The sequence below is a fragment of the Chitinophaga sp. Hz27 genome (assembly GCF_042263525.1).
Classification (GTDB): Bacteria; Bacteroidota; Bacteroidia; order Chitinophagales; family Chitinophagaceae; genus Chitinophaga.
The window spans coordinates 346,030-403,700 of sequence record NZ_JBHKFJ010000002.1 but is presented as its reverse complement, the minus strand read 5'-3'; the positions used below and the strand labels follow the sequence as shown (position 1 = coordinate 403,700).

The window sequence follows — 57,671 nt, the reverse complement described above, 5'->3', positions numbered from 1 at the left end:
GAGGCGCGGGGGTATCTTTTGTAAAACCTACTGCCCTCAACGCGGCCCTGTTTAGCAATGCACGGTCATAGAGGTGCATGATAAATACAGGTGTATCTGGCGCTATCTCGTTCAGCTCTTTTAGTGTAGGCATTCTTTTCTCCGCAAACTGATGTTCTGTCCATCCACCTACAACCCTTACCCATTGAGGGCTGGGTGTAATGTCTACTTGTTTGCGTAACATTTTCAGCGCATCCGTGAGCGAAGGAACACCATCCCATCTCAACTCAAGATTGTAATTAAGTCCTCCACGGATCAGATGAATATGTGAATCTATCAGCCCTGGGATGGTACGCTTTCCTTTCAGGTCTATCAGCAAAACATCATCGCTGGCATATTGCTGCATGATAGTGGCGTCATCGCCTACTGCAACAAATTTTCCATCTTTAATAGCTATCGCGGTGGCATAGGTATTGTTGGCATCTGCCGTATATACGTTACCGTTATACAGCACCATATCTGCTTTCTTCATTCTCTATTTCTCTCCTCCTTAATTGTTAAATGAAGCAATGGCCTCTTTAATGCCTTCTCCGGCGGTTTCAAAGAAAGCCGGGCCTGCTAATAAGATAGCGCGTGTAACACGCTGTACCGGCGCCAGATGCTGGCTTTGTAAATACAATTGCGTACGATTGGCGTTGATGATACCTTTCACAACATTAGCGGCTGTCAGGGCTGTAGGTGAATCTATACCAGCATCTTTGATATCGCTGGCAAAAGCAAAGCTTTTAACGCCTAACCTCGCAGCCTCGCGCATGGCTATAGCACCAACGTTAATCATAGCGTCCGCATTAAAATTATTTCTGTCACCCAGGCCGATTATCAGCAGGCGCGGTGCTTTTAACGCACCTTTAGGAGGCGTGATGAGTAAGGTTTCCAGGTAGTGGCCTGCAAACTTTCCACTTTTACGAAGGGCCGTAATTTGTCCTTTTAATGCTTCATCAAGATGCACCATGCCATTCAATTGTGCAGGCAATGCAGGTGGATTGAAAATATCTCCTTCTGTATATTCAAATACACAGGCTATCTGCAAGTCTGCCACTGCTGCGGAGGGGCCTTGCACCAGCCCTTCAATGGACAAACCATCTACCTTACCCCATACCTTGGAAGTGCCAATAGGCGTTGCTTTAGTGGCAACTTGCGGCTGTTGTGCAAAAGTGTTTGCATGCAACAACAGCAACGAAATACCGAGAAATGCCAGGATAATTTGTTTCCTCGCAAGGCGATTAATTGTCTTATTCATATTTATCATTTTAGAATTTGAAACTGATGCGTGTATTAATGAAAAGGCCGTCTTTGGGCGTTGTTACCACATCGCTGACAAAAGCCCCTGTCTTGAAATATTGCATACCGCAGTTCAATGAAAGATTCCGGTTCATGCTATACACTACACTTGCCAGGTATGCCGTACCAATATATTTTTTTTGAGAAGAAGAACCTGGGAGATTAAAAGAACCACTTGGCCTGTAAATCCCATCCTGTGTTGAATATCGCCAGTTCATCACTACATCTGCCTGCGCTAATATTTTCTTGCCTACATTAATCGTGGCATATGGATGAATGTCTATCAGGTTCACCGGGCCTATCTGCGGACTAAATCCGAAATAACCACCTTTAGGATATATCGGGTTAAAAGATTCCAGTTTGCCATCGCCTTTTTTGCTATCACCGGAGATATAATCATTACGTAGATTAATAGTAGGTTTACCGTTGAGATGTTCAAAGAGATAGCCAGCTTCTGCGGAGGCTGTCCACGCGCGAATAGTTCCACTGCCAAAGGTTCCAAACTGCCATGCTGCTTCGAGGTTGTAAATCAGGCCGCCGCCATATCTCCATATCCTGGTGCCCATTGTATGACGTAATTCTTTTTGGGCTCCTTCTTCAAACATAGACAGGTCGCGCTTTACACCGATATAATAAAGATCAATATTGGGGAATGCAGGAATTATCAGCTTACTATAGACGCCCCACAAATTTATTTGTCTGCTGGAGGTATTATCCAACGCACCGGGTTTAATAGTATCCGCCATCATGGCGAATCCATCGACACTCCAATGTGCGGAGGTATACATCAGTTTTGCGCCATCAAAATACAAGCGGACATTGGGCCCTTCTCTCACAGAAATTAATCTTCCACTGCCATAATCTAATTCTTGTCGCCCTGCTCTTATTACCAATGCATGGTCATCTTTCTGGATAACAGCTGCATCCACAAATAGGTTTTGCACATTGAACCTATCTTCATCAATAGGACGGGCACCATTTTTACGACCACTTTCCCACGCACTTCTTATCTGTGCAAATACACGAAAGCGATTACTCAAATGAAGGTCTGCATGCAGGTCATATCGTTGCAACAGGAAATCATTATGGCCAATGCCCAGCCTACCCCAGTCTTCGTTGTTAAAGCTTACATACTCTACTCTTGCTGATCCTCCGAAAGACACATAAGCAGGTTTATTTTTCGACAGGGCCGTATATTTAATTTTCTGGTAAAAGTTGAGCGTTGAATCTTTAAGGTTCGAATAGTCTTCATCGAACCGCATTAGTTTAAAACTTTGTCCATTCACCTGTATACTCAGGTGTAAGGCGATCAGGAGGGTACAAAGCCCAACAAGACCAGGGAGGCTTTTAGCTGGCAATTGGTAAGGATTTAATGAATGATATTAGTGTTGCAGCATATGATGTGCATAATGAATACCGAGGCCATAGCCGCCACCGTATTTTTTCATCAGGTCTGTAACAGCAGCATAGGTTTCCTGGCGTGCCCAGTCACGCTGCAATTCCAGCAGGTACTGAATGGAAGTCATTGGTTTCACCCCTGCATGAACCATTCGCTGAACAGAACGCTCATGTGCTTCTGCGCTAACATCGCCACAGGCATCTGTAATAACAAATACGTCATAACCTTCTTCCAGTGCCGATAACGCAGGGCCTACGATGCAAACACCTGTCCACAGGCCGGCCATCACCAGTTTCTTTTTGCCTTTGCTTACAATGGCTTTATAAGCCGCTTCATCTTCCCAGGTATTCATGGAAGTGCGATCTATATAACCAGATGTTGCCTGCGGATAAAACTCCTCAATCTCTGGAAACACAGGACCAGAAAAGGATTGCTCTGCTACAGTGGTTACAACAGTAGGTACATTAAAAATCCTGGATGCGCCAGCAATGATTGCAGTGTTGGTTCTCAATTCGCTGATGGCAATGCTTTTGGTCGCAAAGCCCATCTGGCCTTCATAGTCGATCAGAATAAGTGCATGATTGTCGGGTGACAATAAATTACTGGACGGTTTCATTTTTTAATAAAGTTTGGTCCAGCCTTGGCAATTCAGATGCCCGTTTATATATATTTGATAATCAATTATTTATGTTAAAAATTACAAAAATCACAATTACGGTATTTCGTAAATTTATGATTAGAAGAAAAAAAATTGGAGCATAACGGGTACGATTATACAGTTTTCTGAACCGGTTTAATCTGATCCTCATAAAAAATTTAGCACGGATATACGTTATATAGTTTTGGGTAGATGAATTAAATATTTTTTCTTTCCCTCAATATAACAACGCAAGTAATCATTGCCTGTCCTATTTATTTTTAGCAAGACAAGAACATTTCTTATCAAATGAATTACACAACACTTAAATAAAATGATCGTCTATGGCATACTTTGATTCTTATGCTGAGATATGTCGAGATATGTCGAGATATGTCTGTATAGGAAGATGAACATAGCAAAACTCACACAATATTTACCACCAAGCTACATCTGTAAAGAGAAAAAATTCTATACAAAAATTTCTGCAGACGAGATTAGAACTAACAAAATAGATTTTAAACGACATGCACACCATTGATATAAACGCGATCCATTTATGCAAAAAAAATCAATGGTCTTAAAATTACTGTTATAGTGCATCGACAATCGCTCTATAATTTATAAAAAAGACAGCAATCCAATAGCAGTCTATGTAACACAAAAGTTTCAATTTGTGTTAGTCATACGAACTAAATCATGTTTTAAAATAAATTTTGTTGGAAAATAATTTCTTTCTACCTTTTCAATGAAATTATCAACTACCCCAAAAACTATCGTGCCTGGTTTAGAATGAATGTAAGATTATAACCAGTAATAAAGATTAATCCCAGGAAGTCTGCTATCGTGATTATTCAGAATAGTTTGCGGAATTATCAATTAACATAAGCATATACTGTATGTCAATGCCGGCTGCTACAATCGGCGATATGCATGTATGTCCCCATGGCGGTGGCCCTATTATTGGGCCAGGATGTCCTACTGTCCTGATCGGCGGAAAACCCGCAGCGGTCATGGGGGATACCTGTGTATGTCCACTAGCTCCAGACGCCATTATTCTTGGCTCTACAACTGTTTTATTTGGTGGGATGCCCGCTGCACGCCTGGGTGATTCCTCCGCACATGGCGGCACAATTGTATTGGGCGCCATGAACGTACTTATTGGATAATATTTTTTGTTTGTTAATAACGCTGATATGCTTGCTGAAGCACTAACAAAAATTAAACTCTCCCTGGCCGGAGAGTTTGCAGCACAGGATTTCGACCTGGGAAATATTGCCACGTTAAGTAGCGAAACTCCGCCAGTAACGCTCACACTGCTCAACCTCAAGGAAGAACCAGCGCTAAAAAATACTGCTTACTCAAGAATAAATAATGCTACACTCAAAACTGAGTACTTCAACCCATATGTTTACCTGAATGCTTACCTGATGTTTTGCTCTTCACGCAAAACCTATTCCACAGCGGTTGGCGACATAGCAAAGATCATTCGCGCATTACAGGGCAACAGTATTTTCATGGTTGATTATGATGGTGATCAGTACAAAGTAATTCTCAGCATCTACTCTCCCACCTTCGAAGATATGAACCATATCTGGGGAGTATTGGGAGGAAAAGTATACCCCAATATCATCTACATTATGCGTGTGGCCGAACTGAAGAAGAAAGAGGCTATCGCAGAAGGAGATGGTATCATCGAAAACATCGAGCAAAAATACAGTGTCATTCAACCTAAGTCATAATTCATAACTATGGAAGATATAGCCATCAGTTATCAACAGTTGTTTGAACTTAATTTCGTGCATACAGGATTGCCTACAGGCATCAATGCGAGTGAGTGGATCCTGTTCGACACAGATATCGTTACCCAGCAACTGTTCTCGAATTACAAATTGGTTATGCGTCCCTCTGCAGGCGGCTGGCGGCTACTCACCGTAGCTAAGCCCGGAAGTTTGCCATGGTGCGATATCCTGAACCTTACCTTCAGAATAGGCTTCACCCTGAATGCTACTGCCGCCGCTAACCAGCAACTACCTGCACACTTCACGCTTCCCAGTGGTGAAGAAGGCCGCTACCTTTTTGGAAATATACAAGCACGCAATAACGGCGATACTTTCCCCGACATATCCACCCCTTCCAAAATAGCCGCTGAGCCCACCGCACCTCAGCGCTACTTCGGATACCTGGAAATGGTTATCAGCAAAGGCAGTACGGACTTCGACATACTTGACAATACCGGTAAAATACGGTTTGTAAAAGGACAACCTCCATGTAAATTTCAAATCACTTTCCAAAAATAATTTTGACCTCTTAAACCCCATCTCATGCTCAATCTGACAACTATCAAAACTCCGGGCGTGTACATAGATGAAGTGCCCAAGTTTCCACCTTCCATAGCAGCCGTGGAAACAGCTATTCCGGCATTTATCGGGTACACACAGTTTGCAGAAGACCTGGCGCCGAATGATCTCCTCAACACGCCTACCAGGATTTCTTCGCTGGCCGATTTTGAACTCTATTTCGGCTCCTCTGCTCCGGTTACCGTTGGCAGAGTCGATATAGACGTAAACCTCAAATTCCTCAGCGCAAAACTCACCAGTCAGTTCTACATGTACGATTCTGTCAGCATGTTCTATGCAAATGGTGGGGGCGATTGCTACATCGTGTCCGTAGGCAGCTACTCACAAACACCTGCCATCGCTGATTTCAACAAAGGGCTCGCAGCATTGGAAAAATATGATGAACCCACCATTATACTATATCCAGATGCTACCATCATGGGCAGCCCCAACCTCTATAGCCTCCAGGCAGCCACCCTCCTCCATTGCGATGCCATGAAAAACAGAGTGGGCTTATTTGACACAGAACGTACCGATTATAACGGTAACACCTTCCGTAATAATATCGGCATCAACAACCTCAAATATGGCGCTGTTTACGCTCCGTGGATCAACGTAGCCCTCAACAAAAATGTAGGCTTCGGTGATATCTACAACGTGATATACATGGCCGGTTCTAAAACAGACCTCAGCTCACTGACGACCGATGCTACTCTCATCGCGGCCATCGCGGAGCTCAAAAACCTCGTAAGCGATACCACTCCGGTGAATAATGCTTTCAAAACAGCTACCACTGATTTCGCCAATCTGAAAGCAACATTCCTGGCAACACCGGATGCTGATCCTAATAAGCTGGTCAACCTGGGCAAAATTGCACAAGACCTCTATGCACTTGCTGGCACCTTAAATACAATTGCAACAACATCAGCTACCTATAAGAGCCAGACAGTTATCACAGGCGCTACCAACGCCATTCTTGCAGTTACCGCTACACTGGAATCACTGCGCGATAATGAAGCGGAAATCAAGGCAAAATGGAGCACCTACGCGCCTTCAAACGTAACCAATACTCCACTGCTCAAATCTATATACGACTATGTACCTGCCGCATCTTCCATTATCCCTGTGGGATATACAGATGATCAGGCATATGTTGTGGTGACAGATGAGTTTGAGAAAAAATTCAATGCCATCAATGCAGTAATTCAAGCCTACGTAGTGAATGCAGTTGCACAAGGACTACAATCCAACAGCGACTCTCTCTCCAGCGGCTTCCCCGTTTATAAAAGTATCCTCAACGGTATCAACAGCACCGCAACACCATTACCTCCAAGTGGTGCCGTAGCCGGACTGTATGCTTATACCGATAATAACAGAGGTGTATGGAAAGCTCCTGCAAACGTGAGCATCAGCGGTGGCGCCACTCCTGATTATATCTATACTGCCAGTGAACTGGACAGGCTAAACGTAGATGTAGTTTCTGGCAAATCCGTGAATGCCATCCGCGCATTTACCGGCAAAGGCACCCTGGTATATGGCGCACGCACACTAGCAGGTAATGATAATGAATGGAGATATATCAGCGTACGCAGATTTTTCTGTATGGTAGAAGATAGCGTAAGAGCAGCTACACAGCAATTTGTATTCGAACCTAATGATGCTAATACCTGGGTACGCGTACAATCCATGATCGAGAACTTCCTCACCACCCTATGGCGCCAGGGCGCATTGCAAGGTGCGACTACTGACAAGGCATTTTATGTGTCTGTAGGCCTGGGTAAAACCATGACCTCAGTAGATATCCTCGAAGGACGACTCATCATCGAAATCGGCATGGCAGCAGTACGCCCTGCAGAATTTATTATCCTGCGCTTCTCTCATATTATGGCAGAAGCCTAATCCTTTCATTCATCTCTTTACAACACTTAAACTGATATAATCATGGCAGAATATCCAATTCCTAAGTTTCACTTTGAAGTAAAATGGGGCGATACTACCATCGGGTTTACAGAAGTGACTGGCCTCGACAGACAGGTAGATGTTATCGAATACCGCGAAGGACAAAGCCGCGACTATAACAAAGTGAAAATGCCAGGCCTGCAGAAAAGCAGCAATATCACCATGAAACGTGGCACCTTTCCTAATAAAACGGAATACTTCGATTGGTTCAAAGAAGTAAACCATCTCGGCAACGTAGAACGCCGCACCATCACCATCAAACTGCTGGACGAAAACCATCAGCCAGTATTTACATGGACCGTACTCAATGCCTTTCCGGTGAAAGTACAAGCCAGCGACCTGAAAGCAGATGCTAACGAGGTAGCGGTTGAAACCATAGAAATAGCACATGAAGGCTTCTTCCCGGTAAAAGCATAAACTAAGGCATGGCTACTTATTATCCTCCCGTAGGATTTCACTTTAAAGTGGAATTCACAGGACTCGACAAAAACGATAACGACACCAGGTTCCAGGCAGTAACAGGATTGTCTGTAGAATATGAAACAGAAGGCGTCAAAGAAGGTGGTGAAAACCGCTTCGAACATACGCTTCCCGTTCGTACCAAATATCCTGACCTGACCCTGAAAAGAGGATTGGTGTTACCTGATTCCCCCCTCTTTGATTGGTGTATGAAAGCATTCCAGGAAAGAGCGTTCTCTCCTTCTGACGTAATCATCACATTACTGAATGAAGAACATGATCCCATCCGTACCTGGAACATAGTGAAGGCATGGCCGAAAAAATGGGCCGTGACAGAACTCAATGCTGAAAATAGTGCCATCGTTATTGAAAGCCTTGACTTACGATACCAATACTTTACAGTAAAATAGCGCATCTGTTATGCCCATACAGATCAGAGAACTACATATCAAAGTAGAAGTAAACGCCGCCGAAAGTCCGCCTGGCAGCACTCCTGCGGCTGCGGCACCACAATCCGCCGCAGCCGGCGACAAACATGATAACGATAAAGACCTGATTATCTCCGAATGCATAGAACAAGTGATGCAGGTACTCAGAGATAAAATGGAGAAATAACCCCAACGAATAAACGCAATTCATCATGAGTATCGATCAGGGGAAACTGGAAAAGGTAAAGATCATCGCCTATAGTAAACCCGAAATGGATGATGCATCCAAAACCGGCGACTTTACGGCTTTTATCAATCCGGAAAGCTACCAGCTGAACTATAAAATCGAATACAACGAAGGACAAGGACAAGGTACCAGTGGCAAACAACAGAAGTTTAAAGCCATCGCTCCCGATGAACTTGCCCTCGACCTGTTATTCGACTCTACCGGTATTATCGATGATCAGCCCAGAGATGATATCTGGGACGATGTTAAAGCTTTTAAACAGCTGCTGACAGCCTATGAAGGCGACGCCCACGAACCAAGACATTTCCGCGTGATCTGGGGACCCATGCTTTTTGCAGGGCGACTCACCTCACTCAATGTCACCTTTAAACTGTTCAGGCCCGACGGACGCCCCATCAGAGCGCTCTGTAAAGTAACCTTCAAAAGCAGTATTGATGATAAAAAACGCGTAGCCAAAGAAGATCCGCTATCCCCCGATCTGACACATGTCAGAACCGTGCAAAGCGGAGATCATATCTCCCTGAAATGCTACCAGCAATACGAAGATCCCAAATATTATTTCGACATCGCCAGAGCCAATAACCTGACTAACTTCCGGAAACTGACTCCTGGCACCGTCATCAAATTCTTACCATTGTCTGATGCCTGATAACCGCGACATACAAACCCCTGCGGCCCCCAGCGTTGCTACCTTTACCATCAGCGCTGCCGGCAATGCCGTAACTAAATCTTACCAGATCACTTCCATCATGGTACTGAAAGAAGTGAACCGCATCCCCGCGGCCACCATCATTATTCAAGACGGTGAAGCCTCCAAACAAACCTTCCCCGTCGCTGATAAAGATGATTTCCTGCCAGGAACTGAAATCGAAATAAAAGCCGGCTACAGAGGCACTGAAGATATTATCTTCAAAGGACAGGTAATCCGAACCACCATCAAAGTACGTAAGAATGGCTCCCTCCTGTATGTAGACTGCAGAGATAAAATCTTCTCCGCATCCCTGTCTCCACAAAATAAATACTACAGAGACCAAAAAGACAGTGAAATAATTGAAGACCTCCTCGGAAAATATAAGCTGGATAAAGATGTAACCGCCACCTCGGTAAAACACACTACCCTGGTGCAATACCAGCAAAGCGACTGGGACTTCATCCTGCAACGTGCAGCCGCCACCGGTATGCATTGCATCATCAATGATGGTAAAGGAAGTTTCAAAGTGCCCGACCTGGGCCAGTCGCCAGCGGAAACCATTCAATATGGCTCCTCCCTCCTGGAAATGGACCTGGAAATGGATGCACGTACACAACCTCCGGAACTGAAAATTATCAGCTGGGACCAAAGCAGTCAGGATATTACCACTACTACTGCCAAAGAGCCCAGCGGAAAACTCAACGGCGACCTTAGTGGAAAAGATCTTGCAGGCAAAGTAAATGCCAACGATTGCCAGGTTTTCCTCAGTAGCCACATTCCCGCACAGGAGCTGCAACTAGCCGCTGATGCCATGTTACTGCGTACCAGATTAAGCGCCTGCAGCGGAAGAGTAAACTGTCAGGGTACCGCTAAAATCATCCCTGGTTGCATGGTTGCACTAAACGGCATCGGAAAACATTACCAGGGAAATACTTACGTAACTGGCGTCAGACATATGATCGTAAAAGGCAACTGGACCACCGACGCACAAGTAGGCGTTCCCGTTACCTCCCCGGCAGGCATCTCCAACACCAATACCATAGCCATTCCACAAGGTATCACTACGCTGCAGACAGGCATCGTTACCAAACTGGAAAGCGACCCCGATAAAGAAGACCGCATACAGGTAACCTTACCATCCATAGATCCTAAAGATGATGGCGTATGGGCACGTGTAGGCGTTCCCGATGCAGGCAAAAACAGAGGCGCTTATTTCCGTCCGGAAATAAAAGACGAAGTGCTCGTCGGATTTATTGATGGTAACCCTAACTACCCTGTAGTACTCGGTGGCCTAAATAGCAGCGCACTCCCTGCACCTATCACCGCCGCCGACGCCAATGATGAAAAAGGATTCGTGACACGTAGCGGCATTAAAATGATCTTCAACGACAATAAAAAAAGCTACCAACTGGAAACACCAGGCGGCAATAAAGTAACCGTTTCCGATGATGCCAAAGGCATAGTACTGGAAGATCAGAACGGTAATAAAATTACCATGGACCAAAACGGCATCTCAATAGAAAGCAAAAAAGATATTGCTTTTAAAGCTACCGGCGACTTAAACCTCGAAGGTAAAACCAATAACCTCAAAGCCACTATGGGCTTCAGCGCAGATGGTGGCAGCGGATGTAAGATAAGCGCTGGCAATGGTATCACAGCAGTCAAAGGTGGACTGGTACAAATAAACTAAACTCTTATGGACGACAATAGCTTCCTGGGCCGGGGATGGAGCTTCCCACCCGAATTCAGCAACAGCATGGGCACCGTCATGATGCTGGAAGACATAGACGATATCTATAGTAGCCTGCAAGTACTGCTCACCACCGCCACTGGCGAACGTATCATGCAACCAGCTTATGGTTGCGACATGCAGGAATTCTTGTTTGAACCAATGGATACTGGTATGCAAACACTCATGCTGGAAAAAATAGATACTGCCGTATTATTTTATGAACCAAGAATAAAAGTAGATACATTGGAACTGGACACCTCCAATATCTGGTCAGGAGTGGTGTATATAAAACTAAACTTCACCGTGAAAACGTCTAACTCCAGGTTCAATTTTGTATTTCCTTTCTATCTACAAGAAGGTACAGAGATCCAGGGCCTGCTTTATCAGGTATCTAATACTAATGACACGCTCTAACCGTAAATTATGTCTACAGACTGCTCAGTAATACTCAATCCGCTGTTTCTGTCGCGAAATGGGACTTCCCGGAAAGCCAGGGAACTGGCTGCACTGGATCCTGCCAGCGCTCCGTTGAACGGCAGGCAGCTGGAAGATGATATCGTATATACCTACCGCATGGCCGCCATGATGCGGTATTACAATATATCCAACCAATCACAGGGCAACTGGCAGGTGTTCTTCAAAAGAGATCCCTCCACCCTACTCGCATTGGTAGCAGCACAGCAAAGCACCGACTTCACCGCCGCCGTTAAACAAAACTTACAAATATTGCAGGAAGGATCTTTGGATAACTCCAAATCCTTACAGGCAAAGGCTTACTACGGGAAGATATTCAGTGGTATGTTTTCATTGGCAGTACAGATAGATAAACTTTATAATCAACTGTCGCCAACCTCCTTGCTGAAAGCCACTATACAAGCACTTATCAGCACCAAACTGAAAGATCAGCTGGAAAAACTCCGCCAGTATAATGCCTTCGCTGCAACAGCAGTGCCGGCATTGATCAATAATGATGTTGCACTGGAAATAATTGTACTGGGAGAAACTGCACAATCAGTAAACGACCTGGCAACATATAGTTTCAATCCTATCTGGACCAGCACCATCACACCAGATCCAAATATCTATGGCAGCGAGCCTTCTATCGTACGGAAGTTATTCTCTGCTACCAATAATACTTTCTTTAAGGATAGCCTGGATATCTTTATCATGGGGCTTTCCAAAATCATCACCACCGCAAAACAGGAGCTACAACAAACCCTGAGCGATTGGGATAGCCATGAACCACATAACGCACTATATCTTGCTTACCTTAAAATGCTGGAATACACTAAACAGCAAATGAATGGTATTACAGCAAGACATATGCAGCTCTATTACCAGGAAATCCTGCGCCTGCAACCAAAAGGCCCACTGCCCAACCAGGTATATGTATCCTTCCAGCTGGCACGACTTACAGACGATTACCTTCTACCACAAGGCTCCCTGTTAAAAGCAGGTAAGTTTTCCGATAATACCGATGCTTATTATGCAACAGATGCAGACATCGCTATCAACAATGCACAAATAAATAGCCTGCAAACTGTTTTCCTAAATCCTGACAGCACCACCACCGGTAACGATGTTGGCCGCGTATATGCATCTCCGATAGCTAACAGCGCTGATGGCAACGGCACTGCTTTTGATAATCCGCTTACCCCCTGGCATCCTTTTGCCAATAAAACAATGGCGGACTATACGCTGGTGCAGTCGATCAATATGCCCACTGCCACCATCGGATTCGCATTCGCTTCCAATTATCTTTTTCTGAGAGAAGGCAAACGCACCATTACTATCACCGTTAACCTGGCCGCTGGAAGCTCCTTTACTGCTAATGAAGAAGATTTTATCATGGAAGTATCCACAGATAAAGGATGGGAGCAAGTGTCCTCTTTACAGGTACAGGTAACAGGTACGCCTTCTATTGTTTTTACCGGTGTACTGACATCAACGCAGCCTTCTACCGCTCCATGGAACGCAGCTGTTCACCAGGGCGCCTATACGAAATCATTACCCGTTGCAAGAATAACATTAGCACAAAATAACGGCAAAGCATATATCTACAATACGCTCAAAGACCTGCGTATGACCAGTTACCAGCTGGATGTTGCTGTAGACAGGGTGAAGAACATCTACGTGCAGACAGATGCCGGCGCAATGGATCCTACAAAGCCTTTCCTTGCTTTTGGCGCTGCTCCACAAGCTGGCAATACGCTCACCATTGGTTGCGACGAAATTTTCCAGAAAAATGGAGCTGTAATACAACCCTATATTTTTTGGAAAGACGGAACTACCGAGAGCACTTTTGGCGTCCCTTATATCTATGTGCTGCATAGTGAATATGGCTGGTATATCTACAACTACAGTACCACCTTCATGCAGACAGCAGGAGACACAATCCAACTAGCTGCTGAAAATGTAATAGCGCCTATATTCGGCGCCGGTAATACCCCATATTCGCCCACCAGTGTCACCGGATATTTCCATTATTTCATCTTCGATGATCTCACCTACCAGACAAAGATTGACAATAGGGTGGTATACCTCGGAAAACTGGCCGCAGGTCAAACACCTACACAGGTAGGGAACTATCTGCCACCAATGGTCCAGGAAATATACCTGAGCTATACAGCCTCTACAACCTCGGCAGTTACATATTATCACCTGTTTCCTTTTGGTGAAAATGAAGTTACTACCATCAACAATGAAGTGATGTTGCCATCATTCATGCATGATGACAACAACGCGATTTCAAGTCTGGCAGAATTTTATATAGGCATTACCGGTACTACTCCACCACGTCGTGTCAACATTTTGTTTCAGGTAGATGAAAGCACGGCTAATCCAGTGGTAGCGAAGCCCGACAACCAGGTACGCTGGCATTACCTGTCAGGAGATACCTGGAAAGATTTCGATAATACCTCAGTATCCGACGGCACAGATGACCTGATTAGAAGCGGCATCATTTCCTTTGCATTACCCCGCGATGCCGACACCGCGCATCACGTGCTTCCTGATGGGCAATATTGGGTGAAAGCTACCATACACGAAGATGATGAAGCTATTTGTAAAATTATAGCACTACTACCGCAGGCGGTTTCTGCTACCTTGGTGCCTGCTACCAATACAAGTGCTACACTGCCTAACCCGCTGCCCGCCGGCACTATCGCCAAGCTGGATAGCCCGCAGCCTGAAATAAAAACTATAACACAGTCGTTCTCTTCTTTTGGTGGATTCCCCGGAGAAAGCACTGACGACTTCAACCTCCGTATCAGTGAGCTACTACGTCACAAAGGCCGCGGCATCAACATCTGGGATTATGAACACCTGATACTGCAACAGTTTCCACAATTATACAGAGCCAAATGTATTCCGCATACACGCTTCGACAATAGCGTCTATAATGAACTGGCACCCGGACATGTCACGGTTATTACCATCCCTAAAACGTATGGACTCACAGGCATTGATCCGTTAAGGCCTTTCACGTACGTGAGTGATCTCGATGCGGTGAAGAAATACCTGAGCGACATCATCTCTCCTTTTGTACAGCTACATATCTGCAACCCTTATTATGAGCAGATTAAAATCGAGGCCAGTGCAAGGTTCTTTCCGGAATATGATGAAACCATGTCTGTACAACAGCTGCAACAGGCTATTACCAAATACCTGGCGCCATGGGCATATGAAGATATTTCCGCCCTGCGGTTCGAAACAAGTATCACCAATTCCATGATAGTAGACCTCATGGAAAATCAAAAGTATGTGGACTATGTAACAGATGTTAAAATATATCATAACGGCGTTGTCACAGATACCGTTACCCCAGATCGTCAGTCGGCTATCATCGTTCCTGTTAAAGCAGAACAACATGTGATCCATATCATCACTGACAATAATACCGGTACAACCACGGCAAATAACGACTGTGGCTGTTCATGATAAAAGAGGACCCCAAATATGGAACAAAACAATACCATACCAAAAAATCCTACCAGGCTGCCAGCAGAAGACTTCTGGTTTCTGCGCCAAAAGGGCATGGACTATATCCAGGCACTTGGCAGTAAATTCTGGACGGATTACAACATACATGATCCGGGTATCACCACCCTGGAGCTGTTCTCCTTTGCCATCACTGACGTCGCTTATCGTATAGGCTTTCCCGTAGAAGATCTTTTCGCATCCTATCTTTCTCCGGCAAATCTTAATAAGCAAGCGTTTTTTCCGGCACATGAAATCCTGACGATCAATCCGCTTACGATCAATGATTTCCGTAAGTTGCTCATAGATCAGCCAGGGCTGAGGAATGCATGGCTGATCCCTCGTTCCTGCGGCTGCGATGATGCCAATGCGGATGAACCTTGCAGTACTACCTGCAATTGTGAAGTAGATTTTTATGCAGACGAAATCAATGGAGATCTCACCTACCTCTCCACAACAAAAGGTTATACCAAACCAAATAAAAAAATCGATCTAAAAGGAATATATGATGTACTTATCTCCTTTGATGATGACCCTGTGTATGGTGATATCAATGATGGACGCATCTCACAGGTTTTAATTTATGATAAACAACGTGCTACACTGGAAGTACGGTTACCGGATTACACTTATCTGCAACAGCATGGCGATTGGCTGGAAGCCTTGATAGATCCAGGCAAAACAATTGCTAAAGTAGAGATCACGCCGGTAACAGGTGCTTTATTAAGAGATGCAGATGGTAATGCTGTAGATGATACCACAGTAGCCAAAGCCATCAGACGTAGTATCTATTTTGATTTGAAGATAACCCTGTCAGATAATACAGTTATTACGTTTGCGAAAAATATTCTTAACATATACTTATTCCAGGGGGCTACCGCCACGATGAAAACCAGTGATATCATAACGGCTATCACTACGGCTTCTGGCCTCATGACAACCTATAAAAACAACCTCATTCAAATACATAACCTGGTAGAAGCCAGCAGACATAAACTTCAATCGCATCGTAACCTCGATGAAGATTTCTGTCATATAGGCCTGGTTCCATTTGAAGATGTAAGTTTTTGTGCAGATATAGCACTTACACAAGATGCCGATATAGAAAAAGTACAAGCGGTCATTACGGTGCTCGTAGAACAATATCTCAATCCGGTGATTCCTGTATATTCTCTTGCGGAGATGCTGGCAAAGAACCTTCCCATTACTGATATTTTCAACGGTCCTCGCCTGGATAATGGTTTTATCCTCAACGACGATCTAAAAAATGCCGATCTGAAAACCGCGGTGCATGCCTCTGATCTCATCGGACAGATCATGGAAATACCCGGTGTGGAAAGTGTCAGCAACTTCCTCATGACCAGCTACAATGAACAGGGAGATCCTATCTATAGCAGCAGACCATGGGTGCTGCCTATTACCGTAGGCCATCAGCCACGGCTATACGCAGAAAGATCTAAATGGCTGTTCTTTAAAAATGGGCTGCCCTTCCTACCTTCTAGTCCGGATGAATTGAATGCCTTACTACAGGAAGAACGTAGTAAATATGCACATATAAAAACTACTGGCTTAAAGAATGAGCTGGACTTGCCTACAGGCACGGAAAGGGATTTCATGGATTACTTCCCGGTACAATATTCCTATCCACTTACCTATGGCATCGGGGAAGATGGATTGCCTGATGCTGCACCGCCCGCACGAAAAGCGCAGGCGGCTCAATTCAAGACCTACCTACTTTTCATGGAACAGCTGCTGGTAAATTATCTTGCACAGCTACAAAATGCAGGCGAATTTTTCCTGGTGGATGCCACGCAAACGCAAAGCTATTTTTCAGGCTTCTTCGATAACACCATTATACGGAATGTTACAGATCTTTATCAGCTGGACAATCCAATTAATCTGCCTTTATTCAAACAGCAACTTGTCGCATTGCTGGAGCCGGTAAATGGCGGCCTTACCCGCAGAAACCAGGCCATGGACCATCTGCTGGCAAGGTTTGCAGAGAGCTTCAACGATTATGCGTTAATGTTATATAGTGTAGAACAGGGCGACAGCCAGGCGCTGCTACAGGCAAAAACAGATTTTCTTATCAACTATCCCGCCGCCAGTAGTAATCGTGGGAAAGGTATAGACTATTCTATCGCGGACCCTTGCAGCGGACAAATCAGTGGGCTGCAACAACGACTCGTCACCTTGCTTAATTTGGACGCCGCCGCCGGTGATAGTCTCCTGCTTATAGAACATTTACTGCTAAGACCTCGTATCCCCGGACAGCTATTTCTTCCTATATGTTTAGATGACGATTGCCATACCTGCTATGATGATGATCCTTATTCATTCCGCCTCACAGTAGCCGTACAAGGCTCCAAAACAGAGTATATGAATTTTGATTATCGCAGATATGCAGAAAGCACCATCAAACAGGAAGTGCCTTCCCATCTGCTACCAAAAGTATGTTGGATAGGACAAACATCTCCCACTGATCAATTACAGAAAGCATGGTGTGCATGGCTTGTAGAAAACAGCAAACTACAGGAAAAAGATACCTGGCTGGATGAAGAAATAAAAGCAATATTAGCCGATCAGCAACAGGCATGTAAATGTACACGCGCTTTGCTGGAACAATACGGCCAGGTCATCCACGACTGGGTTACAGCATGGGTGGCCACTAATCCTAATGCGCTCCTGATTTACCCTCAAACACCAGCAGTACCACCAGTCATAGTGCCTGATCTTAAAAAATCAGACCTGGACGTATTGATAAACGCACAAAAAGCCATCTGTAACGGTAAAGACTACTCGACAGCAGTCAACAAACTGTTCACTGACTTTTATGATGATGATAAAATTAAATTACTGCAAACACATGCAATCGTGATACAAATGGTATCACACCTCAAAAGCATATACCCTCCTGCTACACTGCATGATTGTGAAGATGGCAATGATACCAATCCGGTAAGATTAGGCAGCACAGCACTTGGTCAATAAAAATATTATTCTCTAACGCTAGAAGTTATTTAAACATGGTACCCCAAACACAAAGCTTTCCTTACTTTGAGGCTAACCAGGTGCTCACCAGCGACCAGTTAAACCTGCTTTTCGAATATAATGATGAGCAAAACCGCCTCACACGTACAAACCTCATCGGAATAGGTATTGTATGCGGTCTGGAAGCGGCTAAGAGCACCGATGGCACAAGCATTACCATTACCCGTGGTTGCGGCGTTACTTCTGCAGGTTACCTCGTAGTGCTAGATCCGGATACTACCTATACTTACAGGAAAGACTACAAACAGCCCGACCCTGTTAAGTATGACGTTTTCATTCATAAAGACAACAGCAATAATGATGTGCAGATACCCCTGTGGGAACTGCTCACCGCTATGCCCCCCAATAACAGCGACAGCTCCATCACCACCCTGGATAATAACTTCCTGGCTGATAAGGTAGTTATGCTGTTTGTAGAACTGAACCAGACAGAAAATAAAAACTGTCTGCCCAACTCCTGCGATGATAAAGGCGCCACCGTAAATATCACCATCCAGCCTTTGCTCATCAAAACCTCTGATATAGACACCTATCTCAAAACGAATATTCCTGCCTACACAGGTAAGCTGAACCTCGTCACGCTGAAAATGCCACGACTGGACATTACAGCTACTTCACTTACTACAACGGCCAACCTGGTGAATGCTTATAAAACCGTGCTCACTAAAGATTTTATCCAAAAAACGGTTAAGCAGACATTACTAACGCTTGTCAACACCTATAAAACAATACACCCAGATATTAGTAAACTTGGCCAGGCACTTAACAGACTGGATACTTTCACCTATGATGCCGGTGGAAAAATTGACCTGACCAGAGAATACTATTATCAGTATTACTACGATTTTATCAGCGATTTAATGGAAGGTTATACAGAAATCATCACCAAATATGCGAGAGTGATGGCCACCTGTTGTCCGGATGAAAGCTGGTTTCCACGACACCTGTTTCTGAATCAGCTATCAGGCGCCACTAACCCTGATGCCTATCGGCATTACTTTATTCCCTCTCCTGCCATCGCTAAGGACACACAGCTTTCAGGTGAACTAGTACAATACTTTAACAGGCTTACAACCATGTTGTATGCTTTCCCTAATATACTGGCGCCAACCATTTATGACGCGCCATCCATTCAGATTACACCAAGTAAACTGGGTGCTCCTTTATCAGAAAAAGCTATCCCGTTTTATTACGTCCAAACCAAACAAACGAATGGTCTGCAACTATTTAACACCTGGAACTATAAGATCGCACAGCAGGGGAAAAATAAGCAGATATTATCATATAACTCATTTACATATCCTGCCACAGATGATTTTGTATTGAATCCGCTGAAGTATGATCTGGAACCATTTAACTTCTTCCGAATAGAAGGGATAGTTGGTACCGATTATAAGAAGACGTTAGATACTTTGTCTGCCATGCGGAATAACTTTCGTCTTCCTTTCAATATTGTTGGTATCAGAACCGGCAATATAGGCGATGATACCGCAACGGCCTACTTCCCTAACCTGGAAGCAGACTACCAGCAATTAAAGGCAGCTATTGTCTGTGCAGGTATTGATTTGCTGAATAGCGTTACAGCTTTGGGCAATCTTACTAATGCCGTGATAACTGCAGTCACACAACGCAATACCTGCTTAGGTAAGGAGTTGTACGCATTGTGGCAGGTATATAACAGCCGCTTCAGCGACTTCCAGCAGAAGTTGATGCTCTCTCAATACGGTGCCAATAATCCCGGAATAACACATAAAGGCGGCGTGCCTCCTGGCGGTACTTTCGTGGTAGTATATGATGGCGCATATCAGTATAAATACTGGCAGCCTGGTGATATCATCTATCAGCAAGGTGATAAGTATACATTGTCTGATAGCGTAATGCAACTGGTCAACTCCAACCCCGGCCTGAAGTACATGACGGACAACCTGATGGGCAGTATCACAGCGGAAAACGCCGACATGCTGATACCTATCATCACACAGAATATCAACAATGCTCAGGTGGTTAACACCAAGCCTTCAGTGGACATGACGAATCCCAGAATGGCCATGATGAACATGGATACCAGTAAGGTAGCTGATACTAGTAAAGTGGTTGATACCGGTAATGTGGCCGATACAAGCAAAGTCGCAGATGCCAGTAAAATTGTAGATACGCATAAAGTTGTAGATACCACCAATATTGTTAGTAGCGGTGTGGCGACGGGCGTCGCAACTGGGCATCCTTTCAATCCGGGCTCCTTCGAAAATCCAGGGTTTATAGGTATACCACATACTCCGGTAGCAGTAACCAATGGAATTATCATTGCAGATTTTTATCTTCCATATATCTGTTGTGCAGATGGCGGTGTTTCACAATACACTGTCAATGAAACGCCACCACCGCCCCCTGCTACCTGTACCAAGCCATGCAATGGCATTGTTCAACAATGTCTCTATCCATTATGGATGCCAATGGTCAACGCAGCAACGCCAACTTCCGAGCCCATCGCAAATGTTGACATCGCCTATCTTACCATCAGGGATGATAATGGCGCCGTTATCTATGACGATGATTTCAGCTCCGCATTCCGTGGCCAATTACTCAAAAAGCCGCTGACTATGGATTCAGTAGGTTTTATTTTGAAAACAATTACCACCTCCCTGCAAGCTAATTTAAAAGATACAGATGCGTTTACCATCAACTATCTCGATCCAACGAATGGTGCGGGTACTGTGCTTCTACAGCTGAGCACATATCAGTGCTACACCTTCGAACTGCGCATCAGCATGGAAACAATTACTACCTACTACGACTATACGTATAATAACACCGGCGCCAATGCCTCCATCAGGTATTCGCCAAATAGTACGGCTAATAAACTTGGCTTCCAGGAATACAACGCACGCATACCTAAATTCGGTTGTATCATTACTGATCGCTGCCAAAATAAAGTAATCACCGATATCTGCCAGATTTCTGGCTTCAAGATCAAGCCGCAGGGATCTACTTATACAGGGCCTGAAACGGTACCAAACTTCAAGTCCGTTTACTGGATTGCTGACAGGGCAATGCCTGCCTTCGGCACTGATCAGAAATATCAACTCACTGCTGCCATGATCAACAAAGGAAATTTACGCGCCATTGTGATCGACACGAAAGGATGCTGGGCCGTAGATGAAACCACCTATACACAAGGATAATGACGGAGCATCTCATACAGAAACAGATTGTCTCCATTCGCATGCGCGGAGACGAAATGCAGGCCATGGCGCTGCAGCGGGAAATCAACACCCTCTGCGAAGGGCCACTGCTGCAAATGATGGAGCAACTCTTTGATCTGTATGACAACGGCCAACAAGTCATTATCGACAAACTGGAAATTAATATCTCCGAACGCGATATTCATCTGCTGACTCCTGCTATTATGATGGCCGTTTCCAAAGAAATCAGTCATGCCTTACAACAAAAAACAGGACAGGATGAATCAAATGCAATAGAAAAAAAACGCATCGATCATCTCACTAAAAACATAAAACAAGCTTCTTCAACTGCCTATTATACACCACAACAGCTGATCAGTATTCTTGGGCATTTCCTCCAAACCGGTCAGCTGCCATGGTGGGCAGCTTTAAGTGATTTTTATCAACTAACAACAGAAATGCTGCCTGCAGTAAAATTCGCAAAAACGCTACAGCAACAGCTCATACAGGTTTTACAGCAATCACCAGCCGCACAGTATAGGTTTTTACATCAGTTTACAGATAGCTGGCAAATGAGCTGGTTACAAGCATTACAACCTGAAATTTATACTGCTATCGTTACTGCTGTAACAGCTGTAATACAATTACAAAATACTATTCACCCTACAATTAATACCCGCAGTAATACTAAAACCAGCACCGTCGCACAATTACTGCAACAGCTGAGACCCTGGATATTAAACTATATTATTACACATTCAGAAAATAAACCTGATGAAGCAACAATAGTTGCAAGCGTCATTCAACAAACTGAAAAAATAGATATACAGGTAGATGAAAAAATGCTGATCAACATCTTACCAACCGCAATACAAGAAGCGGTGGCGATCCAGCTACATCAGCCAATACAAAAGATTATTTCAGCACCATCCGCTATCTCCAAAAAGGAGGTAATGATTCACAATGAATCAACAACAACGACAACAGACGGTTACTTTATACACAATGCAGGATTGATTTTACTGGCGCCTTTTCTGGGTACCTTTCTCCGCGCCTGCAATGCCGCGGATGACAAAAAGGTAACGAATGAAAGCTATGCAGTGGCATTACTGGAATTTCTGGCTACCGGCCGCACCGATGTGGCAGAACATGAACTGATATTTAATAAAGTGCTGTGCGGCATACCAGTAGATAAGCCGCTGCAAAGGATTAACAATCTCCAGGATGAACATATCACCGAAGCCACACAACTATTACAAACGGTGATTGGTTATTGGAATACATTAAAGAACACCAGTGTCGATGGTTTAAGAGTGAGTTTCTTACAACGTACCGGAAAGCTCTCCGTTCGCGAAAACGATGATCAGTGGCGGCTTCAGGTAATCCCGGAAAGCTACGACCAGTTTCTGCTCGTAGATCTCCCCTGGAATTACCAGCTGGTACCACTTCTATTTAATAAACAACAATTTATCTGGGTAGAATGGCTATAAATTAATGTTGTAATGGGTACAAAGTCAGGCACAGATGCTGGTGTTAAAACCACCGCATCCAAGACAAATACTAAAGCTCTTGCTTCGGCAAAAACGCCGGAGAAGCAGTTTTTTGCGCCTGCCAAACCCGGCCCACAAACCAAACTTAAAGTTGGCAGCCCAAATGATCCGGCAGAAAAAGAAGCCGATCATATGGCCAATAAAGTCATGCACTCTCCCGCTCCTGTTATGAAAGGTGGCATGCATACCAAACAGGTACAACGCAAAGCCGCCACAGGCTCAACGGATAAAGCTATCCAGGCGAAAATGAAACCCGGCAAGCATACTAAAGGAGAGAAGAAAATACAAAAGCTGGAAGATAAACAAATACAAAAGAAAGAAGATAAACAAATACAAAAGAAAGAGGAGCAACAGATACACAAGAAAGAAGATAAACAGATTCAGAAGAAGGAAGACCAGCAGATACACAAGAAGGAAGATAAACAGATTCAGAAGAAGGAAGACCAGCAGCTACACAAGAAGGAAGATAAACAGATTCAGAAGAAGGAAGAACAGCAGATACACAAGAAGGAAGATAAACAGATACAGAAGAAAGAAGACAAAGAGATACACAAGAAGGAAGATAAACAGATTCAGAAGAAAGAAGACAAAGAGATACACAAGAAGGAAGATCCGCAGATACACAAGAAAGAAGATAAAGAAATACATAAGAAAGAGGATCCGCAGATACACAAGAAAGAGGCCACTGATAAAGTGCAACGAAAAAATGAAGCCACGGAATCCTCTGCCATTGATAGTATCGGAGAAAGTCTGATGAAACGCAATTCCGGTAGTCCACTTACAGACGATACACGGAATTTCATGGAACAGCGCTTCAATGCAGACTTCAGCCAGGTGCGCATTCATACCGGCCCAGAATCCAGCCAGATGAATAACCAGCTGGGAGCAAAAGCATTTACCTATCAAAACAATATATACTTCAATCAACAGCAATACCAGCCTGGTACTTCCGATGGCAAACACCTGCTGGCACATGAGCTGACGCACGTAGTGCAACAGGGCCAGGCCACCGTAATGCCGCAGGTACAACGCCTGCTAGGCATTCATATACCATCCTGGCAGGATGTGATAGATTGGCTGGCAGAGAAAGCTTACAATATTCCAGGTTTTCGTATGTTCACCATCGTGATAGGTGTGAACCCTATCAACGGTGAAACCGCTGATAGCAGCGCCGCCAATATTCTACGCGCCATTGTGGAGTTCTTGCCTGGCGGACATATCATCACACAGGCACTCGAAAAATACAACGTATTCGAAAAGGCCGGCGCATGGGTGGAAGGAAAGCTCAAACGCTTCTCCAATCTCATGGGCACGATCAAATCTGCTATCAAGCAATTTACCGACGACCTCGACTTCCTCGATATTATATTGCATCCAATAGCTACCTGGGAAAAGGCAGTCCATATTTTCTCTGACCCGGTAACAGAAATTATCAGCTTTATACAAAGCATCTTCCAGGACCTCTTCCAGCTTATCAGAGATGCCGTATTGAAACCATTGGCCGGATTGGCAGCCAACGCACCAGGCTACGATCTGCTCTGTGCTGTATTAGGGTTCAATCCTATCACCGGCGAATCTGTGCCACGGAACGCCGATACGCTGATAGGTGGATTCATGAAGATGATCGGCAGACCAGATATCTGGGAAAATATCAAAAAAGGTAATGCCATTCAGCGCGCCTATGCATGGTTTATCAATGCGATGAAGGGCCTGATATCACTGGTGAAGAGCTTCCCGGAAAACTTCATCGCCATGCTGAAGTCGCTGGAGATTATGGACTTTATCATCCTGCCTAATCTTTTCAGCAAAGTATTTAAGGTATTCGGCAATTTCGCAGGCGCATTCGCAAATTGGGCGCTTGACACCATCTTCGATTTGCTGGAAATTATATTCTCTGTGGTGGCACCTGGCGCGATGCCTTATCTCGCTAAAGTAAGAGGCGCATTCAAAGGCATCCTGGAAAGACCGATGGTCTTTGTAGGTCACCTGATAGATGCCGCCAAAAAAGGCTTCCTACAGTTCAAAGACCATATCGGGGCATGGCTCAAAAAAGCCCTTATCAATTGGTTGCTGGGCTCACTCAAAGGCGCCAACCTATATATACCACAGGCCTTTAATCTGAAAGAAATCCTCAAACTGGGATTATCAGTATTCGGACTAACCTGGCAGAATATACGCGCCAAACTGGTAAAAGCCATGGGCGAAACCGCAGTGGTAGTGCTGGAAACCACCTTCGATGTATTGTTTACACTCATCAATGAAGGCCCTGCTGCTGCATGGGAAAAAATTCAGGATAAAATTGAAGAACTTAAAGCGCAGTTCATATCACAAGTTACTACCTTCGTAACAGTAACAGTGGTGCAGGCAGCAGTTACCAAACTGCTCACCAGTTTGAACCCCGCGGGAGCCTTCATACAGGCTATCCTGGCCATTTGGAATACTATACAGTTCCTGATAAACAAAATACAACAGATCGCGTCTGTTGGTATGGCCGTTATTGATAGTATCGTAGAAATATCTTCCGGCGCTATCGGCAACGCAGCCAATAAAGTAGAAAATGTGCTGGGTGGTATGCTTAGTCTGGCTATCAGCTTCTTCGCCAATTTTGTAGGCCTCGGCAAAGTAGCAGACAAAGTGGTTGAAATCATTAAGAAACTCAGAGCGCCAGTAGATAAAGCCATGGACAAAGTCATCGACTGGATCATGGAAGCTGGTAAGAAATTCCTCTCGAAAGTTAAAGATAAGCTGGCCGACTGGTTCAAAGTTCGTGAACCATTCAGTGATGAAGATGGCGAAGGACATACAATCTTCTTCAGCGGCCAGGATGAAAACGCTGAGCTGATGATTGCCAGCAATCCTACTGCTGCAACAGAACTACTCAATGATCTTGGAAAAGATCCGGCTAATAAAGGTAAATTAGGTCCAATCCTCGCTAAGATATCTGAAATAGGCACCATCAAACGTACCGTAGCTAAAGATGATGCCGCTAAAAAAGCGAAAAAACAAAAAGTAGCTACTGCATTCAAAGAGCTGGGACAACTGATGGCTACACTCAAAATGCCTTCTAAAATGCAGGCCTCCATGAAACTGGTAACGGTAACCTTCAGCAAGTTGCCAGAGCTGAAAAAAGATTGGGGCCAATATAAAACACAGCTGAATATGCAGGAAAAAGGCATCAACGGTATGACCATCGCCAACTGGCTCGTAAACAGGGCCAACTACGAAACCCTTAAACGCGATGAAGCCGGTCTGCGCCAGGGTAAACGTGAAACTAAACAGGAACTGGCTTCTGATAGAGCAGAAGACCTTGCAGAAACACCAGCATTTAAAAAGAAATATCCAGACCCTGACGAAAGACTGGAGGCAGCTTATGCCCAAATCATGAATAAAGTGAAGAAGGAAGTTTCCGGCAAAGCCTTGCTGCATAAGGTAGACCAGGTAGCCGGTGGTGAAGGCGATCAGTTCGGCGGTTATGGTCACCTCGATATCAACTCGCATATAGGTAGCCAGTGGCCTTCCCTGGTACAACCTATTATCGCTGAAGTGAAAAAAGTCAATCCGAAGAATTACAAAACAGAGAAAATGAAAGTTAAGCTCAATTCATAATAAATGAATGCGTATGGATGCAATAAAAAAGTTTGAACAGGTACACCCGCAAGATAAAGGTAAATCAATACCAGCGCCCGCGGACGTGATGGCAAAATACAAAAGCACCATCCCACCGCTGTTGGCGGAACTCTGGGAACAGTCAGGATTCTGCTCCTACGGCAAAGGCTTTATATGGCTGGTAAACCCTGACGACTATACGACAAGCACCAGTCACTTATTCAAAGACTATGAAAAGCCTGTCTGCATAATGAAGACCGGTATCGGTGGGGTATTTTTTTTATCGGGAGATGCTGTGCATTATTTTGATCCCGTAGCAGTGGAAGTCTCTAAGCTAGGTAGTTTTTCCCTAAAAAATGTTTTCAATATTGTGCTCACAAATGAAGACTCGCTGTCAGAATTCTATTACCTGCCGGTATTCCAGGAGGCTTATCCCCGCTTAGGTTTCCCAGCGTATGATGAATGTTACAGCTTCGTACCCGCAATACCGTTAGGAGGTGAAATCAGTGCAGCCCTGATGCAAAAGGTAAAAGTCAGGGAATACCTGCTGCTGCTTTCTCAAATTGGATAATATATGGAAAACATCTCCTTACATATACCCCTGCAATACCTGCGCACTTATGTATCAGGCAGGCTGGCCCTGCATTTCGAGCAGGTAAGTGAAGTAGACGTAGATGCAGATGCCTGGCTGGAAGACGACTCCGCATTCTCCAACTGGATAAAAACACAGCAGCCGGAAGTAGATGAATACATCGCATTGCTGCTGGCATTTGCGCCTCATATACAACCCGGATTTTTCGATGATATCTTAAAAGAGTATCTGCCTGAAGGTGGTAACTTCATTGAGTTCGGCGGCGTCAAAGGTGTTAATCACAGAGGCTTATTACCCACCGGAGATACACTACTCTTTATACTCTGCGGCAATGATGTAAATAAAAGAGCCTCCTTACAACAAACCTTACTGCGGAAAAGTAAATTCTTTCAGCAAGGAATATTACAAATAGAAGCAGTGCCATTCGGAGAACCACCGATGAGCGGCCGCCTCCTACTGGATGAAGAAACAATAGATATGTGGATCACTGGAGAAACTGGCAGGCCAAGGTTTTCCACCGACTTCGCCGCAGAATATATTACCACCACACAACAATGGGAAGACCTCGTACTGAACGAGCATACTTTTAAACAGATCCATGAAATTGAAGAGTGGGTCAGGCATCATGACCAGTTACTGCATGAATGGAATATGATCCGCCGCGTGAAACAAGGCTACTGCGCACTGTTTCATGGCCCTCCAGGCACCGGCAAAACCATGGCTGCCATGCTGCTGGGAAAATACACCGGACTGGATGTTTATAAAATAGATCTATCTAAAGTTATATCTAAATATATAGGAGAAACAGAAAAAAACCTCTCCAGAATTTTCGATAAGGCCCAGCGAAAAAAATGGATACTCTTCTTTGATGAAGCTGACACCTTATTTGGTAAACGTACCGAGATTCGTGATGCACACGACAGATATGCCAACCAGGAAGTAGGTTACCTGTTGCAACGTATCGAACAATACAGCGGCCTGGTGATATTAGCATCCAACTTCAAATCCAATATGGACGAAGCTTTCCTACGACGTATACAGAACATTGTATACTTCCCTGTTCCGGCAGCTGAAGAACGTTTTACATTATGGAAGCAGGCATTCCCTGAACAGGTAAGGTTTTCCAAGTCTATCTCCTTTGAGCATATCTCTCACTACCATGAGCTTACAGGCGCCAATATCAACAACATCGCTTACTATTGCTGCCTGAAGCTGGTATCGGCTAACCAGGAAGAGCTTTCCTACCCTGACTTGCAGCTGGCGATAAAAAGAGAATTACAAAAAGAAGGTAAAGCATAATCATGCATCATCCTATCCTTGATATTTCGGGAAATCCTTGCTCCTCCAAAGGCGGAGCAAGGACTTCCCGTTTTTGACGTGATATCTACGGCATTACATCAATAACGGGGAGATAAAATCTGCTTATACGCTTTGCCAATCATCAACCCCACACACAACCATGCCGGCACAAACACCAGCATCGCCAATACAGCGGGATCTTTCATCATACTTGCCGCCAAGGAAAACCCTATCTGCATAGTGGATAACGTTAAGCCATAAACGATTACAATCAGCGCCACCAGAAAGCCATAGGTAAGGCCCGCGGCAACTGTCCTGCCCTGCAGTTTAATGACCTGTGCGGCTAGTCTGTTGCCTGCCACCGCGCCACCAGCCAGTAACAGCAAAAAGAAAATGACATAGGTGGCATGCAGTTCAATGTCCAGCATAACGGGAATGCCTGCCCTGAGATCGTTTCTGAAGAGTAGTAAAAGAAAAATCACATGAGCCAGGAAGATAATCAGCAAATGAATTAACAGTCCGTACCATGCACCTTTTCTGAGTAATGAAGCATTTTTCATGAATGTAATAGGATATTAGATTACGTTGATAATATCCCTATAACACGCATGGATATACTTTGAACTATGGGAATTAGAAAAAAGAAGCTGGGTAAGTGCAAAAGTATAGCATACAGCCTGCGTGGTGGCGGCCGTTTTCATTCAAACATAATGTCCGTAACTAATTTCCTGAAAAGGAATCAGATATTGGTTGTTGTTTCCTGTTTGCGTTCTTTTTCCAATCTGTAGAGTTTTTCATTGATTTTGTCGAGATAAAAAATGATATCATCTACCCGGAACACCCATCTGAGAATAATAATCTGTAATACGCAGAAGATGGCTGCTGATGCCAGCAGGAACAATGGGGAGTTAATGGCGTTCATGAATTGCAGATTTAAGGTTTTGTCAATAAAAGATTGGTAGTCTCGAATATCATTAGAACGCAAAAAGCTTGATAGAATTATTCAAAAATCCGGGCTTATTTCCAAAAATCTCAAAAATCATTTCCCTGCGAAATAAAATACCGTGAAAACACCCCCCTCTCAAGGGAAATTTCCCGTTGTGCAACAAAGTAGCTGGTTTTACTTTTGACTTAAGAATACGCCAAATCCTGCATCCGAAAATACTGTGAAATGAAACGCTTATTTATCCTATTACTTTTGATCCTTGGTCACCTGGCAGTATACCTGCATGTGCAGGCGAAGAGAGAGATACAACGTACCGTAAAGCAGGAGAAAAGTGTCTCGGACCGCACTACAATAATATTTGACAAAACTTCACTAGGTAGAATAGAAACTGTACAATCAGAGCAAAACAGTAATGTTATTGCTTACCCGGCGTTATCCTACTGATAACGCCCGTTGTTTGCTCTCCATTTTTTATGGGGATGAGAAACTAACAAGTTCTACATCCCCTTTTCTTTTTAATAAATTATATTAATTTATATATTTACCAACTTACTTTTTGATCACCCTAAACTTTTATGCTGATGTCAAAATTTACATTAGGAGGCAAACCAATTTCATTAGATGAAGCACGCGCTATCCTTGATACCCGTAAAGAATGTGTGGATAAAATGCAATTACCATTAAAGATTGCTACCGGCATTCTTCATGAGCCAACCGTTACACATTATTACCTCGGCGACCAGAATGGTTTCCTGTTCAGCAAAGCCGAATTATTGCAATTGCTGGAATCTGAAGCGCCATACTATATGGTTATTGCGGGCGCCCATTCAGAAAAATCTGACGAATTTAAAAAAGGAGATCCAACAGTAATGATCATTCCTTGCACCTTGTTAAAAGATAACAACGGTGAAGAAACCCAGGGAGCTACCGTATTAGCTACCGGTTTGGTTCCTCAGGGTAAACGCAACAACAAAGTTGGTGACCCTGGAGATCCAGTTGGTCTGGAGCATCCACCTGCAACAAACGTTACAAATATCACATTAGTGAACCCATAATCATGAATTTCCTCACAACTTGTGTATTTTGCATAATCACCGTACCGTTTCAGTTCTATACCAGAGGTTTTATGCAGTTACAGGATGTTTTGAGCGAAATATCAATATGGATCGTTGTATGCCCCCTGTTGGCAGGCCTATACTATATCAGATCCCTTTCACGGGATTCCATGATAATACTAGGGATAGTGGCTTTGGCTGCTATCCCTCAGTTGCTCAGGGCATTTATCAGTGCAGGCCCGCTACTGAATCTTGCTTATAACCTTTACACAATTACTGAAATTACACTTATTTGCTGCCTGCTATATCCAAAAGTCATCAATCCGGGCAGAAAGAAAATATTCACCATTACAACGGTACTAGTAACTGTTTTTAATATATTGGCTGTTATTTGGTTTGGTTTGTCCGCGCGCTTTATCAGCGAAGCTGTATCCGTTAACAACCTGGTTTATACGATCTGGATCCTGCTGATCATCCTTGATCAGTATGAAATTACCGACGGCATACGCATTGGCTCTCCATTCTTCTGGTATCTGACAGGAATTTTACTGTACGCTCCCTGCACGATGCTGGTATTTTCGCTCTGGCAGTACATCAAAATACACCCGGATTCTGTAATGACGAAACTCTGGATAATACAGAGCATCTTTAATATCACCATGTATGGCCTGTTTACCATTGGTATCTGGAAAGACCAAAAAACCCATCAGGCCAAAGTAATTTATCAACGCGCAAATGGAAAATGATATCATCTTAAGCATAGTCATGGCAACCCTGCTGTTCCTCCTGCTGATCAGCTTTATCATCGCCTTTTGGATGATATACCTGCGCAGAAGAGCAGCACATACCCAGGAAAAACAACAACTTAAATCTGCCTATGATCAGGAACTCCTGCGCGCCCAACTGGAAATAAAAGAACAAACCCAGAAAAATATCTCCCAGGAAATCCATGATAACATAGGTCAGGTACTTAGCCTGGTAAAACTAAATATGGGCACCATGAGCCTTGCCAATGCCCCCGAACTGGATGAAAAACTCCAGGACTCTAAACAATTGTTATCCAAAGCTATTCACGACCTCAGAAACCTCTCCAAAAGCCTGGATACAGACATGATCTCCGAAAAAGGCCTCTGCGCCGGTATCGCACAGGAACTGGAAATGGTCCGTAAAACAGGCGCTTACGAAGTCAATTACAAAATTGATGGCATGCCAGTAAGAATGGAAGCAAATAAAGAACTAATCCTGTTCCGTATTTTCCAGGAAGTACTCAACAACATCATCAAACACGCACACGCCACCACCATTGATGTAAACGCCAACTTCTACCAAGATAACTGCCTCCTCGAAATACTCGACAACGGCGACGGTATCCCTCCTTCCATGCTGCAAGGCGAATCCTTCGGACTCGGACTACGCAGCATGCGAAAAAGAAGCAGCCTGATAGGCGCCGACCTACAGTTTTCCAGCAATGTGCCAAAAGGTACCGCCATCACGATAAAAATCCCTTATCTTACGGTCATAGAAAACCATCAATGAACAATAAAGTAAATATTGTGCTGGTTGATGACCACGTCCTTTTCCGTAAAGGACTGGCAACCCTAATCGCCAGCTTCGATAACTATGACTTGCTATTCGAAGCCAATAACGGAAAGGAATTCATCTCCATGCTACAACCAGACCATCTCCCCGATATCGTTCTCCTCGATATCAACATGCCGGAAATGGACGGATATGAAACCTGCTTATGGCTGAAGAAAAATCATCCCGGTGTTAAAGTACTCTCACTATCCATGTACGACAACGAACAATCCATCGTTCGTATGTTCAAAGCCGGTGCAAAAGGTTATATCCTTAAAGACAGCGAACCTGCAGAACTCAGAGAAGCCATGAACTCGCTCCATACCAAAGGATACTACTATTCCGAAATGGTAACAGGAAAACTGATTCACTCCATCAACGAGGCCGAAGAAGAAGGTAATACCACCAAATTCGCCACCAACCTCTCCGACAGAGAAATTACTTTCCTCAAACTCGTTTGCACCGAGCTTACATACAAGGAAATCGCCGATCAGATGCACCTCAGCGCACGCACCATCGACGGCTACCGCGATAGCCTTTTCGCTAAATTACAAGTAAAAACAAGGGTGGGATTAGTTACGTATGCCCTCAAACATGGCATCGTACTACTCGATAAACTACCTTAAAACAATACAGGGCTGGTTGGCCGCCTAATCAGCCCATCTATTTGAAATCCTTCTTTAACATCGCATACATATACATATCATGATACTGCTCATCCCAGTACATATGTTCCCGCAACAACCCCTCCTGCACAAAGCCATGCTTCTCCAACAGTAAACAGGAATCAGTATTATCTTTCATCACTTCCGCTTCCACCCTATTCACTTCCAACGTTTTGAAAACATACTCCAGGAAGCCGTGCAAAGCCTCCGACATATACCCACGCTTCCACCAGTTACTGGAAAGATCATAGCCAATCGTACAACGATGATGGCTCTTTTCAAACTTATTGATACCTATAGTGCCAATCACATGCTGCGTATCTTTTATCGTGATCGCCCAACGAATACCTTCCTTTTCCTTAAAACGTTTCTGGAAATATTGTATCAGCTCCATTGCTTTTCCCCTGCTAACCAAGGGTTTCAGGTTATAATACCGCACCACCTGCTGATCACTGAAAATATAATATATCTCTTCCAGCATATCCATGGAAATGGCCTGTAATGCTAACCTACTGGTAATTAATACGGGGAAGATGTCGGGCAATACGTGCATAAACGTGTTTCTTTATTCTGCTTATTTATTGGTAATATATAAAAATATCGATTGCAGGTGAGGTAATATTTACAGAAGGCGGTTTATCAAAATATTTCTCTTTTTTTAGGCAGATACAATATCTTACCCCTTCTATTCCACGTACGATATGTTATCAAGAAGAAGATTTATCAAAAACACTGCCATAGGTACTACGGGCGTCATTGGCAGCTTATATGCCAGCCCTGGTATTGCATTCCCTAAGCCTTCGGCAGATGATCCGCTGGGAGATATCAGCCGTAGTTTACTGTTGCTCTGGGGAAAAAACCTGCTGTCCATGCAGGTGAAAGATAGCAACAGCCCGCATTACGGCACTATCATCTCTCCTGCTGAAAACCAGGTCCATGGCCGCAGTGCAGATGCCATCTTTCCATTTATGCACCTGGCAGCACATACCGGTAACCATGCCTACGTAGATGCGTCAGTGTTACTGTATAACTGGATGGAACGCACCGTTTCGCAGCCAGATGGTTCCTGGTTAAACGAACCTAAGAAAGACTCCTGGAAAGGAACAACGGTATTCACCACCATCGCGCTGGCAGAAACAATGCTGCACTATGATCACTTGCTCGACAATGCATTCAGGCAAAGCATCCGCGACAGACTTCATAAAAGTGGCGACTATATCTACGATAACTTCTCTATTTCCTACGGCAATATCAACTACCCTGTATCCGCGACCTATGCACTCACACTGCTGGACGAACTGTTATCCGTACCGCGTTACAGCCAGAAAGCCAAAGCCCTCGCAGATGATGCGCTGAAATATTTCACCAATAAAGATCGGCTACTCAGCGGCGAAGGCGGCCCTATTGGCACACCAAGTCCTAAAGGATGCTTTAGCGTAGATCTGGGCTACAACGTAGAAGAGTCACTGCCCGCGTTAGTACAATATGCCTTGCTTACAAAAGACGATACCTTGTTAGAGACACTCAGCGCTTCCATGAAGTCGCACCTGGAGTTCATGCTACCCGACGGCGGCTGGGACAATAGCTGGGGTACACGCAATTATAAGTGGACATATTGGGGCAGCAGAACATCAGATGGATGTCAGCCTGCATATGCACTGCTCGCACACAAAGATCCTGCATTTTATAAGGCAGCACTTCAAAACACACGCCTGATGCAGCAACACACGCATAACGGTATCTTATACGGTGGCCCGCATGAATATACACATGGCCTTACACCTTGCCTCCATCATACCTTCACTCATGCAAAAGCACTGGCTACCATCCTGGAAAAAAAATATACTGTTCCAGCAGAAAAGCCTGAAAATATTCAGCTTCCCCGAGAATCATCTACACCAGTAAAATTTTTTGAAGATATACAAACCACACTGGTAGCCACAGACACACTTCGTGCAACCGTTACCGTTTACGACAGGAACTACAAAGAATTCAAATCCGGACACGCTGCTGGTGGTGCACTCACGATGCTGTGGCATAAAAAAATGGGTGTACTTCTTTGCGCCAGCATGAATGAATATCAGCTATGGGAGGCTGATAATATGCAGCCAGACAAGAGTGCCGATAGCATGCCCCTCACGCCACGTATACAGGCAACATATAACGGGAATGCCTATACTAAAATTGGTACATTCATGAATATACAGGATTTAAACGCCACCATGCACAGTGAGGTGAATGACAATAATGTTATCGTATATACGAAATCTTTGCTTAAAGACAGTAATCAGCAATTGCCCTTTGGTACTGAATTAGCGGCCAATGTCACCTATACCTTTTCTGATCATAGCATGCAGATAAAATATCTCTGCGGCAATAGCAAACATCCGATACAGTTTATACTTCCACTGATATCATCTTCCGAAGAAAAAATAAAACAGATCAATAATAAATGCTGGGAGATAAAAAAGACAGGTGGTAAGGTGGTGATAACAGCAACATCTCCCATCAGCCTCATGCCGATAAATGGTCAACGTATATTTAACTATGTACCAGGCCTGGAAGCAATACCCTTCTGCATTTCAGGGCCAGCAGCAGAAATATCGCTGTTGTTTATTTAATTATCCGCTTTAAATAAGCTCGCTCAGCCCAACAAAGAAAAAACCCTCTTCTGCCCACGCAGAAAAGGGTTTTCTCTATATAACAAGCTTCTTAAAGTATTAAAAAGAATTAAACGGTCCGTAAGGCGAATAACCATAATAGTTACTTCTGCTGACGCTTACACTACCAGAAATAGAGAAGGTTTTATCCTTACTTATAAACATCAGCCCAACATTCGCGGCTGGATTGATCCCTGTGCTATTCATCTGCATAGGCCCATAACCCATCATCTGTTTATTCATGACCGGCTGGAACATAGCGCCACTCATACGCATGGTATATGGCGTGGCCGACAAACTACCAAACGCATAAACATTATCAGTAATCCTTCGGTTTACCTGCAACGCCATAGGTGCGGATAAATAGCTACCAGACCCTCCTTTAAATGCAATAAACCCGGTGGAAATACCCGTATATTTTGTAACGGACCATTTTTTTGCATGGCCGTTAGAATCGGCTACCGGGGCAGTATGGCGTAGTATTGACGGCGTATAAGGCTCCATGCCTCCGTAATATGGAAGCTGAGCTTTCCCTGCAATAGCGCACATTAAAACTGCAATGAATATGATGGCACGTTTCATAGCATGAAGATAACCATCCTTTTTGTTAATATTGCTAAGGAAATCTTAATATTTCGGACTCAACTGTAGTAATCCTGCACGCAAAAATTATACGTATGGATAATTCAACCGCCCATCACGATCAACGGATCGCTAAAATGACTTTTGCCTCCGTATATCCTATGTATGTTACAAAGGTGGAGAAGAAAGGCAGAACCAAAGCTGAATTAGACCAGGTGATACAATGGCTGACAGGCTTTGATGATGCTACATTACAGCAATTGATCGCTGATAAAGCAACTTTCGAAACCTTCTTCCAGCGCGCCACTTTGAATCCCAAGGCCAGCCTGATCACTGGCGTAATTTGTGGCTACCGTGTAGAAGAAATTGAGAATAAACTTACCCAGCAAGTCCGCTACCTGGATAAACTTGTAGATGAACTAGCCAAAGGAAAAAAGATGGATAAGATTCTCCGGCAATAATATTTTCCGGGAGAGGTCTTCGCTAACTTCCACAAATAAAAAAGAGCGCCCCTTCTACGTGTTAGAAAGAGCGCTCCTTTTAGATATACAAATTAGAGATGAAGATCTCTTGCACCTTTTACTTCTGTTGAAATTTCTCCCAACATAGTACCTGCATCGCAGTTTTGTCCGGTATAGACTTTCACGAAGTCGATATAGGTCAGGCTTACAGGCGTTCCGCTGGAATTTACAGCCCATGAAATATCAAAAGTGTTGTAACCATAGGTAGGGTATTCTGAAGAATAGCTATCGCTATAACCCCAGGCATACGCCAGGTTAGTGATGATAGTTCCTGGAACCAATGTATTTGCTACTTTGGTACCGGTAAAGCTGATAGAGTCCTGGTTTGCAGCGAAGGTAGGATAGTAATTATTGGTGGTATGATAACTGTTGGCAGTTACATAACCAGTATTACCCTGATTATCCTTCCAAAGCACGCTGGTACCCACTGCATGCGGATTGTAATAGGTAATGCGATAGTTCTTAATAGTAGCGCTGCTGCTATATTCGCTACCTGCCAGTTCATACCATGGATCATCAGGAATACCATTGCTATTAATATCCTGACTCACCATTACGATACCTGGCTCAGACCACTGATAAGTTGGGCCTAATGGATTACCATAAATGCCGAGATCGGCGCCAGTGCCATTGTCCACAGAGTGGTCGAACCCGAAAATGATATAACCTCCGAATGCACCCAATGATACCATATTGGAAGTACTTCCTACAAGCGCCTGCGCAGCAGCCTGGGTACCAACTCCGGTAGTATTGACAAACTGTCCGGCAGCAGGAAGGTAATCATACACAGTACTAATTAAAGGACTACTGGTGGATGTTTTAGGTCGGTATACACTTGTTTTACCGGTTTGTAAAGGTTGCAGATGCATCACATCCGCCTGGTCTTCTTTCTGGCAGGCAGTAAAGGTAACTGCCGCCAAAAGAGCCATTACAGGGAAAATGGATTTTTTCATTTTTTTTATGTTTGGGTTAAAAATGACAGATAGTAACAAATTGAAATCGCTTAATAGAATACAGGTAAACTTGGGAACAGATAACCAGTATACCTCACCGTGCTATTCAGCGCACCGGTAGTGGCATTGTACGATAACCAGCGGTTATCATTACTGGAGCCCCATTCATCGGGAAGTGTGATGATCAGCAATTCATTTTTTCGTTCGTTGAAACGCACTGCAGAACCATAGAAGTATTGTCCGGCAGGAAGTGTGATAAACGGTGCTGACAGCGAGTTTGCATCACCTGCAACATAACGGTACAATTTAGTGCCGCCATATTCAATAGTACCGCCAATACCGCCCGTTTCATTACGAGCCGCTATATACACATCATTACCATTACTGCTGGTAGTCAGCGAACCTGATTTCCAGGACCATAACGCCCATGGATTAGTAACTTTAAATGGTAATTTCATGGAAGTCAATGTCAGCGCAACAGGATCTATACGCATCAGCGAAGAATCGCCGGCAGCCCATACCGCGCCATCTTTGGTACGTGTAAAGCCCATCGTAGCATTAGGAAATTTTTTCACAATGCTATAGTCGGTAGTGTTCAACACTACAACACCATCTGCCTGGGTAAGCGCGAAAATATATTTATCTACCAACAACATATCTCCAGCCGCAGATGTAATACCAGCGAGCTTTGCACCCAAAGTAAGCGTACTTAAATTCACCGGATAGATTCCATCTACTGCGCTCAGTAAACCACGAGCATTATCCACACCAACAAAAGCATGCCCTTCATCCTGTGGTAAAGCAGTGATGCGACCAGTTTCCTTCATGGTATAAGCATCCGTTACAACCAGTGGCCCGCCTACCTTTGCGACCATATATACTTTGCCGTTAAAGATGCTGGCAAATTGTAAAGTGCTGGTATTGGGCCCCAGATTTTTATCTGGATTTTCTGTTTTGTAGATGTTCTGAATAACCTTATTGCTGTCGTAACTATAATAAGCAAGGTCACCATTGGTTACGCCGTATTGTCCTTCCTGTACCATCAGGAATCCATTTTCATACTTACCATTTACATGGAGGTTGTAAACAATAGAGTCAATACCCGTCTGGTTTTTAGCTGTCAGTACGATATGGAAATCGCCATGTGCATTAGATCCAAACTGCAATACAGAATCAGTACTTACCGGCGCCCCGTTGGTGGTCCACTGGAAAGAAAGTCCGTTCTTGTTGCTGAACTGCGGCCGATAGGTAATGCTACTACCAAAAGCGATGGTGTCTTTGGTGCCTGTACTGGTAATTTTAGGACCAGGAACATCATCATTTTTTTTACACGAGAACACTACTGTAGCCATCAACGCCAGCAGGAACAAGGATTTGTTCAGTTTCATCATGAGAATCTTGTAGAATTTATTAATGAAAAATAATTTCACAAATAATTCAACACCAGGAAAAAGGGGGCATACAAAAGTTTCGGTTGACTTCACAGGAAAGCACAGCGTATAGCGTATTCATTTATTGCGTCACTTCAATACATACATCAACGATATTGCTGCCAGTGCAACATTACATCACTGTTTCATAAATGAATCCAATAAAATCCGGTCTGTTTACCAGTAAAACATTCTTAACCTTTCACCCGAAAGTGCTGAACGAAAAATTACATCTGGCAGGTCTTCTGGCTTTCCTGCTTCTTCGGCGGCCTTCCCATCTTTACTTATCAAGACAGTGGCATGTGGAGAACCGAAAAAACGATATCTATAACAGATATACAGGATTACAGCTACGGGGATAGCTCCGGCATCGCACCGGATTCCCTTTTAATACGCGGGCCTTTGCAGACCCTGGTAACCAATTGCGGTGCAAACTTAAACTAAGTATTAATATAATCCAAATGCTTAACGAATGCATAAAAAAAGCAGCCACCAAATGGCAGCTGCTTCCTACACTATGGCTGTTGAAAGAAATTATTGGACGATGATCTTCTGCGTATATTGTTTACCGTTATGGAAGATCTCCAGGAAATAGGTACCTGCAGCCACATTACCTACCTTCACGGTGAAGCTACCAGTAGTTTCCTGTTGCTGCTGTATCGCTTGCCTGCCGGCACTTAGCAGCATTACTTTTACCGCCGAATTACTGTTGTAGTCAGGAACCTTAACATATATATTACCACCTGCTACTACCGGGTTAGGATATACGCTGATCGTGTGGTTAACACCAGCCTTCTCCGTTTCGGGAGTCATAGCCGACAACTGCATCGCAGCATTGCTCGTATTGGCGGTAGCGCTGGTCACTGCGGTAATAGGGCCTACCACATTACCTACAACGCTGTAGTTAAATGATTCCCAGGTGCCTGCAGCCGTTCTGTTGGCCGTCATAGCAGCAGCGCCATTTTCAGAGCTGATATATCCGCCATTGTTACATAATAAGGTGATAGTACCATTGCTGTTAGATACCCAGGTAAACTGCTCCCATCCCTGCGCAGTAGCACGATTGCAGGTAATCGCCTGCTGCCCGTTTTCAGAAGAAACATACTTAGCCATAGAACGCAGTGCGATCTTACCACCGCCTGCATCCAATACAGAAAACTGCTCCCAGGTGCCTGGTGTAGCACGGTTGCAGTTCATCGCAGTAGTACCATTCTCACCACTTACATACAAACCATTATTACCTTTCAAGGTAATCACCTTGCCTATAGGTGCAGTACTTGGCGTAGTACGCGATACCACCACATCATGAATGGCTGATACCAGCGAGTTAGCGCCGGTAGCGTCTTGCGACAGCTCCCAGATCATAATACCACTGCCCTGATCAAATGCAAGATTGGTCTTTTGCTTGATAGTAGTGATACCATTGTACCCTACATTATCAAATACATCTGCATAAGGATCTGCACCTCTGGCCACCAGCTGCGCAAACGACTCCCAACTAGGACGCCCGTAGAAAGGTACGCCCAGCACTAGTTTGGACGCTGGCAACCCACGGCCAAGCCAGTACGAAACCGACTGTGTAGCATACGTGTAGGTAGAGTGGTCAAAGTTGTTGTAATCGTAAGCCATGAGATTGTAGAAATCTACCAAAGCAAAAGCACTGCTGAGAATACTGGAACCACCCGTACCTACAAGCGCGCCTGTCAATAGTTTGCCATTGTTATGCATCGCTGTACTGAGCTGCGTCATCAGCGATATGTAGTTGTTGGCAGATGCGCCGGCATCCGGATATTCCCAGTCAATATCAACACCATCCAATCCATACTGATTGACGAAGTTGACCATGTTGTTGACAAAGGTGCTGCGATAGCCACTGTTAGCAGCAAGGCCTTCAAAGCCGCTGTCATCGCCATTGTTCCAGCCGCCAACAGAAATCAGCACCTTCACATTATTGGCATGTGCAGTACTGACAAGACTCTGCAGTTTACTTGGGTTATCAATTGCTTGCAAACCGCCAGTTGCAGTAGGTAACAAAAAAGCATAATTGATGTGTGTCAGTTTACTATACTGCACACTGCTTACACTGCCCGACCAGCTTGGCATGTAACCGACCACACGGAATGGCGTTTGCGCCCTGACAGATAAAAAACAGATTAACAAAAGTAACAACGTGGATAAACGTGTTTTCATAAGGGGATTTTTACAGGTGAGGAAAAGAATATAAGCGTCTCGACAAAAATATTCTCCAACTATACAAGTCAAAATTTTAACACTACGACATTACTACGTCAAGGACGATTAATTATTTTTGTATCCTGATGAACAACAACTTACGTATACGCCTATACTACATTTTCCTGCTGGCCATTACCATGTGGGCAGGACTCGCCACCAGACATTCGCCGGATTTTTTTCCTGCATTTATTAGTGAATATGGTGGAGATATCCTTTATGCAACCTTCGCCGTCTTTGGATTGCGGTTTCTATGGATACGGCCCCAACTATGGAAGGTTATCCTCGGAGGATTTATCTTCTGTGTATTGATAGAAATACAGCAGCTCTGCCAGGCTCCCTGGCTGGTACATCTCAGAAATACTTTTCCTTTTGGGCTTATATTGGGGTATGGTTTTTTATGGAGTGATATCGTTTGTTATGCTGGTGGGGCCTTACTAGCTTATCCCTTCTGCCATGTAGGCGAAGCATTACTTAAGCGTACTAACGCAAAGGCATAAACGTTATACTGATATAATAATGCAGTGGGTTGTTGCAACAAATTTCAATCTGCTGTTACAACTGCAAAAACAAAAACGGCTGTACCAACAAGTACAGCCGTTTTGCCTCTATCATCCGTTTATCTATCAATTTACGGGTACCAGACTTACTGCAGCTCCACCGCCTTTTGCCAGTCGGAGATGCAAAACAGTTTTTATATCCGCAGTAATATGCTCGATCTTATATGATTCGGGGTTCGATTTCCAATCTGCGTCCTTTCCATCACCATATATAGTTACACTATATTTCCTCCCTCTTTCCAGGAAATCCAATGAGACATCTACATTATGGGCATTTTCATCGGTAATAGCACCAATAAACCAGCTGCTGGCACTGCGTCGGGCAATGGTGATATAATCGCCTGGCTCGGCCTCTATTACCTTTGATTCGTCCCAGGTCAATGGCACATCCCTGATAAACTGAAAAGCATCCATGTGTGCTTCATAATTCTCCGGGTAGTCGGCAGCCATTTGCACAGGACTATACATCGTCACATACAAGGCCAGTTGCTTAGCCAACGTAGTATGTACCTGCTTGCTGCTATCAGGGCCAAAGTACCTGATCTTAAATATACCTGGTGTGTAATCCATCGGGCCACCCATCAGCCGGGTAAAAGGCAGGATAGTTTCGTGCTCCGGCTCATTGCCGCTGCTGAATGCATTGTACTCATTTCCCCTGGCTGATTCTGATGCCATCCAGTTTGGATAAGTACGATGCAATCCCGTAGGCCGCATCGGTTCATGGGAATCCAACGTTACCTGATGCCTGGCTGCCATCTGCGCAACACGTTCGTAATGATTAACCATCCATTGTCCGTCATGATGCTCCCCTCGTGGAATGATCTTACCTACATAGCCTGTCTTCACACTTTTGTAGCCATATTGATTCATCAGCGCAAAAGCACGTTCCATACGGCGTTCGTAGTTGGTGGCAGCACCAGACGTTTCGTTATGCATTACCATGCTTACCCCTTTGTTTTTTGCATAGGCGGCAATTCCCGGTAAATCGAAATCCGGGTAGGGCGTCACAAAATCAAAAACGTCCTCCTTCCAATTGCCAAACCAGTCTTCCCAGCCGGTATTCCAACCTTCTACCAATACGCCGTCTATACCATTTTTAGCAGCGAAGTCTATGTATCTTTTAACATTGACTGTATTAGCACCATGGCGACCATTAGGAATAAGCAGGCCATTTGCATCAGTACTATCGGCGTAATCAGAATAGCTCCAGGTACTCTTACCCGTTTGCATCTCCCACCATACTCCAATAAATTTCATTGGCTTGATCCAGGACGTATTATCCAGCTTTGATGGCTCATTCAGATTAACAATCAGTCGGGAAGATAAAATATCGGTTGCTTTATCACTGACAATGATAGTGCGCCACGGCGTTTTAAACGGCGCATGCAAATACGCTTTATTTCCTACTGCATCCGGTACCAGGTTAGCGCTGAATGTATAGGTATCCGTAGCGGTATGCAACTGCATTGCAGGATAATTCAGCAACGCTGCTTCGTGGATATTAATATACAAACCATCCGTTGTTTTCATCATCAGCGGTGTTTGTACGGCAGTAAAATCAGGTGCAACACGCACCGCTATTGCTGTCGAAGAAGTCACCATCTTACGATTATCTATCTCGCTGATTTTAGAGGTCGTATAGGGATACTCGTTAGTATCATAATCGCCAGGTATCCAGAATGTTTTATGATTGCCTGCCATCCTGAATGAAGTTCGCTCATCGGCTACCACAAAGTATTGCAGATTATTTTGTTTGGGAAAATCATATCGAAATCCTACCCCATCAGCGAATACGCGAAATTCAATATTCAACAACCGGAAAGGTTTTTCATTTTCCTGCAATTTCACTATTAACTGCCTGTAGTGATTACGGATATTTTTCTCCTCTCCCCATACCGGCTGCCAGGTTTCATCTACTTCTTTAACACTACTATCCAATAAACGAAAGTTGCGATAAAACGTACTATCATCATTCAATACAAAACCCATCTGTGATGGCAATACCACCGGCTTTCCCTTATATGCCACGGTATAAATGGGCTGGCCTGATTTGTCCAACGCAAAGGTTAATTTAACATGCTCCGTCTCAACTGATTGCGCATCTGCTGTAAACCATACCAGCAAAGCAGCTAAGCCGAATGTAAGTTTTCTCATTAGCATATCGTCTGTGAATATTTTATATGACATTTATTTCTGCGAGAAAAAAAACCGCAAGAAAAAACTAGTAACCAGGATTTTGCTTACCTGCAATCGCGGGGTTAGCATTTATTTCCAGAGTCGGTATCGGCCATGAATAAGCCTTATCATCCCATTGTAATGCTCCTTTAACAGTCCTGGAGGTTTGATAGTAAGCCGCCTCAGATGCACCAAGGTGCCAGCGACAAATATCAAACCACCAATGGCCTTCGTTAAACAACTCAGCCCAACGTTCGAAGTACAATGGATTATGTCCTAACACCGCATCCCCGGAAGCTGCTGCTGGTGTGGCATCTGTAACAGTTTTGTAATCCAATGCGGAAGATGCATTTACAGGTAAATTATAAGCCCTGCGCCTGATCTTATTCAGGTATTCCAGGCCAGTAGCATTATCTCCACTATTGATGGAAGCTTCTGCATACAAGAGATAAACATCTGCCAGTCGGATCAGGTAAATATTAGCTGCGTCTGCAGGGCCCACATTCAGGATATTATTAAACAATGGTGCATATTTCCTAAAGCTCCAACCTAGTTCTGTAGCCGCATTGGCATCGCCGAAAATATAATTCGGACGGGCCACAGGACGCCAGTTCAGACCATCAGTCATAATAGAATCCACCCATGGTTGCAAACAGTTTACGTATAGGCGTGGGTCAACAGTTTGGTTGTTTCTTGCATCCAGCGCTTTGGCCTTGTACACCGGGTCCATCACTTGCTTAGGGTTATTGTAGCTAGCAGGTTTACTGTTGTTAAAGTTAGGGTTATTGACCAGGTTAAAGCTACCCAGCATATATCCAAAACGCTGCACATTTTTATCGTGCATTCCATCATTTCCTCCATAACCATTGGCCAACGAACTTAATTCAGTTCCATCATCGCCCAGGGCATATGGCGGCCAAATCAAACCATTGATAGTAGTGGCGTTGGCAGCACCAGAGAATACGCCATAACCACCTTTTGAATCCTGATCTACATTCAATTCAAAAATAGATTCTTCATTAAATTCATTGCCAGAAATTCCAATATAGGCATCTCGGTATTTTGCATATGGCATTAGGGATTTGCCACTGTTATCGATCACATCTTTCAATACCGGCAACGCATGTACGTAATCTTTTCTGAACACATAAACCTTTCCCAATAAGGATTTCGCAGCCCATTCTGTTACGCGTCCCTGCTCACTGGCTGCCCAGGTCTTGCCTTTCAGCAAGGTGGCGGCGGTTTGCAAATCACTGATTACCTGCGCCCACACTGTTTTGATACCTGAACGCGGCCGCTGCGTTTCTGCAAACGTTGCAGGTAATTTGGTAAACAAAGGCACACCTAGTGTATCTTCTGGTTTAGGATTAACTACATAGTCTTCTCCGTAGAGATTCTCCAGCCAGAAATAATAATATGCACGCAGGAAATAAGCCTGGCCTCTTACATAATCTATATTCTGCTTGTCTGTCAGCTTAGCATAATGCGCCTCATAGAAGTCGGCCGCATTCAAAGCGACATTACAGTTTTTTACACCTGTATTCAATGCCTGGAAATTGCTGGAGATAAAGGCATTGCCAGCACTCAGTTTCGTAGTATTAATGAAGCCATCCCAATCATCATCCCGATAGTTGGCATCAGAATGATGTGTGGCGTTGGCAAGCATCTTAGGCAATAAAGTAAAGCCAAACATATACTGGTCGCGTAGGTTCGAATAGGCGGATGTTAGCGTACTATTCAACCCATCCATCGTTGCAGGATAATTGCTGACAGCATATTGGTCTGTTGGCCCCACCAAACTCGGATCCTTTTTACAGCCGGAAGCCAATGCCAGTGAAACTAATATTATAGCTGATATTTTCTTGTACATGTCTTTGTAGTTTTTAGCATTAGAAATTAACATCCAGTCCAACAGAATAAATTCTTGTCTGAGGATATTGTGGCACCGCATCTACGCCTCTGGTAGTCACGCCTACTGTACTGCCAACGAAACCGCTGGTCGACTGTAAGCTATACCCACTACCGATTTCAGGATCCAATCCAGAATATTTGGTAATGGTAAACAGATTGTTGGCCATAACAAATAATCGGGCTGATTGAATGCTTACTTTTCTTAAAAAATCATTATTGAACGTATATCCTATCTGTAGATTTTTCAGTTTGAGATAGCTGCCATTTTCTACGAAGTAACTACTAACGTTATTATAGTTGCCGTTAGGGTCCATAGAGCCGTCAAAGCCAAGTACACGAGGTTTGTCTGTAATTTTGTCGTTTCCAAACAACGATGTTTCAAAGACTTTGGAAGTAGCATTACCGTCACCAAATGGTCGTTGTTCATAAGCTTTCACACCATTGAAGAGGTCAACACCTGCAACACCATTGAATAACATGGCCACATCAAAACCTTTGTAACCTAATCGGATGGTAGCACCGTAAACCAGCTTTGGATTAGGGTTTCCAATCACCTGACGATCTGCCTGGGTAATGTTGCCATCGCCGTTCAGGTCTTGATAATGCAGGTCTCCGGCATGCGATACTTTTCCTCCCACTTGCTGTACTGCAGCATCTTTATCGGTCTGGAAAATACCCAGCGATTTATACCCATAGAAAGAACCAAAAGGAAGGCCTGCTTTAGTAATGGTGAGCGCGGTGGTACCCATTAGATTGTAACCGCTCTGGTCGAGGTTATTATAGTAGTTGCGGCCATCATAGAGCGCATCATTGGAGATACCGTCCAGGTCTACTACTTTATTTTTATTGAAGCTCCAGGTTGTACTTACATCATAAGTAAATTTACCTGCATGATTTTTATAGCCCAGGAGGATGTCCCATCCTTTGCTGCTTACTTTACCTATGTTTACAAAGTATGGCGCTGCATAACCAGAGCTCAGTGCTACCGGTAATGCATATAACATATCTTTAGTAGTACGGTTATAATATTCTACCGAGAAATATAATTTACCATTTAATGCTTCTCCGTCCAACCCAAGATTCGACTCATACACAGTTTCCCAATGCAAGTCAGCATTTGCCACGGAGGCAATGGAGTTAGCCACCAGCAAAGGACCTCCAGGCGTAAAGTTCTGTGCGCCGTTAGCGATACCACTAATGCCCTGGAACTGACTGTAAGATGGCACAAACGTATATGGCGGAATATTACTATTACCCAATGAGCCGTAGCTACCACGTATTTTCAACAGGTTTACCGCACTTACTAACGGACGGAAGAAGTTCTCATCACTGATGTTCCATCCCGCAGAAGCGGCGCCAAATGTACCTTTTTGCTTATTAGGACCAAATACGGTGAAGTTGGCATCTTCCCTTACAGAACCTGTTATATAATATCTGTTATTAAAATTATAGTTCAGTCGGGCGAACTTAGATTTCACCAATCCCTGCGGATCTGTTTTTCCACTAAGACTCAATGCTGAATTGGAGGTTTGAACAAATGAGTATCCAGGCAATCCCACCGAACTTTCTAGCGCATTGATATTGCTGAATTTAGACGTGATCTGCTCAAAACCAATAATAGCATTTATATTATGTTTTCCAAAAGCCTGATCATAGGTAAGTACATAGTTGGTAAGTACTTGTGAACTACGTATACTCATTTTAGTGAGTGAGTTGGCAGAAGGCGTTCCTGGTCCGAAGTCGCTGTTATCCTGGAAATAATCCTGCGATTGATCAAAGTAGGAATATCCCAGATTAGTTCTGAAACTAAGGTGCAGCGGCAGTTTGATGTCTGCATAAACATTTCCTTGCAGGTTGTTTTTTATATCAGTGATATCGGCAGAATTGATTACGCCCAATGGATTTGGTGCGCCGAAATCGAAGTTGTAGCCTGGAGGCGCCGTACCGATATGCCCATCTTTATTGTACAAAGGCATGGTAGGAATAGAACGGAACACGGCATTTTTCAACATAGATTCCACGGGGCCATTAGGTTGCGTTTTCCGCTGTGATAAGGCCAATTGCTCTCCGATTTTTATGTACTTACCAAGTTTATAATCTGTGTTTACACGCACGCCACCTATGTTAGAATAGTTCTTTATCAGTACCCCGGTCTGTTTATTATAGAAGCCAGAGAAGAGATAGTTTACCACCGGAGAAGAACCGGCTACGGAGAGATTATAGTTCTGTTCAGTACCATTACGGTATAAAACATCCATCCAGTCAGTATTTGCCAAGGTATCTGTATGTTGTGCATTGCTATATCGGTTAGGGTACAGCACATTCGACATTTTGATATAATCATTTTTGTCAAGCATTTTTACCAGCTTAGGCTGTGTAACGCCATAGCGTGCGCTAAAGTTGATAGCGGGCTGCTGACTGCTACCGCGCTTGGTGGTGATAACGATAACCCCGCCCGCAGCCGCAGAACCATAGATCGCAGCAGCGCTGGCATCTTTGAGAATGTCGATGGTGGCAATGTCCTGTACGTTGATATTATCGCCTGGAACACGCACTCCATCTACAATATACAAAGGTGCTGGTTGATGCAGAGACGACAGGCCTCTTACAATAATAGTGGGCGTTGCATCAGGCTGACCAGAGTTCTTGATTATTTCAACACCCGCCGCACGGCCCTGTAACGCTTCTGTAGCATTGGTTACTGGCATATTTTTAATCTGGGCCCCACTTACAGAGGAAATAGCTCCTGTCAGGTCTTTGCGTTTCTGCGTACCATAACCCACTACCACCACTTCACTTAAACTACCCTTATCGGTTTGTAAAGCTACCTCCAAGGATTGTTTATCCTTTACAGGTATGCGCTGTGATTCATAGCCTATAAATGTTACTAGTAAAATACTGTTAGGTCCTGGCACAGCGATAGAGAAAATACCGTTCGCATCGGTCTGTGTTCCGGCTTTACCCCCTTGTACTGCAATGGTAGCACCAGGAAGTGGTTGGCCATTCTCTCCGGTCACTTTACCAGTAACCACCTTATGCTGCGCAATGGTTACGTTGACCAGGAAAAATAGCAGGAAGCTGAGCATTGCGGTTGCAAGCAATCTGTTTTTAATCATAACTGGGAATTTTTTGGAATTCGAAATAGGTCGGCAATGCCGTAAGGGAATCTCTTTTTAGTTAATAATAGAATTTGATTGATAAGAAAAATGGTGGTTGCCTGATAACTCAACCACCTTCAGGACCATAGACGATAGCAAAGAAAAAACCTTGGGGAAGCTTTCTCAAATTATATGCAGGAAGTATTGCGGAATACAGGAAAATAAAGGAAATACAATCACCTAAAAAGATGAAAATCAATTGAATAAATTCAAATTAAATAAATTAATATATAATGATTATGGAAAGAAAACAGGTATTATACTGCTTGTATAGACATGATTTTTTGTTCAAATCCCTCGTTAGGAACGACTGATTTGTTCTTGATTTTTGTCTTGTAGGTATTAATTGTATTAACAGAATATTGGAGTATATGCGCGATTTTTTCAGGGTCGTGTATACCTAAGCGTATGAGGGCAAAAATGCGCAAATCAGTATTCATTAGTTCACCTTCTTTCAGTTCGATCTGATGTTCTCTTAGAAACAGCTGGTTAAATTCAGCAATAAAGTTGGGGTAGAGTTTTAGGAAGATGCGGTCGAAATCCTGTAACAGGTAATTTTTCTCTGCTTTGAGGTTAATATTATTGGAGAGGGTTTTGATCTCATCAAACTTCCGGTCCCGGATTTTTTGTTCCAGGTTACGTTTAAAGATCTCCATCTTCTCAAAAAATTCACTGTTCGCATTGAAGAAGTAGCCAATATATTCTTCTTTGATACTATTTGCTTCTTTTAGTCGCTGGTTGGTTTCTTGCTCTTTGGCATGGGCGCGGGTAATTTTCAGCTGTGCAACCTTGAGCTTTTTCACCTGTCGTTGTACCGTCAGTATAAGTAGGATAACACCTATCAATAAGCAGGTTACTACGGCGGCATAGGTAATCCAGGTGCGTTCCTGCTTTTTAACTAAGCTTAACTTTTCACTTTCTATTAATGGAAGGATATCCGTAATTTTTACTTTTCGTTGTCTGGCGCCATAAGATGCCGCATCGGATGTAGCCAATTGTATGCATGTGGATGCATCCTTTACATTACCTTGTTGGTACAGCAGGGTAGCCAGGTTAAATGCAGCGGAAGTTTCCTTGGTGCTCGACTTAATATCCGCATCTGTAGCGGCTATCAATAATAAAATTGCTGAATCATATTGCCGGCGTTGAATATAGATATCGCTGGCAGTAGATGCGGCAAGGGCAATCTCATGATAACTAAGGGCTTTACGGGATAGCAGTTTTCCATAGATAGCCAAAGCGGCTTCATTATTACGTAGTCGTATATTTTTCAGGCCATTATAATATTCATAGTCAAACGAACCTGGCTGCATCAATGCCAGGGCGCTATCCATTGCTTTATTGCCATCGTTTACGTTTGTGGTTTTCAGGTTGTTGTCGCTGCCAAAATCCGCCATATCATAATGAAAGCGCCCCTGTGATAAATAGTATTCCGTGCGCAAACTATCAGGTAAATAATCCAGGCGGATATTATTGAGCGAGTCCGCAGCATCTTTAAAGAAACCAGCAGATATCAAGGAGAAACACAACTTCAACTTGGCTTGCTGTATCAATGTTTTATTATTCAATTGCGTGGCAACATCCTGCAATTTTAATGCATAGCTATGCGCCGAGTCATATCGGAAGGCTTTATACTCTTCATACAGCTGTAAATAAATGCCAAATCGCTCGGCCACCGAAGGTGAGGCCAGCAATCCTGCTTTTATTCTTCTGATGTCAGATTCTTTTAATGAATCATAATGTGGTGCATCTGCAATTGTTTGGCTGAGTTGTTTCAATGCAGCATCAACAGGCTGCTGCGCGAACGTGGAACACCAATTTATAGTCAGCACAGCGATCAATAATATATAGCGCATACCAAGGTATAAAGGCAACTTTCGTGAAAAATAGGAAATTATTGGGGATTTCCGGCATTTTCTACACATGACTAAGCCACAAACTTACTATACATATTATATTCACTTCATTACTGAGAACCGTGACATTAATGAGTAAATGATTATCATCTACAAAAAAGCCGTCTCTACTAAGTAGAGACGGCTTTGTAAAATAAGGTGAGCATCTACATAAAAAACTGCTCTGATATTATCTTTCCATTCTTGGTTACATACACACATATCTCCGACATCTGCATTCTGTCCTGCCCTTTCATGGTCAGGTCCATCTGCAGTACTACCGTAAAGGAATTTCCTGCAAACAATGGCTGTGAAATAGAAATATCATGATATTTCTCTACCATACCATCAAATTTGTGTCCTTTTTCAATAATGGCTTTCAGGCCATGTGTTTCTTTTTCAAAAGCAGGTGTAGCGTAAGGTTCAATGCTGATGGCGTCTTCGGCATATAGCTCCTTTTGAGCCCCCTCAAAATCGCCTTTACTGCATAGTTCAACTAATCGTGCTGCAATTGCTGCGGTGGTCATAATACAATGGTTTTATGCTAATGAATAGATGAAGTTTTCTGAATTACTAAGTTCACATAATAATGCGAATGAATCGCAGGAGAAAGATTAATTTTTTGCTGCAATTAAAAATTTAATATGCCAGGGAGATGATTTCCATCTTCCATGCTCAACGCCAGCCGCCTTTCAACTTCCTGTTCCTTTTTCTTTCATTAAATAACAGGTGATCGAATGATATCCTCCCTGCTCCGTATGATAATAATGTAAATAGCATGATAAAGTAATACAATGGAATTTCAAAGCCATTGTTGCCGGCTTCAAAGCCGTTCTGCCAGTGTACGGCGGCTACGGCTACTACCATACTTACCATCAATGGCACCGTGATGTATCGCACAAATAATCCGAGTGTGAGCAATACCACACCCAATGATTCACAGGTTGCCACTATGTATGCATTGGCATATGGAAAGATGATGTGCAATTGTGAAAACCAATCACCGATTGCATGGATATCTTTCCATTTCGTTAATGCCGGGTGTAAAAAGCCATACGCCAGCACCAACCGCATCAGCAGCAGTGGTATATCTTTCAGCGATGACCATATCCTTGCCCATGTTGCATTAAATCCCATATCACATCATTTAAATCCAAAAACAAATTTGCGTTGCCGCATATCCTCCAGGAAAGCGATCGTATCCATTTCCAGTTTGTCCGTTACCGTTATATTCAGCTGCAACGCATAATCCAGTATATCCGACAACATGACCCCCATAGATAATTGCTCTATCACAATGGCCAGCCACGCAGACAAATCAGTAAACTGTACATATCCTGTGTCCGGTTCCCTGAAAAGCAGCACAAAGTATGTGCCTTCTCTTTGCAGTAGCTGCTTCTTTTTTCTTTCCAGGTGTACAGGATACTTAAAGGAAAGCAAGGTATGTTCAGGATTCAAAACGACCAGATCCTCTTTCCAGTGGCCTTTTTCACGACAATCAGGAGCGGGCTTGTCTGCCATATTGAACAGTTCCGTTTCTGACCATTCAAAATATAATAAGTCAAGCAGCCACGGCGTTTCGTACACCTCGTTCCAGTTATTTTCCACAGCATAAGTGTAGAATTCCAGCGGCAGTTTCCACATTTGTGTAGCGCAGCAGGCATGATTGCTGAAAAACTCCCGTATCATCTTATTCCACTTACGCTTGGGCATATTGGCAAAAGCTACAGGAAATGCTGATTCCATAGCGTCGTTGATCACATTAAAAACCAGCTGCCGATAGTATTGCATACGATCGCCATTGGCGCCGGGTATAGCCACCTTCTTACCTGTACGGCAATACGAAGAAAAGGCCTGTTGAATCCGGTAGGTATCAGGCTGTAAGTTGGTGTTTGACATACCAATGTTTTTGACAGATAGATTGAAGACGATTTATCTCTCCTTGCAATTCCTGTAGCTGTGGAAAATTAAAATCCCGTTCCAGCAATACAGGCACTGGTTTCAGTCGTTGTATAGTCCAATCGAATAATTCATATACCGGATCTATAACTGCCTGTCCATGCGTATCAATGATCAGATCTGGCGCTACCTGCTCATGCCCTGCCATATGGATATAAGCCACCCTGTCTGCTGGCAGTGCAGCAATAAACTGCTTCGCATCATACTGGTGGTTAAAAGCATTTACGTATACATTGTTCACATCCAGTAACAGCTGGCATCCTGAGCGTTGCGCTATTTCGTTGATAAAATCTACTTCGCTCATCTCAGCAGCAACGGGGGTGTAATAGGAAACGATTTCCATGACGAGCGGCCTTTGCAGATAATCCTGCACTTGCTGTATCCGTTCACTGATATGCTTTGCAGCATCCATCCTGAAAGGGATTGGCAGCAAATCATACATATGCGCATTATCACATTTGGAATAACTCAGGTGTTCTGAATAAATTTTCACCTGGTATTCTTCCAGGAAAGATTTTACATAACGCAAAAAGTCCATGTCCAGTGGCTCCGGACTGCCAATCGACAACGATAAACCGTGACATAATACCGGGTAACGTTCTACAGCCTGGTGCAATATTTTTTTCCAATATCCACCAATGTCCATCCAGTTCTCCGGTGCAAACTCAATAAAATCGGGTTTTATCTGATCGCCAGCCAGCAGCTCTTCGGCAATTTCCCGACGAAAACCTATGCCTACCATAGTAATTGATTGAGGGCAATGAGGCCGTACCACTTCATGATTTATGGCCGGCCTCATCGAATGATAAATTATCGGCCAGCTTTGGTGCTGTCTTTTGCCATGCCTTTGCCTTTGCCACCTTTTCCACCTTTACCACCTTTTTTACCGCCACACTTACCTTCACCACATTTGCCCTGACCACATTTGCCTTCTTTAGCTTTGTGTACGGAATCTTTTTTAGCACCGCAGTTCAGCTCTAAACCAGCCACATTAGCAGAAGTGCCAGTTAACGCACTTCTTACCGCAGCCCCTGAACCGAGGTTAGTGTAATTTACAGGATTAGCATTTGCAATGGTTGCCAGGCTCAGAATAGCGCCAGCAACAAGGGATCCGGATAACAGTACTTTTTTGTCCATGGATTTGTTTTTCATGATGTGTGATTTATTATCAGGTAAAAAATAATTACAGGTAAAGTAAGCAATCCTTACTATTAAATCAACATGGCTATAAAGGGGAATTAGACATGTCCATGATTAAACTATTATAATAACTTTTTGTCTAAAACCTTAATTGGCAAAAATGGTTAGGCAGGATGAGTCCCTGCAAATTTTAAAACGCAGGAGATTGGGCATTGTTCACCTGCGGTGAATTGACTCCTGCATATGGAAGTTATAAAAAACAACTCACTTTTAGATCCTGACAGATTTCCAAACTGCTTTTTTTTGTGTTAAAATATTGCAAAATGGCCGCTGGTAAAGGAAAATACCGCTAAATCGTGCGATTAAATCAATTTGCACTATTTTTGAGTAACAGTAACCGGAAAGGCTCATCATTTGATCCATTTCTGAATCAGGACTAACGTACATCCATATACTATACCTTACGGATAGTTTCAGGTGACAAAACATGAAATTATAGGCCCATGAACAATCAGACGCCTCCTGTAACTTCCACCTACTTTGTTGCACTGGTGAAAGATTACCTTCAAGGACTAAAAACTAAAGCGGAAGTATTAACCGACATCGCTCCTGTCCAATCCGGACTGGATGTTCCCACTATGGATGAGGTTACCCGCCAGATCATTGTTACAGCCCAAATGCTGAATGAGGATGTTTATGAGGAGATGATCACCGCCATTGCCCATGCTACTGATACCACCCCTACCAGGGAAGGTATGTTACACCAACTCAAAGCTTTACTGCAAGGCGATATTACGGAAGCCGATTTTAAACAATGGGCCACCTGGCACAACGAACCTGGTACCGATACTGGTGGTGGCTTCTTTGATGATATTGCTGTAGACTATTTCTGTACCCGGCTCTTGCCACAATCCAGCCAGGAACTGAACCCACGACATTACCAAAAAGCGCTGGAAATCTTTAGTAATAATAGTCACCAACCATTAAAAGATAAAGTAGCACTGGTTTTACTTACAGAAAAAGAACAACAGCGCTTCCTCTTTTACATCGGTGATTATACCTCCGGACATAATACGCCCGAGCAACTGGATGTATACCTGCTGAACCGCTTTGGCATGGACCACCACTCCTTCCCATACATGGCAGAAATCACTGCATTAGTAAACAATCCTGCTAAATTGCCGCAGCTGCTGCAAATGGCTAAGAATGGGGCTTCTCTTGTCTGATAATATCTGAAACAGCTATACGCCGGGGCTCTCCATTTACAATAGCCGAAGTGGTTGTAGTCCTGATATCACCATTACTATACGTAAGTCTGGTTTCCAATGGTAAAGACACCGGCACCATACCTCCTGCAGCCTGGATATCCGCCAACTGCTGATGGTAAGGCTCAGGGATGTGAATATAGCCGCCAAAAAGCGTGTGTATCGTGGCTGGCAGCCATACATGCGCACTCACCAGGGAAACGGGCGCAGTACTATCCACTGCAGCAAGGCTATCTACCGCAAACTCATCACATAAAACACCTTCTATCTCCCGCTGCTGGCCTGTTTTAACCAATTTCTGCATAAACTCCGTTTCATCCGGATACACAGGCGTTACTTCCGTTAAATTCAATGGCTCCTTTTCACCACTGCCAATGCTATGTATGGCCGTCATGCTCAGCTGGGCTGCATGCAGGAAATCAGCGAAGTACTGATAACGCGCGCCGTTATGCATATCTTCAATATTCACGGCCAGTTGCGGCTTTTCACTGCTATAAGAGATAAGGATATGCTGATTTACTATTGCAGTGGTGTCTTTCCAGGTTTTGGTTTCCTGGTAAATGGCAATATCATATTCGTATACGGAATCTATCTGCACTTTTTCATCGCCACCAATCACCAGCGATGGCGCAGTAATAGGCTTTCCCGGCGTTTCATAGGGGCCATCATCCAGTTGAAAAGTATCTTTTTGATACCCTGTCAGCTGGCGGAAACGATCTTTTACCTGTTTGAACAACTGGGCCTGCGCGGTGGAAGAAATAAGCAGACACGCACATACGAGGGATATTATCACCCGGATCTTCATAGGCATAGGTTTATACCGGGCAATATACATTAAAATATTTTACAATAAAAAGATCAACTCACCATCAGGCTACAACCGCGCAGGGCGGAATTATCGAGTCGGCCGAGGACTTCAAAACGGCCATCAGTATGTATTTTTCCGATATCGTCTGTAGCGATGAAAGCGCAGGAGTAGATATTGGCCAGGTCGATCACATTGATTACGCCGGCGCCTTTTCCTGCTTTGAGGTCGAAGGGATCATTTTCATCACGGAGGATTACCTTCATCCAGGGAGGAGTCATGAAAAGACCATTGCCTTTGGAGTAGGCCTGGGACAAAAGTTCAGTCATACCATATTCCGCATGTACAACGTCAACGCCCAAACGTTCTTTGAGGTATTGATGTACTTCATCGCGGGTCCATTCTTCGCGGCGGCCTTTCATACCACCAGTTTCCATTACGATGGTATTTTTAAGGTTCAGGGTGTATTTTTCTGCAAAATCCAGCAAACCGAAGGTCACACCTATCAGCAAAACTTTCTGTCCGCGGGCTTCCAGGGCCTGCAGTTCCTGGTACAACTTATCATGCTCATAGAGATAGAAACCACTTTCAGGTTTGCCACTCAGTTCTATCATCACCTGCACCATGCGCACCAGACTGGAATGCTGACGCTCCAGGTAAGAAGGTAGTAAGCCTACAATAACATAGTCATTCACCGGCCCATAAAACTGCTCAAAAGCCGTCATGAAGCTACGGGTGTATATTTCCGCATCTTTCACATAATGCTTGCTGTTAATCGTTTGCGTGGTGCCACTGCTTTCAAAAAGCAGTTCAGGCTCAAAAGAGCCACACACTACTTTATGTGTTTTAAAGAATTGTATGGGGAGATAAGGGATCTCGAGAATAGACTTCACATGATCCGGGTTGATACGCAGGGCATCCGTATAGGCGCGATAGATGTCATTTTCACGATATTGATAGCGAAAAACGTCCAAGGCTGCGGCTTCCAGGCCTGCTGGCTGCAAAGAAAAAATCAAGTCCGGTGATACTCCACTCATCTGTTAGTAGCTTTAAAATCCATACAAAGGTAAAGAGAAGAATAAATTTCAGCGCAGTAAGTAACAATTGATCCAAAAAAACGTTAGTAGAGAAGTGCCGTGTAGATCGCTATATTTGTATATTACCTAAATTAATGTAGGTTTGTTTTATGAAGAAATTCCTGTTTTTATTCCTGTTTGCCGCCATGGTATACGCTTGTAACAAAGACTCCTATGGCCCTAAACCCATTCTTACGTTCGAAGGTTTTTCCATACCATCCATAGATAGTAATACCACAGCGATGGAAGTATTTTTCCGGGTAAAAGACGGTGATGGAGATATTGACAGCAGTATTTACTGGACCAAACATTTTACGATTCCCAACCCTAACGGCGGAAGCCCTAATGGCGTAAATAAGATGCCTGGAATTGGTGAAAACACAGGAAAAAGCGTCAATGCACAGGTAAGATTACAGTTGCAGGCCATCGATTTTGGCGGCTGGGCCGAACATACCGGCACCCGACCAGACAGTTTATGGTTTACCGCATATGTTATCGACAGGGCCGGCAACTCCAGTGATACCATTACCACAGGAAAAATACCAATTTATAAATCTCAGAACTAGCCAAAGCTGAATAAAATCATTTACATTTATAAAATGAGGGATTCCTTAACGAAGGAATCCTTTTATTTTT

49 protein-coding genes and 1 riboswitch (1 of these 50 running past the window's edge) are annotated in these 57,671 nt (G+C 43.8%); of the genes, 27 read left to right on the top strand and 22 right to left on the bottom strand.

Annotated elements, in window-relative coordinates; all coding sequences use genetic code 11:
• The 4 genes in view from ACE38W_RS05540 to ACE38W_RS05525 are tightly spaced (at most 24 nt apart) and all read right to left on the bottom strand, a layout consistent with a single transcriptional unit that may run on beyond the window.
• Positions 1-511: the 5' end (the start) of an amidohydrolase gene (locus tag ACE38W_RS05540; protein ID WP_375829348.1), read on the bottom strand. Its footprint begins 1,379 nt before the window's first position; only the first 511 of its 1,890 coding nucleotides appear in the window; its start codon is at positions 509-511; its stop codon lies off the left edge, out of view.
• 18 nt (positions 512-529) lie between these two features.
• On the bottom strand, positions 530-1,279 hold the full coding sequence (locus ACE38W_RS05535; protein ID WP_375829346.1) for a M17 family peptidase N-terminal domain-containing protein: 750 nt from the start codon (positions 1,277-1,279) through the stop codon (positions 530-532).
• Between the two features lie 10 nt (positions 1,280-1,289).
• Positions 1,290-2,678, bottom strand: coding sequence for an alginate export family protein (locus ACE38W_RS05530; protein ID WP_375829344.1), 1,389 nt, complete (start codon positions 2,676-2,678; stop codon positions 1,290-1,292).
• A gap of 24 nt (positions 2,679-2,702) precedes the next feature.
• On the bottom strand, positions 2,703-3,335 hold the full coding sequence (locus ACE38W_RS05525; protein ID WP_375829342.1) for a hydrolase: 633 nt from the start codon (positions 3,333-3,335) through the stop codon (positions 2,703-2,705).
• 926 nt (positions 3,336-4,261) lie between these two features.
• Between ACE38W_RS05525 and ACE38W_RS05520 the strand changes: the two genes are divergently transcribed.
• Genes ACE38W_RS05520 through ACE38W_RS05440 form a run of 17 tightly spaced genes read left to right on the top strand, consistent with a single transcriptional unit; the run spans position 4,262 to position 28,469 of the window.
• Positions 4,262-4,525 (top strand): PAAR domain-containing protein, encoded by a 264-nt coding sequence (locus ACE38W_RS05520; RefSeq protein ID WP_375829341.1) that lies wholly within the window; start codon positions 4,262-4,264, stop codon positions 4,523-4,525.
• Positions 4,526-4,552: 27 nt separating this feature from the next.
• Entirely contained in the window at positions 4,553-5,098 is a 546-nt protein-coding gene (locus ACE38W_RS05515) for a DUF4255 domain-containing protein (RefSeq protein ID WP_375829339.1), read from the top strand.
• Positions 5,099-5,107: 9 nt separating this feature from the next.
• On the top strand, positions 5,108-5,656 hold the full coding sequence (locus ACE38W_RS05510) for a hypothetical protein (RefSeq protein WP_375829338.1): 549 nt from the start codon (positions 5,108-5,110) through the stop codon (positions 5,654-5,656).
• Positions 5,657-5,680: 24 nt separating this feature from the next.
• Positions 5,681-7,594: a phage tail sheath C-terminal domain-containing protein gene (locus ACE38W_RS05505; RefSeq protein WP_375829337.1), complete on the top strand. Its 1,914-nt coding sequence runs from the start codon at positions 5,681-5,683 to the stop codon at positions 7,592-7,594.
• A gap of 42 nt (positions 7,595-7,636) precedes the next feature.
• Complete coding sequence (locus tag ACE38W_RS05500; RefSeq protein ID WP_375829335.1) at positions 7,637-8,071, top strand: phage tail protein; 435 nt, start codon at positions 7,637-7,639, stop codon at positions 8,069-8,071.
• A gap of 8 nt (positions 8,072-8,079) precedes the next feature.
• A complete protein-coding gene (locus ACE38W_RS05495; protein ID WP_375829334.1) occupies positions 8,080-8,523 on the top strand; it encodes a phage tail protein in 444 nt (147 codons plus the stop codon).
• Positions 8,524-8,533: 10 nt separating this feature from the next.
• Positions 8,534-8,728, top strand: a complete 195-nt coding sequence (locus ACE38W_RS05490; protein WP_375829332.1) for a DUF5908 family protein — start codon at positions 8,534-8,536, stop codon at positions 8,726-8,728.
• A 25-nt stretch (positions 8,729-8,753) separates the two neighbouring features.
• The gene (locus ACE38W_RS05485; protein ID WP_375829331.1) at positions 8,754-9,437 is read left to right on the top strand and encodes a LysM peptidoglycan-binding domain-containing protein; all 684 of its coding nucleotides are present in this window, start codon (positions 8,754-8,756) and stop codon (positions 9,435-9,437) included.
• The gene (vgrG, locus tag ACE38W_RS05480) at positions 9,430-11,169 is read left to right on the top strand and encodes a type VI secretion system tip protein VgrG (protein WP_375829330.1); all 1,740 of its coding nucleotides are present in this window, start codon (positions 9,430-9,432) and stop codon (positions 11,167-11,169) included. Before ACE38W_RS05485 ends, vgrG begins: the two co-directional genes overlap by 8 nt.
• Before the next feature lie 6 nt (positions 11,170-11,175).
• Complete coding sequence (locus tag ACE38W_RS05475) at positions 11,176-11,625, top strand: GPW/gp25 family protein (protein ID WP_375829329.1); 450 nt, start codon at positions 11,176-11,178, stop codon at positions 11,623-11,625.
• Between the two features lie 9 nt (positions 11,626-11,634).
• The gene (locus tag ACE38W_RS05470; RefSeq protein WP_375829328.1) at positions 11,635-15,150 is read left to right on the top strand and encodes a baseplate J/gp47 family protein; all 3,516 of its coding nucleotides are present in this window, start codon (positions 11,635-11,637) and stop codon (positions 15,148-15,150) included.
• A gap of 18 nt (positions 15,151-15,168) precedes the next feature.
• The gene (locus tag ACE38W_RS05465) at positions 15,169-18,180 is read left to right on the top strand and encodes a hypothetical protein (protein WP_375829327.1); all 3,012 of its coding nucleotides are present in this window, start codon (positions 15,169-15,171) and stop codon (positions 18,178-18,180) included.
• A gap of 35 nt (positions 18,181-18,215) precedes the next feature.
• Positions 18,216-21,422 carry a hypothetical protein gene (locus tag ACE38W_RS05460; RefSeq protein WP_375829326.1) on the top strand — a complete coding sequence of 1,069 codons (3,207 nt, stop codon included), beginning with the start codon at positions 18,216-18,218 and terminating at the stop codon, positions 21,420-21,422.
• The gene (locus ACE38W_RS05455; RefSeq protein ID WP_375829325.1) at positions 21,422-22,912 is read left to right on the top strand and encodes a contractile injection system tape measure protein; all 1,491 of its coding nucleotides are present in this window, start codon (positions 21,422-21,424) and stop codon (positions 22,910-22,912) included. Before ACE38W_RS05460 ends, ACE38W_RS05455 begins: the two co-directional genes overlap by 1 nt.
• Positions 22,913-22,924: 12 nt before the next feature.
• Positions 22,925-26,578 carry a DUF4157 domain-containing protein gene (locus ACE38W_RS05450; protein ID WP_375829324.1) on the top strand — a complete coding sequence of 1,218 codons (3,654 nt, stop codon included), beginning with the start codon at positions 22,925-22,927 and terminating at the stop codon, positions 26,576-26,578.
• Positions 26,579-26,591: 13 nt separating this feature from the next.
• A complete protein-coding gene (locus ACE38W_RS05445; protein WP_375829323.1) occupies positions 26,592-27,149 on the top strand; it encodes a T6SS immunity protein Tdi1 domain-containing protein in 558 nt (185 codons plus the stop codon).
• A gap of 3 nt (positions 27,150-27,152) precedes the next feature.
• Complete coding sequence (locus ACE38W_RS05440; protein ID WP_375829322.1) at positions 27,153-28,469, top strand: ATP-binding protein; 1,317 nt, start codon at positions 27,153-27,155, stop codon at positions 28,467-28,469.
• A gap of 98 nt (positions 28,470-28,567) precedes the next feature.
• Here ACE38W_RS05440 and ACE38W_RS05435 read toward each other — a convergent pair whose 3' ends face one another.
• Both ACE38W_RS05435 and ACE38W_RS05430 read right to left on the bottom strand, forming a co-directional pair.
• A complete protein-coding gene (locus ACE38W_RS05435; RefSeq protein WP_375829321.1) occupies positions 28,568-29,029 on the bottom strand; it encodes a hypothetical protein in 462 nt (153 codons plus the stop codon).
• Between the two features lie 179 nt (positions 29,030-29,208).
• Complete coding sequence (locus ACE38W_RS05430) at positions 29,209-29,391, bottom strand: hypothetical protein (protein ID WP_375829320.1); 183 nt, start codon at positions 29,389-29,391, stop codon at positions 29,209-29,211.
• Between the two features lie 249 nt (positions 29,392-29,640).
• Between ACE38W_RS05430 and ACE38W_RS05425 the strand changes: the two genes are divergently transcribed.
• From ACE38W_RS05425 to ACE38W_RS05405, 5 genes are all read left to right on the top strand, one after another.
• On the top strand, positions 29,641-29,859 hold the full coding sequence (locus tag ACE38W_RS05425; protein WP_375829318.1) for a hypothetical protein: 219 nt from the start codon (positions 29,641-29,643) through the stop codon (positions 29,857-29,859).
• A gap of 137 nt (positions 29,860-29,996) precedes the next feature.
• A complete protein-coding gene (locus ACE38W_RS05420; protein ID WP_375829316.1) occupies positions 29,997-30,470 on the top strand; it encodes a hypothetical protein in 474 nt (157 codons plus the stop codon).
• Between the two features lie 170 nt (positions 30,471-30,640).
• Positions 30,641-31,216, top strand: coding sequence for a hypothetical protein (locus ACE38W_RS05415; protein WP_375829315.1), 576 nt, complete (start codon positions 30,641-30,643; stop codon positions 31,214-31,216).
• Between the two features lie 19 nt (positions 31,217-31,235).
• Positions 31,236-32,006, top strand: coding sequence for a sensor histidine kinase (locus tag ACE38W_RS05410; RefSeq protein ID WP_375829314.1), 771 nt, complete (start codon positions 31,236-31,238; stop codon positions 32,004-32,006).
• Positions 32,003-32,674 carry a response regulator gene (locus tag ACE38W_RS05405; protein ID WP_375829313.1) on the top strand — a complete coding sequence of 224 codons (672 nt, stop codon included), beginning with the start codon at positions 32,003-32,005 and terminating at the stop codon, positions 32,672-32,674. Before ACE38W_RS05410 ends, ACE38W_RS05405 begins: the two co-directional genes overlap by 4 nt.
• Before the next feature lie 37 nt (positions 32,675-32,711).
• On the opposite strand, the gene ACE38W_RS05400 is transcribed toward ACE38W_RS05405, so the two are convergent.
• On the bottom strand, positions 32,712-33,266 hold the full coding sequence (locus ACE38W_RS05400) for a GNAT family N-acetyltransferase (protein WP_375829311.1): 555 nt from the start codon (positions 33,264-33,266) through the stop codon (positions 32,712-32,714).
• Between the two features lie 148 nt (positions 33,267-33,414).
• Between ACE38W_RS05400 and ACE38W_RS05395 the strand changes: the two genes are divergently transcribed.
• A complete protein-coding gene (locus ACE38W_RS05395; protein ID WP_375829310.1) occupies positions 33,415-35,334 on the top strand; it encodes a hypothetical protein in 1,920 nt (639 codons plus the stop codon).
• A 99-nt stretch (positions 35,335-35,433) separates the two neighbouring features.
• Here ACE38W_RS05395 and ACE38W_RS05390 read toward each other — a convergent pair whose 3' ends face one another.
• On the bottom strand, positions 35,434-35,955 hold the full coding sequence (locus tag ACE38W_RS05390) for a hypothetical protein (protein ID WP_375829309.1): 522 nt from the start codon (positions 35,953-35,955) through the stop codon (positions 35,434-35,436).
• A gap of 95 nt (positions 35,956-36,050) precedes the next feature.
• Here ACE38W_RS05390 and ACE38W_RS05385 point away from each other — a divergent pair, with 95 nt between their 5' ends.
• Entirely contained in the window at positions 36,051-36,416 is a 366-nt protein-coding gene (locus tag ACE38W_RS05385) for a DUF2200 domain-containing protein (RefSeq protein ID WP_375829307.1), read from the top strand.
• 92 nt (positions 36,417-36,508) lie between these two features.
• Here the strand turns inward: ACE38W_RS05385 and ACE38W_RS05380 are convergent, their stop codons facing one another.
• The 3 genes from ACE38W_RS05380 to ACE38W_RS05370 all read right to left on the bottom strand — a co-directional run bounded on the left by ACE38W_RS05380 (position 36,509) and on the right by ACE38W_RS05370 (position 41,049).
• Positions 36,509-37,429: a hypothetical protein gene (locus ACE38W_RS05380; protein ID WP_375829306.1), complete on the bottom strand. Its 921-nt coding sequence runs from the start codon at positions 37,427-37,429 to the stop codon at positions 36,509-36,511.
• 50 nt (positions 37,430-37,479) lie between these two features.
• The gene (locus ACE38W_RS05375) at positions 37,480-38,820 is read right to left on the bottom strand and encodes a DUF5074 domain-containing protein (protein ID WP_375829304.1); all 1,341 of its coding nucleotides are present in this window, start codon (positions 38,818-38,820) and stop codon (positions 37,480-37,482) included.
• 256 nt (positions 38,821-39,076) lie between these two features.
• Positions 39,077-39,297: riboswitch (cobalamin riboswitch) on the bottom strand.
• 96 nt (positions 39,298-39,393) lie between these two features.
• Positions 39,394-41,049 (bottom strand): glycosyl hydrolase family 18 protein, encoded by a 1,656-nt coding sequence (locus ACE38W_RS05370; RefSeq protein ID WP_375829303.1) that lies wholly within the window; start codon positions 41,047-41,049, stop codon positions 39,394-39,396.
• Positions 41,050-41,177: 128 nt separating this feature from the next.
• Between ACE38W_RS05370 and ACE38W_RS05365 the strand changes: the two genes are divergently transcribed.
• Positions 41,178-41,591 carry a DUF2809 domain-containing protein gene (locus ACE38W_RS05365; RefSeq protein ID WP_375829301.1) on the top strand — a complete coding sequence of 138 codons (414 nt, stop codon included), beginning with the start codon at positions 41,178-41,180 and terminating at the stop codon, positions 41,589-41,591.
• Between the two features lie 126 nt (positions 41,592-41,717).
• On the opposite strand, the gene ACE38W_RS05360 is transcribed toward ACE38W_RS05365, so the two are convergent.
• The 9 genes from ACE38W_RS05360 to ACE38W_RS05320 all read right to left on the bottom strand — a co-directional run bounded on the left by ACE38W_RS05360 (position 41,718) and on the right by ACE38W_RS05320 (position 53,901).
• Positions 41,718-43,805, bottom strand: coding sequence for a glycoside hydrolase family 97 protein (locus ACE38W_RS05360; protein WP_375829299.1), 2,088 nt, complete (start codon positions 43,803-43,805; stop codon positions 41,718-41,720).
• Between the two features lie 67 nt (positions 43,806-43,872).
• Complete coding sequence (locus tag ACE38W_RS05355; RefSeq protein WP_375829297.1) at positions 43,873-45,696, bottom strand: RagB/SusD family nutrient uptake outer membrane protein; 1,824 nt, start codon at positions 45,694-45,696, stop codon at positions 43,873-43,875.
• Positions 45,697-45,715: 19 nt separating this feature from the next.
• Positions 45,716-48,853, bottom strand: coding sequence for a SusC/RagA family TonB-linked outer membrane protein (locus ACE38W_RS05350; RefSeq protein WP_375829296.1), 3,138 nt, complete (start codon positions 48,851-48,853; stop codon positions 45,716-45,718).
• Positions 48,854-49,152: 299 nt separating this feature from the next.
• A complete protein-coding gene (locus ACE38W_RS05345) occupies positions 49,153-50,751 on the bottom strand; it encodes a DUF6377 domain-containing protein (protein ID WP_375829294.1) in 1,599 nt (532 codons plus the stop codon).
• Positions 50,752-50,957: 206 nt separating this feature from the next.
• Positions 50,958-51,317: a SnoaL-like domain-containing protein gene (locus ACE38W_RS05340; protein WP_375829293.1), complete on the bottom strand. Its 360-nt coding sequence runs from the start codon at positions 51,315-51,317 to the stop codon at positions 50,958-50,960.
• 148 nt (positions 51,318-51,465) lie between these two features.
• Positions 51,466-51,927 carry a DoxX family protein gene (locus ACE38W_RS05335; RefSeq protein ID WP_375829292.1) on the bottom strand — a complete coding sequence of 154 codons (462 nt, stop codon included), beginning with the start codon at positions 51,925-51,927 and terminating at the stop codon, positions 51,466-51,468.
• 6 nt (positions 51,928-51,933) lie between these two features.
• Positions 51,934-52,689, bottom strand: coding sequence for a DUF2063 domain-containing protein (locus ACE38W_RS05330; RefSeq protein ID WP_375829291.1), 756 nt, complete (start codon positions 52,687-52,689; stop codon positions 51,934-51,936).
• Complete coding sequence (locus tag ACE38W_RS05325) at positions 52,664-53,491, bottom strand: DUF692 domain-containing protein (protein ID WP_375829289.1); 828 nt, start codon at positions 53,489-53,491, stop codon at positions 52,664-52,666. Before ACE38W_RS05325 ends, ACE38W_RS05330 begins: the two co-directional genes overlap by 26 nt.
• Before the next feature lie 68 nt (positions 53,492-53,559).
• Entirely contained in the window at positions 53,560-53,901 is a 342-nt protein-coding gene (locus ACE38W_RS05320; RefSeq protein ID WP_375829288.1) for a hypothetical protein, read from the bottom strand.
• Between the two features lie 491 nt (positions 53,902-54,392).
• Between ACE38W_RS05320 and ACE38W_RS05315 the strand changes: the two genes are divergently transcribed.
• The gene (locus ACE38W_RS05315; protein WP_375829286.1) at positions 54,393-55,115 is read left to right on the top strand and encodes a hypothetical protein; all 723 of its coding nucleotides are present in this window, start codon (positions 54,393-54,395) and stop codon (positions 55,113-55,115) included.
• Here the strand turns inward: ACE38W_RS05315 and ACE38W_RS05310 are convergent.
• Complete coding sequence (locus ACE38W_RS05310) at positions 55,090-55,959, bottom strand: hypothetical protein (protein ID WP_375829285.1); 870 nt, start codon at positions 55,957-55,959, stop codon at positions 55,090-55,092. The two genes, ACE38W_RS05315 and ACE38W_RS05310, sit on opposite strands and share 26 nt — an antisense overlap.
• 53 nt (positions 55,960-56,012) lie before the next feature.
• The gene (locus tag ACE38W_RS05305; protein ID WP_375829284.1) at positions 56,013-56,996 is read right to left on the bottom strand and encodes an acyl transferase; all 984 of its coding nucleotides are present in this window, start codon (positions 56,994-56,996) and stop codon (positions 56,013-56,015) included.
• Between the two features lie 149 nt (positions 56,997-57,145).
• Between ACE38W_RS05305 and ACE38W_RS05300 the strand changes: the two genes are divergently transcribed.
• On the top strand, positions 57,146-57,601 hold the full coding sequence (locus ACE38W_RS05300) for a hypothetical protein (RefSeq protein WP_375829283.1): 456 nt from the start codon (positions 57,146-57,148) through the stop codon (positions 57,599-57,601).
• The last annotated feature ends 70 nt before the right edge of the window (positions 57,602-57,671 follow it).

Excerpts from the sequence above, each read along its gene's own strand:
- ACE38W_RS05535 (WP_375829346.1), bottom strand. The coding sequence starts at position 1,279 with ATGAATAAGACAATTAATCGCCTTGCGAGGAAACAAATTATCCTGGCA.
- ACE38W_RS05525 (WP_375829342.1), bottom strand. The coding sequence starts at position 3,335 with ATGAAACCGTCCAGTAATTTATTGTCACCCGACAATCATGCACTTATT.
- ACE38W_RS05520 (WP_375829341.1), top strand. The coding sequence starts at position 4,262 with ATGCCGGCTGCTACAATCGGCGATATGCATGTATGTCCCCATGGCGGT.
- ACE38W_RS05515 (WP_375829339.1), top strand. The coding sequence starts at position 4,553 with ATGCTTGCTGAAGCACTAACAAAAATTAAACTCTCCCTGGCCGGAGAG.
- ACE38W_RS05510 (WP_375829338.1), top strand. The coding sequence starts at position 5,108 with ATGGAAGATATAGCCATCAGTTATCAACAGTTGTTTGAACTTAATTTC.
- ACE38W_RS05505 (WP_375829337.1), top strand. The coding sequence starts at position 5,681 with ATGCTCAATCTGACAACTATCAAAACTCCGGGCGTGTACATAGATGAA.
- ACE38W_RS05500 (WP_375829335.1), top strand. The coding sequence starts at position 7,637 with ATGGCAGAATATCCAATTCCTAAGTTTCACTTTGAAGTAAAATGGGGC.
- ACE38W_RS05495 (WP_375829334.1), top strand. The coding sequence starts at position 8,080 with ATGGCTACTTATTATCCTCCCGTAGGATTTCACTTTAAAGTGGAATTC.
- ACE38W_RS05490 (WP_375829332.1), top strand. The coding sequence starts at position 8,534 with ATGCCCATACAGATCAGAGAACTACATATCAAAGTAGAAGTAAACGCC.
- ACE38W_RS05485 (WP_375829331.1), top strand. The coding sequence starts at position 8,754 with ATGAGTATCGATCAGGGGAAACTGGAAAAGGTAAAGATCATCGCCTAT.
- vgrG (WP_375829330.1), top strand. The coding sequence starts at position 9,430 with ATGCCTGATAACCGCGACATACAAACCCCTGCGGCCCCCAGCGTTGCT.
- ACE38W_RS05475 (WP_375829329.1), top strand. The coding sequence starts at position 11,176 with ATGGACGACAATAGCTTCCTGGGCCGGGGATGGAGCTTCCCACCCGAA.
- ACE38W_RS05470 (WP_375829328.1), top strand. The coding sequence starts at position 11,635 with ATGTCTACAGACTGCTCAGTAATACTCAATCCGCTGTTTCTGTCGCGA.
- ACE38W_RS05465 (WP_375829327.1), top strand. The coding sequence starts at position 15,169 with ATGGAACAAAACAATACCATACCAAAAAATCCTACCAGGCTGCCAGCA.
- ACE38W_RS05460 (WP_375829326.1), top strand. The coding sequence starts at position 18,216 with ATGGTACCCCAAACACAAAGCTTTCCTTACTTTGAGGCTAACCAGGTG.
- ACE38W_RS05455 (WP_375829325.1), top strand. The coding sequence starts at position 21,422 with ATGACGGAGCATCTCATACAGAAACAGATTGTCTCCATTCGCATGCGC.
- ACE38W_RS05450 (WP_375829324.1), top strand. The coding sequence starts at position 22,925 with ATGGGTACAAAGTCAGGCACAGATGCTGGTGTTAAAACCACCGCATCC.
- ACE38W_RS05445 (WP_375829323.1), top strand. The coding sequence starts at position 26,592 with ATGGATGCAATAAAAAAGTTTGAACAGGTACACCCGCAAGATAAAGGT.
- ACE38W_RS05440 (WP_375829322.1), top strand. The coding sequence starts at position 27,153 with ATGGAAAACATCTCCTTACATATACCCCTGCAATACCTGCGCACTTAT.
- ACE38W_RS05435 (WP_375829321.1), bottom strand. The coding sequence starts at position 29,029 with ATGAAAAATGCTTCATTACTCAGAAAAGGTGCATGGTACGGACTGTTA.
- ACE38W_RS05430 (WP_375829320.1), bottom strand. The coding sequence starts at position 29,391 with ATGAACGCCATTAACTCCCCATTGTTCCTGCTGGCATCAGCAGCCATC.
- ACE38W_RS05425 (WP_375829318.1), top strand. The coding sequence starts at position 29,641 with ATGAAACGCTTATTTATCCTATTACTTTTGATCCTTGGTCACCTGGCA.
- ACE38W_RS05420 (WP_375829316.1), top strand. The coding sequence starts at position 29,997 with ATGTCAAAATTTACATTAGGAGGCAAACCAATTTCATTAGATGAAGCA.
- ACE38W_RS05415 (WP_375829315.1), top strand. The coding sequence starts at position 30,641 with ATGATAATACTAGGGATAGTGGCTTTGGCTGCTATCCCTCAGTTGCTC.
- ACE38W_RS05410 (WP_375829314.1), top strand. The coding sequence starts at position 31,236 with ATGGCAACCCTGCTGTTCCTCCTGCTGATCAGCTTTATCATCGCCTTT.
- ACE38W_RS05405 (WP_375829313.1), top strand. The coding sequence starts at position 32,003 with ATGAACAATAAAGTAAATATTGTGCTGGTTGATGACCACGTCCTTTTC.
- ACE38W_RS05400 (WP_375829311.1), bottom strand. The coding sequence starts at position 33,266 with ATGCACGTATTGCCCGACATCTTCCCCGTATTAATTACCAGTAGGTTA.
- ACE38W_RS05395 (WP_375829310.1), top strand. The coding sequence starts at position 33,415 with ATGTTATCAAGAAGAAGATTTATCAAAAACACTGCCATAGGTACTACG.
- ACE38W_RS05390 (WP_375829309.1), bottom strand. The coding sequence starts at position 35,955 with ATGAAACGTGCCATCATATTCATTGCAGTTTTAATGTGCGCTATTGCA.
- ACE38W_RS05385 (WP_375829307.1), top strand. The coding sequence starts at position 36,051 with ATGGATAATTCAACCGCCCATCACGATCAACGGATCGCTAAAATGACT.
- ACE38W_RS05380 (WP_375829306.1), bottom strand. The coding sequence starts at position 37,429 with ATGAAAAAATCCATTTTCCCTGTAATGGCTCTTTTGGCGGCAGTTACC.
- ACE38W_RS05375 (WP_375829304.1), bottom strand. The coding sequence starts at position 38,820 with ATGATGAAACTGAACAAATCCTTGTTCCTGCTGGCGTTGATGGCTACA.
- ACE38W_RS05370 (WP_375829303.1), bottom strand. The coding sequence starts at position 41,049 with ATGAAAACACGTTTATCCACGTTGTTACTTTTGTTAATCTGTTTTTTA.
- ACE38W_RS05365 (WP_375829301.1), top strand. The coding sequence starts at position 41,178 with ATGAACAACAACTTACGTATACGCCTATACTACATTTTCCTGCTGGCC.
- ACE38W_RS05360 (WP_375829299.1), bottom strand. The coding sequence starts at position 43,805 with ATGAGAAAACTTACATTCGGCTTAGCTGCTTTGCTGGTATGGTTTACA.
- ACE38W_RS05355 (WP_375829297.1), bottom strand. The coding sequence starts at position 45,696 with ATGTACAAGAAAATATCAGCTATAATATTAGTTTCACTGGCATTGGCT.
- ACE38W_RS05350 (WP_375829296.1), bottom strand. The coding sequence starts at position 48,853 with ATGATTAAAAACAGATTGCTTGCAACCGCAATGCTCAGCTTCCTGCTA.
- ACE38W_RS05345 (WP_375829294.1), bottom strand. The coding sequence starts at position 50,751 with ATGCGCTATATATTATTGATCGCTGTGCTGACTATAAATTGGTGTTCC.
- ACE38W_RS05340 (WP_375829293.1), bottom strand. The coding sequence starts at position 51,317 with ATGACCACCGCAGCAATTGCAGCACGATTAGTTGAACTATGCAGTAAA.
- ACE38W_RS05335 (WP_375829292.1), bottom strand. The coding sequence starts at position 51,927 with ATGGGATTTAATGCAACATGGGCAAGGATATGGTCATCGCTGAAAGAT.
- ACE38W_RS05330 (WP_375829291.1), bottom strand. The coding sequence starts at position 52,689 with ATGTCAAACACCAACTTACAGCCTGATACCTACCGGATTCAACAGGCC.
- ACE38W_RS05325 (WP_375829289.1), bottom strand. The coding sequence starts at position 53,491 with ATGGTAGGCATAGGTTTTCGTCGGGAAATTGCCGAAGAGCTGCTGGCT.
- ACE38W_RS05320 (WP_375829288.1), bottom strand. The coding sequence starts at position 53,901 with ATGAAAAACAAATCCATGGACAAAAAAGTACTGTTATCCGGATCCCTT.
- ACE38W_RS05315 (WP_375829286.1), top strand. The coding sequence starts at position 54,393 with ATGAACAATCAGACGCCTCCTGTAACTTCCACCTACTTTGTTGCACTG.
- ACE38W_RS05310 (WP_375829285.1), bottom strand. The coding sequence starts at position 55,959 with ATGAAGATCCGGGTGATAATATCCCTCGTATGTGCGTGTCTGCTTATT.
- ACE38W_RS05305 (WP_375829284.1), bottom strand. The coding sequence starts at position 56,996 with ATGAGTGGAGTATCACCGGACTTGATTTTTTCTTTGCAGCCAGCAGGC.
- ACE38W_RS05300 (WP_375829283.1), top strand. The coding sequence starts at position 57,146 with ATGAAGAAATTCCTGTTTTTATTCCTGTTTGCCGCCATGGTATACGCT.